48 protein-coding genes and 1 pseudogene (1 of these 49 running past the window's edge) are annotated in these 57,671 nt (G+C 41.4%); 27 read left to right on the top strand and 22 right to left on the bottom strand.

Annotated features, from left to right (window positions below; genetic code table 11):
• A protein-coding gene (gene queA / locus AAC147_RS15335) for a tRNA preQ1(34) S-adenosylmethionine ribosyltransferase-isomerase QueA (protein ID WP_047678370.1) crosses the window boundary here: on the bottom strand, positions 1-665 show its 5' portion. Its footprint begins 445 nt before the window's first position; only the first 665 of its 1,110 coding nucleotides appear in the window; it begins with the start codon at positions 663-665; its stop codon lies off the left edge, out of view.
• 106 nt (positions 666-771) lie between these two features.
• On the opposite strand from queA, the gene AAC147_RS15330 reads away from it, so the two are divergent.
• The 3 genes from AAC147_RS15330 (at position 772) to ggt (ending at position 4,140) form a co-directional block, all read left to right on the top strand.
• Positions 772-1,395 carry an acyl carrier protein phosphodiesterase gene (locus AAC147_RS15330; protein WP_052189343.1) on the top strand — a complete coding sequence of 208 codons (624 nt, stop codon included), beginning with the start codon at positions 772-774 and terminating at the stop codon, positions 1,393-1,395.
• A 169-nt stretch (positions 1,396-1,564) separates the two neighbouring features.
• Positions 1,565-2,167, top strand: coding sequence for a peroxiredoxin C (locus tag AAC147_RS15325; protein ID WP_047678367.1), 603 nt, complete (start codon positions 1,565-1,567; stop codon positions 2,165-2,167).
• Between the two features lie 209 nt (positions 2,168-2,376).
• Entirely contained in the window at positions 2,377-4,140 is a 1,764-nt protein-coding gene (gene ggt, locus AAC147_RS15320; RefSeq protein ID WP_047678364.1) for a gamma-glutamyltransferase, read from the top strand.
• Positions 4,141-4,527: 387 nt separating this feature from the next.
• Here ggt and AAC147_RS15315 read toward each other — a convergent pair whose 3' ends face one another.
• From AAC147_RS15315 to phoB, 5 genes are all read right to left on the bottom strand, one after another.
• Positions 4,528-4,773: a type II toxin-antitoxin system Phd/YefM family antitoxin gene (locus AAC147_RS15315; RefSeq protein WP_047678361.1), complete on the bottom strand. Its 246-nt coding sequence runs from the start codon at positions 4,771-4,773 to the stop codon at positions 4,528-4,530.
• Positions 4,774-4,863: 90 nt separating this feature from the next.
• Entirely contained in the window at positions 4,864-6,204 is a 1,341-nt protein-coding gene (brnQ, locus tag AAC147_RS15310; RefSeq protein ID WP_047678359.1) for a branched-chain amino acid transport system II carrier protein, read from the bottom strand.
• Positions 6,205-6,871: 667 nt separating this feature from the next.
• Positions 6,872-8,206 (bottom strand): branched-chain amino acid transport system II carrier protein, encoded by a 1,335-nt coding sequence (brnQ, locus tag AAC147_RS15305; protein WP_047678354.1) that lies wholly within the window; start codon positions 8,204-8,206, stop codon positions 6,872-6,874.
• A gap of 373 nt (positions 8,207-8,579) precedes the next feature.
• On the bottom strand, positions 8,580-9,899 hold the full coding sequence (gene phoR, locus AAC147_RS15300) for a phosphate regulon sensor histidine kinase PhoR (RefSeq protein ID WP_047678351.1): 1,320 nt from the start codon (positions 9,897-9,899) through the stop codon (positions 8,580-8,582).
• Positions 9,900-10,120: 221 nt separating this feature from the next.
• Positions 10,121-10,810 (bottom strand): phosphate regulon transcriptional regulator PhoB, encoded by a 690-nt coding sequence (gene phoB / locus AAC147_RS15295; protein WP_047678347.1) that lies wholly within the window; start codon positions 10,808-10,810, stop codon positions 10,121-10,123.
• Between the two features lie 316 nt (positions 10,811-11,126).
• Here phoB and sbcD point away from each other — a divergent pair, with 316 nt between their 5' ends.
• Together sbcD and AAC147_RS15285 are read left to right on the top strand one after the other, a co-directional pair.
• Positions 11,127-12,350: an exonuclease subunit SbcD gene (gene sbcD, locus AAC147_RS15290; protein WP_047678344.1), complete on the top strand. Its 1,224-nt coding sequence runs from the start codon at positions 11,127-11,129 to the stop codon at positions 12,348-12,350.
• A 76-nt stretch (positions 12,351-12,426) separates the two neighbouring features.
• On the top strand, positions 12,427-16,152 hold the full coding sequence (locus tag AAC147_RS15285) for an AAA family ATPase (RefSeq protein WP_047678341.1): 3,726 nt from the start codon (positions 12,427-12,429) through the stop codon (positions 16,150-16,152).
• A gap of 105 nt (positions 16,153-16,257) precedes the next feature.
• On the opposite strand, the gene AAC147_RS15280 is transcribed toward AAC147_RS15285, so the two are convergent.
• Positions 16,258-19,479, bottom strand: coding sequence for an autotransporter domain-containing protein (locus AAC147_RS15280; RefSeq protein WP_047678416.1), 3,222 nt, complete (start codon positions 19,477-19,479; stop codon positions 16,258-16,260).
• 383 nt (positions 19,480-19,862) lie between these two features.
• Between AAC147_RS15280 and AAC147_RS15275 the strand changes: the two genes are divergently transcribed.
• Positions 19,863-20,357, top strand: coding sequence for a TIGR00645 family protein (locus tag AAC147_RS15275; RefSeq protein ID WP_047678335.1), 495 nt, complete (start codon positions 19,863-19,865; stop codon positions 20,355-20,357).
• A 46-nt stretch (positions 20,358-20,403) separates the two neighbouring features.
• On the opposite strand, the gene AAC147_RS15270 is transcribed toward AAC147_RS15275, so the two are convergent.
• From AAC147_RS15270 to AAC147_RS15255, 4 genes are all read right to left on the bottom strand, one after another.
• The gene (locus AAC147_RS15270) at positions 20,404-20,907 is read right to left on the bottom strand and encodes a hypothetical protein (RefSeq protein ID WP_047678333.1); all 504 of its coding nucleotides are present in this window, start codon (positions 20,905-20,907) and stop codon (positions 20,404-20,406) included.
• A 90-nt stretch (positions 20,908-20,997) separates the two neighbouring features.
• Positions 20,998-21,951: an HpcH/HpaI aldolase/citrate lyase family protein gene (locus tag AAC147_RS15265; RefSeq protein ID WP_047678330.1), complete on the bottom strand. Its 954-nt coding sequence runs from the start codon at positions 21,949-21,951 to the stop codon at positions 20,998-21,000.
• Between the two features lie 25 nt (positions 21,952-21,976).
• Positions 21,977-23,056 carry a cysteine protease StiP family protein gene (locus tag AAC147_RS15260; RefSeq protein ID WP_047678327.1) on the bottom strand — a complete coding sequence of 360 codons (1,080 nt, stop codon included), beginning with the start codon at positions 23,054-23,056 and terminating at the stop codon, positions 21,977-21,979.
• A gap of 36 nt (positions 23,057-23,092) precedes the next feature.
• The gene (locus AAC147_RS15255) at positions 23,093-24,262 is read right to left on the bottom strand and encodes a phosphoribosyltransferase domain-containing protein (RefSeq protein WP_047678324.1); all 1,170 of its coding nucleotides are present in this window, start codon (positions 24,260-24,262) and stop codon (positions 23,093-23,095) included.
• A gap of 490 nt (positions 24,263-24,752) precedes the next feature.
• On the opposite strand from AAC147_RS15255, the gene AAC147_RS15250 reads away from it, so the two are divergent.
• The 6 genes from AAC147_RS15250 to AAC147_RS15225 all read left to right on the top strand — a co-directional run bounded on the left by AAC147_RS15250 (position 24,753) and on the right by AAC147_RS15225 (position 29,352).
• A complete protein-coding gene (locus AAC147_RS15250; RefSeq protein WP_047678321.1) occupies positions 24,753-25,340 on the top strand; it encodes a TerD family protein in 588 nt (195 codons plus the stop codon).
• Positions 25,340-26,488, top strand: a complete 1,149-nt coding sequence (locus AAC147_RS15245) for a TerD family protein (protein WP_047678318.1) — start codon at positions 25,340-25,342, stop codon at positions 26,486-26,488. Before AAC147_RS15250 ends, AAC147_RS15245 begins: the two co-directional genes overlap by 1 nt.
• 61 nt (positions 26,489-26,549) lie before the next feature.
• Positions 26,550-27,005 carry a tellurite resistance TerB family protein gene (locus tag AAC147_RS15240; protein WP_047678316.1) on the top strand — a complete coding sequence of 152 codons (456 nt, stop codon included), beginning with the start codon at positions 26,550-26,552 and terminating at the stop codon, positions 27,003-27,005.
• 27 nt (positions 27,006-27,032) lie between these two features.
• On the top strand, positions 27,033-28,091 hold the full coding sequence (locus AAC147_RS15235; protein ID WP_047678314.1) for a TerC/Alx family metal homeostasis membrane protein: 1,059 nt from the start codon (positions 27,033-27,035) through the stop codon (positions 28,089-28,091).
• 97 nt (positions 28,092-28,188) lie between these two features.
• Positions 28,189-28,767: a TerD family protein gene (locus tag AAC147_RS15230; protein WP_047678311.1), complete on the top strand. Its 579-nt coding sequence runs from the start codon at positions 28,189-28,191 to the stop codon at positions 28,765-28,767.
• A gap of 240 nt (positions 28,768-29,007) precedes the next feature.
• Positions 29,008-29,352, top strand: coding sequence for a SymE family type I addiction module toxin (locus AAC147_RS15225; RefSeq protein WP_047678309.1), 345 nt, complete (start codon positions 29,008-29,010; stop codon positions 29,350-29,352).
• A 104-nt stretch (positions 29,353-29,456) separates the two neighbouring features.
• Here the strand turns inward: AAC147_RS15225 and AAC147_RS15220 are convergent, their stop codons facing one another.
• From AAC147_RS15220 to mak, 6 genes and pseudogenes are all read right to left on the bottom strand, one after another.
• Complete coding sequence (locus AAC147_RS15220) at positions 29,457-30,203, bottom strand: SDR family oxidoreductase (RefSeq protein ID WP_047678306.1); 747 nt, start codon at positions 30,201-30,203, stop codon at positions 29,457-29,459.
• A gap of 90 nt (positions 30,204-30,293) precedes the next feature.
• Complete coding sequence (locus AAC147_RS15215; RefSeq protein WP_156115305.1) at positions 30,294-31,916, bottom strand: ABC transporter substrate-binding protein; 1,623 nt, start codon at positions 31,914-31,916, stop codon at positions 30,294-30,296.
• A gap of 408 nt (positions 31,917-32,324) precedes the next feature.
• A pseudogene (locus tag AAC147_RS15210) lies at positions 32,325-32,703 on the bottom strand (ABC transporter substrate-binding protein); the annotation flags it as partial.
• 60 nt (positions 32,704-32,763) lie between these two features.
• Positions 32,764-34,398, bottom strand: coding sequence for an ABC transporter substrate-binding protein (locus AAC147_RS15205; RefSeq protein ID WP_156115304.1), 1,635 nt, complete (start codon positions 34,396-34,398; stop codon positions 32,764-32,766).
• 159 nt (positions 34,399-34,557) lie between these two features.
• Positions 34,558-36,513, bottom strand: coding sequence for a bifunctional 2',3'-cyclic-nucleotide 2'-phosphodiesterase/3'-nucleotidase (locus tag AAC147_RS15200; protein WP_047678301.1), 1,956 nt, complete (start codon positions 36,511-36,513; stop codon positions 34,558-34,560).
• A 279-nt stretch (positions 36,514-36,792) separates the two neighbouring features.
• Entirely contained in the window at positions 36,793-37,701 is a 909-nt protein-coding gene (mak, locus tag AAC147_RS15195; RefSeq protein ID WP_047678299.1) for a fructokinase, read from the bottom strand.
• 278 nt (positions 37,702-37,979) lie between these two features.
• Here mak and rdgC point away from each other — a divergent pair, with 278 nt between their 5' ends.
• Positions 37,980-38,891, top strand: coding sequence for a recombination-associated protein RdgC (gene rdgC, locus AAC147_RS15190; RefSeq protein ID WP_047678297.1), 912 nt, complete (start codon positions 37,980-37,982; stop codon positions 38,889-38,891).
• Positions 38,892-39,058: 167 nt separating this feature from the next.
• On the opposite strand, the gene AAC147_RS15185 is transcribed toward rdgC, so the two are convergent.
• Positions 39,059-40,210, bottom strand: coding sequence for a porin (locus AAC147_RS15185; protein ID WP_047678295.1), 1,152 nt, complete (start codon positions 40,208-40,210; stop codon positions 39,059-39,061).
• 518 nt (positions 40,211-40,728) lie between these two features.
• Between AAC147_RS15185 and AAC147_RS15180 the strand changes: the two genes are divergently transcribed.
• Positions 40,729-41,367, top strand: a complete 639-nt coding sequence (locus AAC147_RS15180; RefSeq protein ID WP_047678293.1) for a TetR/AcrR family transcriptional regulator — start codon at positions 40,729-40,731, stop codon at positions 41,365-41,367.
• Positions 41,368-41,453: 86 nt separating this feature from the next.
• Here AAC147_RS15180 and AAC147_RS15175 read toward each other — a convergent pair whose 3' ends face one another.
• Positions 41,454-43,376, bottom strand: coding sequence for a BglG family transcription antiterminator (locus AAC147_RS15175; protein WP_047678291.1), 1,923 nt, complete (start codon positions 43,374-43,376; stop codon positions 41,454-41,456).
• Positions 43,377-43,558: 182 nt separating this feature from the next.
• On the opposite strand from AAC147_RS15175, the gene AAC147_RS15170 reads away from it, so the two are divergent.
• From AAC147_RS15170 to AAC147_RS15145, 6 genes are all read left to right on the top strand, one after another.
• Positions 43,559-43,873, top strand: a complete 315-nt coding sequence (locus tag AAC147_RS15170; RefSeq protein WP_047678289.1) for a PTS sugar transporter subunit IIB — start codon at positions 43,559-43,561, stop codon at positions 43,871-43,873.
• Between the two features lie 72 nt (positions 43,874-43,945).
• Positions 43,946-45,181, top strand: a complete 1,236-nt coding sequence (locus tag AAC147_RS15165; RefSeq protein ID WP_047678287.1) for a PTS transporter subunit EIIC — start codon at positions 43,946-43,948, stop codon at positions 45,179-45,181.
• A gap of 36 nt (positions 45,182-45,217) precedes the next feature.
• Positions 45,218-45,580: a PTS lactose/cellobiose transporter subunit IIA gene (locus tag AAC147_RS15160; protein ID WP_047678285.1), complete on the top strand. Its 363-nt coding sequence runs from the start codon at positions 45,218-45,220 to the stop codon at positions 45,578-45,580.
• Positions 45,567-47,006, top strand: a complete 1,440-nt coding sequence (locus AAC147_RS15155) for a glycoside hydrolase family 1 protein (protein WP_047678283.1) — start codon at positions 45,567-45,569, stop codon at positions 47,004-47,006. Before AAC147_RS15160 ends, AAC147_RS15155 begins: the two co-directional genes overlap by 14 nt.
• 20 nt (positions 47,007-47,026) lie before the next feature.
• Complete coding sequence (locus AAC147_RS15150; RefSeq protein WP_047678280.1) at positions 47,027-47,287, top strand: HPr family phosphocarrier protein; 261 nt, start codon at positions 47,027-47,029, stop codon at positions 47,285-47,287.
• A 37-nt stretch (positions 47,288-47,324) separates the two neighbouring features.
• Complete coding sequence (locus tag AAC147_RS15145; RefSeq protein WP_047678277.1) at positions 47,325-47,711, top strand: cytidine deaminase family protein; 387 nt, start codon at positions 47,325-47,327, stop codon at positions 47,709-47,711.
• A 100-nt stretch (positions 47,712-47,811) separates the two neighbouring features.
• Here AAC147_RS15145 and exbD read toward each other — a convergent pair whose 3' ends face one another.
• Both exbD and exbB read right to left on the bottom strand, forming a co-directional pair.
• Complete coding sequence (exbD, locus tag AAC147_RS15140) at positions 47,812-48,237, bottom strand: TonB system transport protein ExbD (RefSeq protein WP_047678274.1); 426 nt, start codon at positions 48,235-48,237, stop codon at positions 47,812-47,814.
• A 6-nt stretch (positions 48,238-48,243) separates the two neighbouring features.
• Positions 48,244-49,275: a tonB-system energizer ExbB gene (gene exbB, locus AAC147_RS15135; protein ID WP_047678271.1), complete on the bottom strand. Its 1,032-nt coding sequence runs from the start codon at positions 49,273-49,275 to the stop codon at positions 48,244-48,246.
• Between the two features lie 388 nt (positions 49,276-49,663).
• On the opposite strand from exbB, the gene metC reads away from it, so the two are divergent.
• From metC to AAC147_RS15110, 5 genes are all read left to right on the top strand, one after another.
• A complete protein-coding gene (gene metC / locus AAC147_RS15130) occupies positions 49,664-50,878 on the top strand; it encodes a cystathionine beta-lyase (protein ID WP_047678269.1) in 1,215 nt (404 codons plus the stop codon).
• A 275-nt stretch (positions 50,879-51,153) separates the two neighbouring features.
• Positions 51,154-51,825: a DedA family protein gene (locus AAC147_RS15125; RefSeq protein WP_047678266.1), complete on the top strand. Its 672-nt coding sequence runs from the start codon at positions 51,154-51,156 to the stop codon at positions 51,823-51,825.
• 391 nt (positions 51,826-52,216) lie between these two features.
• Entirely contained in the window at positions 52,217-53,062 is an 846-nt protein-coding gene (gene dkgA, locus AAC147_RS15120; RefSeq protein WP_047678263.1) for a 2,5-didehydrogluconate reductase DkgA, read from the top strand.
• 276 nt (positions 53,063-53,338) lie between these two features.
• On the top strand, positions 53,339-53,728 hold the full coding sequence (locus tag AAC147_RS15115) for a DUF2007 domain-containing protein (protein WP_047678257.1): 390 nt from the start codon (positions 53,339-53,341) through the stop codon (positions 53,726-53,728).
• A gap of 356 nt (positions 53,729-54,084) precedes the next feature.
• A complete protein-coding gene (locus AAC147_RS15110; protein ID WP_246432474.1) occupies positions 54,085-54,279 on the top strand; it encodes a hypothetical protein in 195 nt (64 codons plus the stop codon).
• A 55-nt stretch (positions 54,280-54,334) separates the two neighbouring features.
• Here AAC147_RS15110 and AAC147_RS15105 read toward each other — a convergent pair whose 3' ends face one another.
• Positions 54,335-54,991 carry a YtjB family periplasmic protein gene (locus tag AAC147_RS15105; RefSeq protein WP_047678251.1) on the bottom strand — a complete coding sequence of 219 codons (657 nt, stop codon included), beginning with the start codon at positions 54,989-54,991 and terminating at the stop codon, positions 54,335-54,337.
• A 118-nt stretch (positions 54,992-55,109) separates the two neighbouring features.
• Between AAC147_RS15105 and serB the strand changes: the two genes are divergently transcribed.
• A complete protein-coding gene (gene serB / locus AAC147_RS15100; RefSeq protein ID WP_047678246.1) occupies positions 55,110-56,087 on the top strand; it encodes a phosphoserine phosphatase in 978 nt (325 codons plus the stop codon).
• A gap of 45 nt (positions 56,088-56,132) precedes the next feature.
• A complete protein-coding gene (gene radA, locus AAC147_RS15095) occupies positions 56,133-57,521 on the top strand; it encodes a DNA repair protein RadA (RefSeq protein ID WP_047678240.1) in 1,389 nt (462 codons plus the stop codon).
• Positions 57,522-57,671 lie beyond the last annotated feature (150 nt).

The raw sequence follows: 57,671 nt of genomic DNA, 5'->3' as shown, positions 1-57,671 counted from the left end.
GTTCCTGCCCCCACATGCAGGGTGACAAAAGCCATTTCTATGCCTTTTTCACGCAAGGCAGTCAAAAGTGGCTCATCAAAGTGCAACCCGGCGGTTGGTGCAGCAACCGCGCCCGGACGTTCATTGTATACCGTTTGATATAATTCCCGATCGGCCTCTTCATCAGGGCGAGCAATGTAAGGCGGTAACGGCATATGACCGATTTCATCTAAAATGGTCAGTACATCCCGTTCGTCATCAAAACGAATTTCAAATAACGCATCGTGGCGTGCCAACATTGTCGCTTTAATGCCGTTATTTGCCCCAAAGGCATTCTCACCAAGTGCTTTATCCTCACCAAGGATCAACTCTGCACCTTCTTTTGGTGCTTTAGATGCACGAACGTGAGCAAGTACTCGCTTGTTATCCAACATCCTTTCTACTAAAACTTCCAATTTGCCACCTGTTGCCTTACGACCAAACAAGCGAGCAGGAATAACTCGGGTATTATTGAAAACTAACAAATCTCCCGCGTCCAATTTATCCAGCACATCAGTAAAAATGCCGTGTGTCAGCTCACCTGTTTCCCCGTTAAGGGAGAGCAAGCGGCAGCCACTGCGCTGTGATTGGGGATAATGAGCAATTAGCTCTTCTGGCAGTTCAAATGTAAAATCAGCGACACGCATTTTATCTGTATCATTCAAAAAAACAGACGGACTAGTCTAGTGCTGCACAGACAATGGTGCAAGAAAGAAGCATATTAGTTTCACTATTTACGCTATACTCTTCCCCATGAATTTTCTCGCACATCTGCATTTGGCAGCATTATCCGAAAGCTCTTTACTGGGTAATTTAATGGCAGATTTTGTCCGTGGTTCCCCAGAAGGCTTATTCAGCGCCGATATTGTATCGGGTATTCGTCTGCACCGCAGAATAGACAGCCTGACAGATAATCATCCTTTGGTCATTGAAGCCCGAACGTTATTCCGTAGTGAATATCGGCGTGTAGCACCTATAACTCTTGATATCACCTGGGATCATTTTTTATCCCGACACTGGAATAAACTTGAAAAAAATTACTCTTTACCGGAATTTGTTCACCTTGCCCACCACCAAATAAAGCCCCATCTCGGTTCCACTCCTGAAAAATTTCAGGAATTGAACCAATATCTCTGGTCACAAAATTTGTTGATCCGTTACGCTGATCTGACATGTATTGCTAATGTCCTGCAAAGTATGGCAAGGAGACGACCGAAATTATCAGCACTGGCGGGATCGTACCAAGATGTTGAAAATCATTACTCTGATTTTGAGACACTATTTTGGCAGTTTTACCCTCAAATGATGGTCTTAGCCGCAGAAAAGCGCTTACTGGAACAGAAAATTTCTCCGGAACCTTGCACTTTTACCAAATAGCTTTATCTTATTGCAAAGCGAAAAGGAATTAAAAATAGATTATTAATAGGTAATACCTATTATATCAATTGGTATTTTATCCTTTATTGCTATAACCTAATTCCTTATGCTGTAGCCCGTTTCCACAAATACCTAAGGGTAGAATTTTTTAAAATCACAGGAGTCAATTATGGTTTTAGTAACCCGCCAAGCCCCTGACTTTACAGCTGCTGCGGTTCTCGGTAACGGTGAGATCGTTGATAACTTCAACCTGAAAAAACATCTGAATGGTCGTCCAGCCGTTATCTTCTTCTGGCCAATGGACTTCACTTTCGTTTGTCCTTCAGAGCTGATTGCTTTCGATCACCGTTATGAAGAATTCCAAAAACGCGGTTTTGAAGTTATCGGTGTTTCTTTCGACTCTGAATTCGTTCACAACGCATGGCGCAAGACCCCAATCAACGAAGGCGGTATCGGCGAAGTCAAATACCCAATGGTTGCTGACATCAAACGTGACATCATGAAAGCATACGGTATTGAGCACCCAGAAGCGGGTGTTGCTTTACGTGGCTCTTTCCTGATCGATAAAAATGGGGTTGTTCGTCATCAGGTTGTTAACGATCTGCCACTGGGCCGAAACATTGACGAAATGCTGCGTATGGTTGATGCACTGCAATTCCACGAAGAACACGGCGAAGTTTGTCCTGCACAGTGGGCCAAAGGTCAAGAAGGTATGGGCGCTTCCCCAGAAGGCGTAGCTAAGTACCTGACCAAAAATGCTGACAAACTGTAATCTCCGTCAGTATTCAATCCGTTAATAGCTTCACATTGTTAACGGAGCCTTCAAACCAGCCGTACTATCGGCTGGTTTTTTTGACAGACGCCCAAAAATTCACCTTCCCAAAATCCCAGGTTTTCTATAAGGTAACATCACAAATAATTAACAAAAACCTTATAATTTTCTAGGGCTTTTATTCAACAACCCGAAGATAAGGAGCAAAAATGCTCAAGACATGGAAAATCCCGCTCATCGCTATCTCGTTATTCGTATCCTCTACTCTTTATGCTGCTACCGAACTTGCTGTTGAAGCCAAACAAGGCATGGTAGTCAGTGCACAACATCTGGCATCACAAGTTGGTATTGATATCCTCAAAATGGGGGGCAATGCTATTGATGCTGCGGTTGCTGTGGGCTATGCAGAAGCTGTGGTCAATCCCTGCTGCGGGAATATCGGTGGAGGGGGTTTTATGACCATCCATCTGGCAGATGGTACAGATACTTTCATTAATTTTCGTGAAACAGCACCAGCGGCTGCCAGTGCCAATATGTATCTGGATAAAGAAGGTAATGTTATTAAAGGTGCCAGCTTATATGGTTATAAAGCCATCGGTGTGCCCGGCACAGTTATGGGACTGGATACCGCACTGCAAAAATACGGTACGTTAACCCGGGAGCAAGTCATGGCACCGGCAATCAAGCTGGCACGTGAAGGTTATATCCTGACCCGTGGTGATACGGATATTATGGACACCACTGTCAAACGCTTTGCTCAAGATCCAGAAACTGCCCGCATCTTCCTGCGCAAAGATGGAACGCCTTTCCAGCCAGGAGACAGACTGGTTCAAACTGATTTAGCCAACACGCTGGAGATGATTGCCAAACAAGGGCCAGATGCCTTTTATCACGGTAAAATTCCACAAATCATTGAGGAAACCTCAAAGAAATCTGGAGGGATCATTACAGCGACTGATTTTGTCAATTACACTATCACCGAAACCACACCAGTCACCTGTAGCTATCGCGGATATAAATTTATCTCTTCCCCTCCTCCCAGCTCCGGTGGCGTCACACTGTGCGAAATACTGAACATTGTCGAAGGTTACGATCTCAAATCCATGGGATTCAACTCTGCCGCCTATATCCATACATTGACGGAAGCCATGCGCCACGCCTACATAGACAGAAATACTTACCTTGGTGATCCTGCGTTTATCAAAAATCCGCTTGATCGTCTATTAAGTAAAAGCTATGCAGAATCTATCAGAAAAGAGATACAGCCAAACAAAGCAACTCCGTCAAAACAGGTTCAACCGGGTATTGGCCCACACGAAAAACCAGAAACAACCCACTATTCTGTCGTAGATAAAGATGGTAACGCAGTATCAACAACCTATACCATTAATGGGCGCTTTGGTGCTGTTGTCATCGCCCCTGGTACTGGCTTTTTCCTGAACGATGAAATGGATGACTTTACCACTAAGGTTGGGGAAAAGAATATGTATGGATTAGTTCAAGGAGCAACCAACTCCATCGCCCCTGGTAAGCGCCCACTATCATCCATGAGTCCGACACTCGTGACTAAAGATAATAAAATTTTTCTGGTCCTGGGTTCTCCGGGTGGTTCAAGGATTATCTCTATCACCTTACAGGCTGTTTTGAATATCATTGAGTTTGGTATGCCCCCGCAAGAAGCAGTTAACAGTCCGCGCATTCATCATCAATGGCTGCCAGATGAAGTCTATTATGAACAACGTGGCCTTTCGAAAGACACCTTAAATTTACTGAAAAAAATGGGGTACAAAATGGTAGAGCAGACTCCATGGGGCGCAACTGAATTAATCATGATAGGTTTACCGGGTGCTGCTGGTGTTTCTCCAGCCAATTCATCAGGCAATGATTCCTTCGTCTCAGGCAAAGTTCGCGAAGGATATATCTATGGTGCCAATGATGTACGCCGACCTGCTGGCGCAGCTATTGGCTACTAATGATTAGCAACTATATCTTATGGATTTCAAGATGCAGCCAACAAAGATGTAACTTGAAAGACGACGGGTATAAATAAGAACAGCTAAACAATAAATTATTTTAGGGGCAATGAACGCCCCTAAAATAACAAATGAACTTCAATCAGATTGCGACCAATTTAAATAGCCAAATGATTCGTACTCATTTTGGCTATCTGTTAGGGATTACGGTAATGTAATCACTGACAAAATCTATCAACTTGCTTTTAATGATTACCTCCCATATAGACGCCGCACTAAAACAAAGGGTTTTGCCAGTATCTTCCAGAAGATCAATAATATCAGTTTTCAGTTTTTCCGGTTCATATGCCATAAACAACAAGATGTTGGTATCTAACAGCACTTCCATTAAGAATATTTTCCTTCGAACATATCAATAAGTTCTGCGCTGTTCATATCGTCAAAATTAGCGGGAATACTACCTTTGCCTTTCAGGAAACCTAATTTTCGCTTAGGCTTCTCTTCTCTGTATGCGACGACTTTAACCAGTGCATGACCATCTTTGGCGATCACCACGGGTTCTCCAGTGCGAGCAACTTTCTGAACAATTTTGGACAGGTTGGTTTTCGCATTGTAGATGTTAACTTTTCCCATAACATCACTTCATGATGTACACATTTTGAGCATATTTGTTTTTATTAATCTAGCCAATTAGGCTAGACCAATTTATGGATTTATCGACTGTCAAAGCTGCTCCTGTTGAACTTCATGCTTTGGGATTTTTGTCGAGCCTACGGCGCGATCGTAAATAGCAAACACCATGACAGACAACAGAGTCGGCATTAACCATGCCAGCCCTTGCTCTGCCAATGGCAAATATTCTGCCCATGTTGGTAATAAGTGAACCAGATACTCAGACGCTTTAACCGCATCCAGGATCCCAAATGCCAGGCTAACCAGCATAGCGGGAGCCAAAATACGGGTGAAATTATTCCACCAACGTTTTGTAAAACTCAATAATATCAATGCAATACAAGGCGGATAAATTGCCGTAAGCACCGGAATTGAAAATGCAATCAGATGGCTCAAACCCAAATTAGAAACCAGCATAGAGAACAACCCCAGGCTCAGAACTAGAGAACGATAAGAGAGCGGCAGATAACGGCTGAAAAACTCAGCACAAGCACAGGTCAAACCGACTGCTGTTCCTATACAGGCAAGGAAAATCAATACCGCCAGTAAGAAGCTCCCATAATTTCCAAAGGTATTCTGAACATAAACATGCAGGATCTCTGCACCATTTTTAGCTGTTGGTATTAACGTTCCACTCGCCTCCCCCAATTTGAACAAAGAGAGGTAAACCAGAGTCAGACAAAGCCCTGCAATCAAACCCGCATACATAGCGTAACGGGTCAACAATATAGAAGACTCCACTCCTCTGGAACGCGCAGCATTAACGATAACAATGCCGAATACCATTGCCCCCAGTGTATCCATAGTTAAATATCCATTCACAAAACCATTTGAGAATGGGATTTCCTGATAAGTATTAGAGGCAGGGATAGGGCTACCAGCAGGCCACAATAATGTCGCAATACCCAGGATAGCCAGCGCCAGCATTTTGACAGGAGCCAGTATACGTCCGATATTATCCAGTAATCTCCCCGGATAAAGTGCAATGAGGATCACCAGCAGGAAATAGATGACGCTATAAATAAAAAGCGGAAGCTTACCGTCTCCTGTCAGCGGCGCAATACCCACTTCAAAAGAAACCGTTGCAGTTCTTGGTGTTGCAAACAGCGGCCCAACAGCCAGATAACAGACAGTCGCCAGTACTAAGCCCGCCATTTTACCGATAGGAGAACTCAACGTTTCAATTCCGCCCCCTGCTTTCGCCAGAGCAATAACGGTGATGACTGGTAGGCCTACCGCAGTAATCAAGAAACCAGCAGCAGCAATCCAAACATGCTCACCCGCCTGCAAACCAACCATAGGCGGAAAAATAATATTTCCCGCTCCAACAAACAAGGCAAAGGTCATAAAACCTAATGCCAAAATATCTTTAGATGATAAACGATATGCCATAGTGATTGATAATAAATTATTGTTAAATATGAAATAGTAAATGCTATATATTTAGTTACGCATGTAAATAAAGTAACTATTGCAATTACTGAAATTTTCATTGGTGAGACTAAATTCTTACTTTAATGCGGGGAGCGTTTTATATTCAATGATACCCGTAAGATAAAAAATGATAGTAACAACTAGAATCGCCAATAACAGACCATAAGTAAAGCTTTTATATCGCCAAAAGACAAGTAGCAAACCAAAATGCAGAATAATATCCTAAACTAATTTTTAAAAATAGTGATTATTATTATCTATAATTGAATGCATAATATATGATTTGCATTTTTTATTCATTTTCATCAATAACCCTTAAATTTACCCACCAAGCATCTTCTAATAATTATTGAGTTCAACAGAAAATTTATTAGTTATAATCTATATAGCTTTTCAAAATGACAGGACTATTCCTTACCTCGCACGATGTGTGGGGTAAGGAAACACCACATGCCAATATTCTCACTATTATGAAAAGATATATAGTGGAATTTAGTTTTATATTTATTGATAGATATTATTATTATTTTATAGGAAAGACAGAGCCAACAGGTATCAAAGCGGCATTGATTTATGCCGCCCGAATTATTTTCTTACAGAAGAATTAATGAGTTGTATATCAGCCTTATCCCTGCTGGATTTCATGCTTTGGAAGTTTGCTTTCTCCCGCAATGCGATCATAAATAGCAAATACTACCACTGACAACAGCGTCGGTATTAACCATGCCAGCCCTTGATTTGCTAATGGCAAATGAGTTGCCCATTTAGGCAGTAAGTGTGATAAATACTCAGATGATTTCATGGCATCCAAAACCCCAAACATCAGGCTGACCAACATAGCAGGAGCCAGAATACGGGTGAAGTTATTCCACCAACGAATAGTAAAACTTAATAATATCAGTGCGATACAAGGCGGATAAATTGCTGTGAGCACCGGAATTGAAAATGTAATCAGATGGCTCAAACCCAAATTGGAAACCAGCATGGAGAACAACCCCAGGCTTAGAACCAATGTGCGATAAGAGAGCGGCAGATAACGGCTGAAGAACTCAGCACAAGCGCAGGTTAAGCCTATTGCAGTTACCATACAGGCTATGAAGATCAATACCGCAAGAAAAAAGCTTCCATAGTTACCAAAAACACTCTGAACATAAGCATGCAGGATAGTCGCACCATTGTCAGCTTTTGGTACTAGTATGCCGCTGCCTTCCCCCAATTTGAACAAAGAGAGGTAAACCAGAGCCAGACAAAGCCCTGCAATCAAACCAGCCCACATAGTATAGCGGGTCAACAATGAAGAAGATTCCACCCCTCTGGAACGCGCAGCATTAACAATAACAATGCCAAATACCATTGCGCCAAGGGTATCCATGGTTAAATACCCATTCACAAAACCATTTGAAAACGGAATTTCCTGATAAGTCTCAATAGCAGGAATAGAATGGCCCGCTGGCCATAACACAGCGGCAACGCCCAGAATTACCAATGCCAGTATTTTGATTGGTGCCAACACATGTCCAACGCTATCCAGTAATTTGCCCGGATAAAGTGAGACCAAAACCACCAGTAAGAAATAGATTATGCTGTAAATGAAAAGCGGAAGTTCTCCGAAGCCTACCAACGGAGCAATACCTACTTCAAAAGAAACTGTCGCAGTTCTCGGTGTTGCAAACAGCGGGCCAACAGCCAGATAACAGACAGTCGCCAGTATTAAACCCGCAGTCCTACCGATAGGGGAACTCAGTGCTTCAATCCCGCCACCTACTTTCGCCAAAGCAATAACGGTAATGACAGGTAGACCTACAGCAGTAAGCAAAAAACCAGCGGCAGCGACCCAAACATGCTCACCCGCCTGCAAGCCAACCATAGGTGGAAAAATGATATTTCCCGCACCAACGAACAGAGCAAAAGTCATAAAGCCTAATGCCCAAATATCCTTAGATGATAAACGGTATGTCATAATGATTGTTAACTTATTGTTACTGAAAGAATTGCATATGCAATAGTTACTATTACAAATACTTGAATTTTCACTGGCGAAACAGGATCCTGGTTTAACAGTCAGTGATAAGTATCATATTTCCTGATACTCGCAAGACACAGAATGGTAGTGGTAAGAACAGCTAGAATCGCCAACAACTGCCTCCAAGTAAAACTTTTATAGCGCTAAAAGGCAAGTAACAAACCAAAAAGCAGAGTAATATCTCAAACTAATTTTTAAAACTAGTGATTATTATCATCTATCATTGAATACACACTATATGATTTGCACTTTTTTTATTCACTTTGATTAATAAATCATTTTTTTGCCCGTGTTATTACCATTAATTACATTAACCTTTTGATTTTTTAATCAGTTTACCTATATCAGAGACAACAAGCGGCTGAGGCAACAAGAAACTAAATGTGGAACCCTTGCCTACAGTGCTTGAAATATCGAGATGTGTATTGTAATGAAGCAAAGCATGTTTCACGATCGCCAACCCCAACCCACTTCCACCTGTTTGTCGTGAACGAGCACGATTAACCCGATAAAAACGCTCAGTCAGGCGCGGTAAATGTTCTTGGCTGATCCCTTGACCATTATCTTCGACTTTGAACAGTGCTCCCTGAGAGGATCTAGACCAACTAACTACAATGCGAGTACCTTCCACTGTGTGGTTAATCGCATTGTAAACAAGGTTCGACATTGCACTTCTCAGTTGTTCTTCATTCCCGAAAACCCGTAGTTTTTCATCGATATCAAACGCAATATCATACCGTTTATCTGCCAGTGTCAGCATTTCTTGCTGCAATAAAGCCAACATAGCAGGCACATCAACAATATCATGCATATCCACCTGCGATCCGATTTCAATTCTGGAGAGATGCAATAGTTGTGTAACCAGACCATCCATTCTTCGGATCTGCTCCTGCATTATCCCGATCGCTTTCTGGTTTGTTTCTCTACTCAGCTCCTGATCCTGCATCATTTCCAGATAACCTTGCAGTACTGTTAATGGTGTTCTCAACTCATGACTGGCATTGGCAAAAAAATCGCGTCGGAAATTTTCCAATCGCCGCTTTTGTGTAATATCACGGGCGATCATCAATAGTAGCCCTTCTGCATATGGCATTAACTGGAATTCCACCAAATGACTATTATTTAATTCGATAGAAAGAGGGTAAGTAAAATCGCCCGCAGTCATATAACGACTGAAATCAGGATAGCGAAGCAAATTAAAAATAGGCTGCCCATTATCCTCAGGCCAGCGGAATCCTAATAAATGTTGAGCTAAGCGATTACACCAGAAAATATTACCTTCCACTGTCATCATCACCAGCGCATCCGGTAATGATTCCGCCCCACTACGGAACCGTTTTATCAGTAATGCCAACTCCCGACGACGCTTACGGTTACGTTGCTGCAACTGATAAATGCCATAAAATATGGGTTCCCAACCACCACGACCTGAAGGAGGCAACATACTGCGATCCAGCCAAAGCCAGTCTGATAATTTCAGCAAGTTGTAACCATGCCATACCAGAGCCAGCAATAATGCAACCACCAGCAACCACGCCAACTGACCAATAAAGAAAGATAAAATGATCGCAGGCAGACAAAAAACAAACAGACCCAGTACTAACTGCTTCCAGGATAACCGCTCCAGCACGTGATTCTCTCCGGCATGAAATTAAATGCTTATCATAATTATTTGTTTTACTTAACTTTTTACCTGATTTTGCTCATCTGGTTTTGTTCACTAAGTGGTATTCAACAAATCTGCCCACATAAGACCTATCCACATAAGGACTTCGACATAAAGACTATCCACACAAAATCTATCCACACAAAATCTATCCACAAAAATCCAAGCGATAAAAACCAGACAGATTAATAACGGGTGGAGAAACGATAACCTGTACCACGAACAGTCTGTACCATTTTATCGTGTCCACCGGTTTCAAGCGCCTTACGTAATCGACGGATATGCACATCAACAGTACGATCTTCCACATAAACATTCGTTCCCCATACATAGTTGAGTAACTGTTCACGGCTATAAACACGTTCAGGATGTGTCATGAAAAAGTGGAGCAGTTTGAATTCTGTTGGCCCCATATCCACATCCTGCCCCTGACTGGAAACTCGATGGGATACGGAATCCAACATCAACCCATTCATATTGATAATGTCTTCCGCTGCCATGGGAGATATACGACGCAATACAGCTTTAACACGAGCAATCAATTCTTTTGGAGAAAATGGCTTAGTGATGTAATCGTCTGCGCCAACATCAAGCCCACGAACCCGATCTTCTTCTTCTCCCCTCGCAGTCACCATGACGACAGGAATATCTTTGGTATTACTGCTGCGCTTCATTTGTTTAATAACTTGTATTCCTGAGCCACCAGGCAGCATCCAGTCCAATAATACTAAATCAGGGTAAGGCTCCGACAAACGCCCGATAGCTGTATCATAATCTTCTGCTTCAACAGGTTCATACCCGTTCTGCTCCAGCACAAAACACACCATTTCACGAATCGGGGTTTCATCTTCAACAACCAAAATACGTCTAACCATGGTTAATCCTGCCAATATTATTGACGTCAGCAAAACTCACAGTAATTCATTGTGAGTCAATTTTATTACAGTTTTATGAAATCCTGCCGTCTTCATCATAAAACTGTAATCAACATTACAGGGAATTTATGACATCGCTGCCATATTTCATTGTGGTTGCGAAGCTGCTCGAAAACCTGCGAATGAAATCATAATTACACACGACATCCCTTGAGTACTCATTATAATTAATAGCCGGACGGAAAAGCGGAAAGCTGAAACAGCAAAAAAAAAAACAAAACAAGAAAAGCAAGGTAAGAAAAACAGAGTAAAAAATATGCGAATCATTCATACGTCAGACTGGCATCTTGGGCAATATTTCTTTACCAAAAATCGTGCCGCAGAGCATCAACACTTCTTACAGTGGCTTATTGGGCAAATAAATGAATATCAGGTTGATGCCTTGATTATCGCCGGAGATGTTTTTGATACGGGCTCTCCACCCAGTTACGCCCGTGAGTTATACAACAGGTTTGTCGTGGACTTACAATCTACTGGCTGTCAGCTCGTTATTCTTGGTGGAAATCATGATTCCGTCGCCACACTCAATGAATCAAAGACCTTATTTTCTTACCTGAATACTACCGTCATTGCTTGTGCAGAAACTGATATCCAACAACAAATTAAGTTACTGAATAACAAAAGTGGTCAACCTGGAGCCATTCTCTGTGCCATTCCTTATCTGCGCCCACGGGATATCATGATAAGCCAAGCGGGGCAATCAGCCATCCAGAAACAGCAGGTATTACAAGATGCTATTACGGAACACTATCATCAGCTCTATCAACAGGCTTGCCTATTACGGGAACAACTTGGTCGCCCTCTGCCGATTATCGCAACCGGGCATCTGACCACTGTAGGGGCTTCTACCTCGGATTCTGTCCGAGATATTTATATTGGCACACTGGATGCCTTCCCCGCTCAAGCGTTTCCTCCTGCTGACTATATTGCTCTGGGGCATATTCATCGTCCACAACTTATCAATCAGGCTGAATATATTCGTTACAGTGGCTCACCCATCCCCTTAAGTTTCGATGAAGTCGGGCAAGAGAAAAGTGTCTGTTTGGTTGAATTTAAGGAGGACAAGTTTAATGGTGTCACCCTGTTACCCATTCCTGCTTATCAGCCCATGCAATTAATCCGGGGGAATTTGCAGCAAATCGAGGAACAATTACAAACTTTCAGTGACTATCAGGGAGAACGTCCTATTTGGCTGGATATTGAAGTTGCAACTCAAGATTACCTGCATGACATTCAGAAACGCATTCAGTCTATGGTTGTCGATCTGCCAGTCGAAATTATCCTTTTACGGCGTAGTAAAACCACACGACAAATCTTATTGTCGGAAAAAAACAAAGAGACACTTACCGAATTGAGTGTATACGAAGTTTTCGAAAGACGACTGGCATTAGCCGAAATTGACGATCAAACGCAGAAACAACGCCTGACTACCCTTTTCAGGCAAACACTGGACGATATTGCTCAGCAACATACCCAGTAATAACGACTCAGAAACTATAGTTCAAAAACTATAGTTCAAAAACAATGGCTCAGAAAAAAGAGTAGGATGCAATAGCATGAAAATTCTTAGCTTACGGCTAAAAAATATTAATTCCCTACAGGGTGAATGGAAAATCGATTTCACAGCAGAGCCTTTTGCCAGTAACGGATTATTTGCTATTACCGGCCCGACAGGTGCAGGAAAAACGACCTTGTTGGATGCTATCTGCCTCGCCTTATATCACGAAACCCCACGGCTCAAGACCATTTCAGCCAATCAGAATGAATTAATGACCCGCCATACAGCCGAATGCTTGTCAGAAGTTGAGTTCGAAGTTAAAGGGGTTGCTTATCGTGCCTTCTGGAGCCAGCGTCGTGCCCGCAATCAAGCTGACGGCAAACTCCAGCACCCGAAAGGAGAATTAGCAGACAAAAAAACAGGCAAGATTTTAGCTGACAAGATACCGGATAAAAAAGAGAAAATTGCTGAAATAACTGGTCTTGATTTCAAACGTTTTACTAAATCTATCCTCCTGTCACAAGGTGATTTTGCCGCATTCCTAAATGCAGATGATAAAGACCGTGCCGATCTACTGGAAGAACTAACCGGTACAGAAATTTATGGCATCCTGTCGCAGGAAATTTATCAACGCCACAAAGACGCCCAATCTGAATTAAGTATCCAACAAGCAAAGGCTTCTTCAATTGAATTATTAACTCTGGCACAGATCGAAGAATCCCAAAATCAGCAACAACAGCTTATCGCAGCAGAAATTCAGCTCAACCAACAAATTAAAGACTTACAGACAACCGAACATTGGCTCGTACGACAAAATGAATTAGAGCAAACATTAACTAATAACAAATTACTTTTTCAGCAGGCAGAGCAAGCTATTCAAGATGCCTACCCCCAATTACAACAACTGGCTGTCAGTGAGCCTGCCGAAAAACTTCGCTCATTGTGGGATGCTCAAAATCGGGCTTGTAATGAAAAGCAACGGCTTGATGAGCAACACAAAAAAATAGCACATGAGATTGAACAACAATGTTCTTTATTACAACCAGCCCAACGAAAGCAGGTTGAGCTGGAAAATACCCAAAAAGAGCATATACAGCACCATATGCGGCAGGAAAAACTGATTGCTGAGCACATTGTGCCACTCGATCATAAGATTGAAATTCAATCGAAAGATTTGCTCACTCAAGAAAAAGAAGTTACTGCATATCATCGTGAACTGACAGAAATATTGTCTCAATATCAAGTGACGAAAACTCAGTACACCACACTGAATAAAGAACAAAAAACGCTGGAAACATACTACGAAGAACACTCTTATTTCCGTAAGATAGAAAGTAAACTGCCTGAATGGAAACAGCTCTTTTCTCGCCAGAAAGAAAAACAAAGCCATATAACCAGGCTCAGACAAAAAAACCAGCAAATTACCACTGAGCTAACCTGTACAAATGAGCATCTGAATGCCTTAAATACGGTGCTGGTACAACAAGCTGCACAAAACCAGCCATTACAGGATGAACTGATCCTTGCCGAAAAAGAACTGAGTAGCTTGCAGGCCATTCACCCATTGGAACAGTTACAAAAACAGTTATCAGATTACCAGTCACAACTCAGTTCACAAAACCAACTGGAGATTTTGCAGCCCCAGATCCAGCAATTACAGGCAACGATTTCAGATAATCAGGCACAACTTGCACAAACTCAGATATTACTGGAACCTTTACCCACTCAGATAACCGCTCTTGAACTGCAATTAACAGAAACGCAGCAACATCATCAGGATTTAGCTGAACGTATCCGTCTGGAACAGCGGATCATCAGCCTGGAACAAGAACGCAACCAATTGAAGGAAGGTGAAGCCTGTCCGCTTTGTGGGGCAACGCATCACCCTTTGATCACCGAATACCAAAATATCGCCCTGCCAAAATCAGAAGAGCGCTTAAAAGTCCTGAGCCAGAAAACAGAACAGTTACAAGGAGAACGCTCTGCTTTACAGCAAAAACAGCAGCTTCAACAAGAGCGAAGTGAGCAATTACAGCAATCCATTACACACCTCACCTCTCAACTGGCAGAGATGATTAAACAGTGGCAACACCATTACCAACAGCTACAATCCTCTGAATTTACAGTAGATGAATTATCAGCAGAAACAGGGGATATAGGTCATTTTATTGATCAACGGAAAGCGGCTTACCTACAACACCAGAAACAGTACGAAACACTATTACAAGCTGAAAAACAGTATCAGACTGCGGAAAAATCGCTATCGAATCATCGTGAACAGTCCAAATCGTACGAACAAGAAATCGCTCTGGAAAGGGTCAAACAAGATACTTATCAGAGACAATTAACTGAAAATACAGCAGAGCTGCGCCAGACAGAAGCAGAATGCACAACCATAACAGAACAGCTAACCTCCGAATTACATGATACGCCATTTGTACTACCGGAACCGCCGGAGGCTGAGAACTGGTTACAGCTACGTGATAACGAATTAAAAAACTATCACGCTTCGCGAGAAAAGTGGCAACAATTACAACGGGAACAGGCAGCCCTGCAAAGTAAACTTGATGAACTGAAAAAGCAAAAAGATAAGCTGATCGATAAACTGCAAACATTGAGTGAACAGCAACAACAGCAAAAACTGTTATTGCAAAAAACACAACAAGAGCGTTATCAATTATTTGGCGAACAATCCATCAGTGCCATCCGTCAGGAATTACAGCAAAAGACAAATAAATTGGATACCGCCTATAAACAAGCGACGACAGCTTTGCAGCAGTTACAGGACAAAATGAATCAATTAACGGGCGCAGCCAGTGAAATTGAACGAAACTATCACACTGCCGAAACCGAGTGTAAATTAACATCCAACGCTTTCCAACAAGGGTTGCACCAACAAGGTTTTTCTAATCAAGCTGCTTTTGAGCAAGCTTTGCTGATGCCTGAACAGCGAGAAGTTCTGCAACAATTACAAGAACAACTGACCAAACAGAGCCTGCAAGCTAAAACACGATACTACGAATCAGAAGTTATATTACAACGGCATAGAGAAAAATCACCGTTACTGCTGAAACAATACGAACCGTCACAAGTAACCGAACTCTTGGCTAATATCACCGATGAACTGAAACAAAATAATCAGCTACAAGGCGCAGTAAAAAACCGACTCAACAGCGATGCTAATCGTCGGCATCAGCAACAGGAACTACTGACACAAATTGCCCTTTCACAACAAAACTACGATGACTGGAGCTATCTCAATAACTTACTCGGCTCCGCTGATGGTGCCAAGTTCCGGCGTTTTGCTCAAGGGTTAACATTGGATCATTTAGTCTATCTGGCAAATATTCGGTTAGAAAAATTACACGGCCGCTACTATCTACAGCGAAAACGACAAAGCAAAGATGATGGTGGATTAGAATTACAGATTGTCGATACCTGGCAAGCCGATGCAATTCGAGATACCAAAACCCTCTCAGGTGGTGAGAGTTTCCTCGTTAGTCTGGCGCTGGCATTGGCTCTGTCTGATCTGGTCAGCAACAAAACTCAGATAGAATCCCTGTTCCTTGATGAAGGCTTTGGTACTCTGGACTCAGAAACCCTTGATATCGCTCTGGATGCTCTCGATCACCTGAATGCAACAGGAAAAACCATCGGTGTTATCAGCCATGTTGAAGCGATGAAAGAGCGTATCCCTGTGCAAATCAAAGTAGAAAAAATGAATGGATTAGGCGTCAGTAAGTTATCGCCGGAATTTAGTGTTCATTGCCATAACAGAAGTTGATATAACAAGATCATAAGGGAATTTGCCTGCCGTAAAATCCGTCCAGAGACGGATTTTACGGTGCAATATTGATAATTGTTCTAGATATTAGTTATACACCTATCGTCAGAACCGCCAGACAAAACCAGCATTAACACTATTGTCCTGATGTGCGGAAGATAACAATCCACTATAACCAAGCGTAAATGACACATTCTTGCCTGCTGTCATTTCAGCATTTGCCTTCAAGACAAGGCCATCACGCGAAACCGGAACACTGTGGGTAACGAAAATTTTGTTACTTCCACGAAACGCTGAACTCACCGCGCGTTCACGTTCACCATACTGGTGTTGCCAACCTAACTCACCATGCAGGGCAACAGTCGCTCCCCACTTGGTCTGCCAATCATGGTTAGCACGTAATCCAAGTGTGGAAAGCGTTGCTTCTGTATGTTGTTTATCAGCCTGAAGCGCTACGGGGCCACCATTTTCGTTAATACCATTATTACGGAAACCAACATAAGAAAGATTTATAAACGGTTCCAGACTTACCGGAGCTACAGGCAGATTGTACGCAGCTTCAACGAATAACTGTGCCGTCCGACCACCATATTTTGCTTCCCCGCGATCGTACTGATAGCCATAGTTGACAGGACGATTGGTATCAATGCGATGCCAGGTGTATCCACCTCCGGTACGCAGCGCCAGATCACCAAAGCGACGATCACCATAAAGAGCGATGTGATAATTATTACTGTCGGCACTGGTATGGTAGCCACCGTCAAGAGAGGTACGGGTATAACCAGTGGCGATACCAAAATGACTATAATTATCAATCGAACCGTCAGCTCCGAGTAGTACCCCGTAAGTGGAAGACTGATAGCCAGTAGCATTAAGTGTACCGGAGCCATGACTCCATGCCCCAAGCAAACGAACCCACGCTCCCTTATTCTCTCCATGATTACCATCTGCATGATTACTATCTACGTTATTATTCTCCGCATAAATACCGGATGATAACGAACGACCTTCAGCCTGCCTCAATCGGGCATTCAGGGTATCACGCAAGTAACGGCTTTCATTAACCAATGCAGAAGTTATGTCCGCATGGATCTGTCCATCAAGTTGTTTGAAAGCAGGACGAACCTGATCGGCAGAAGTAGAAGGCAAAATACTCTCGTAAACCGGATTACCCGCACCGAGGGAATCAACAGCACCAGCCACAGAGCGTTCATTCTGCGTCAGTGCTACATCGGCAAAAGCGGTATTATTACGGGCTATATTGAGCGTCACTTGACTGGGTTGATATGACAAGTTAGTGTTCAAAAAGAGGTAGTTAGAATCAACTTTATCAAAACGCCCGCTGATATCTTTTTCTGTACTGAGAATATGATACTGCCGACCTGTCAGGTTATACGCTTTATCGTCAGCAAGATTATCGCGAGAAAGGAGGTTATTACTGTTCAGGAGAGCGATTTCTACCTTACCGCCGTTGATTTGTACCTTACCCCCTGCATGGATGCTGTCATTGCGTCCAGCAGATGTGATTTCAACAGAATAACGGGAGTCAGCCTCAAAGGTAACTTCACGAGAAACATTGAGTTTACCAATAGAATAACCCGGACTGACCGTTCCTCCACGCTGAACCACAAGGGAACCGAGGGTGCCATAACCACTGAATACACCGTTATCTTTTACCAGAACAGAGGAAGCCAGCAAATCGCTGATCCCCAATAATCCCTGTTTAACTACTGTCGGGCCAGAATAAGTATTCTTGCCAGTGAGAAATAACGCACCATTACCCTGTTTGGTTAACCCACCGTGGCCACTGATATCATTACTCCAGATATCAAATTCACACTGTCTGCCTTCACAAACACGTTCGGTCGGTTTGCCTTTGTCGAGAACAGCACCAACGCCGGGAATATCAGCGATAAACTGTCCATCCCCATAAATAACACCCTCTGGATCAGGAATACGAAAAGTCGTTGGAATATCCTCTGCCGTATAAAACATGCCAGGGCCATTTATCGCTTTACCGAGGTTAATCATTCCCCAACCGTAAATCTCATCAATGCCTGGTTTGCCCATATCAGTAGCAGTAGTACGAAGCACAGAAGAAACCTGAGCACCACTCATATACGGGAAACGCTCCATCAGAATAGCAATACCACCAGCAGCGTGAGGGGCTGCCATTGAAGTGCCACTGAATTTTTCATAATCGGTTTTTAGCGTATCCACACTTGTGCCATTTATCACTGAGCTATATATGTAACTACCAGGTGCACTGACACACAAACTGGCGGTATAACCACAGCGGGATGAAAATCCACTGATACTATAGGTACTATAGGGAATTTTATTGCTGCTATTCGCATCCTTTTGCACACTGGCAACCGTCAACCAGTTTGGTGCTATATCTGGGACAAACCAGGCCAAACCCGCTATAGCATCCGGTTCATTATAGTTGCCGCTGTTACCCGCAGCAAAAATGGTCACAATGCCATTACGCCCGGCATCAATTGCGCCCTGATACGCACCACCCGGTTTTGTTCCCAATATTGGTTTGATTTGATCGAACTGTTTCTGGGCATGTTCCAGATGGAAATGTGGCCCTTTGGGATCCCTCCCTGCATCTTCAAGCTTTTTATCAATACCAATGCCCCAACTGTTATTGATAATACGGGCTCCACTTGCTATCAGTGCATCCCATCCAGCCTGATATACACCACCGTCATTACCTAAAATAATGCCATCCTCAGGGCCGGGATCGCCATTTTCAGCACTAATGATTTGGGCATCATAGGCCACACCATGCATTTTCCCGCCATCACGGCTACCGGCAGCAATACCAGCAACATGAGTACCGTGATTTCCCAATTTGCCCCCCCGTTGTTGGCTCGGCGTACCATCGTAAGAGAAGGGATCACCTTTCTTCACCGCAATATAGGGATCGGTATACTCACGTATTCCGAAGGTGTAAAGATTGATCACCTTATCTTTTCCTACAAACTCAGGATGCTTAGCGTAAACAGCCTGATCAAATATTCCTAGTTTGATCCCTTTACCGGTATAGCCTTTTGCATATGCTTCATCTGCGTGAATAGCACCAAGCCCCCACTCTGCAAGGAATTCACCTGAGTGCCAACTGGCAGGATCGCCCAACTTACCAGTTTCAATATAATTTTCCGCATATGCTCCGACGCTGCCAGCCGCAAGACAACAAGCAACGGCATAGTAAAGTACACATGGTTTCGTTTTGAATAAATTAGTTTTGAATAGATTAGTTTTGAATAGATTAATTTCGGATGGGGTATTCTTAAATAGACCTGTCTTTTTCTTATTCATTTCAATCACTGTCCATTGTTGATTTGCCAAAACATCATTGCCATACCGCAAAAAAACTCTGTAACGAACTCAAAGGGATTGACGCAAATAACACTGCGATATTTTTCTTTGCCAATAAATCCCACATGAATCAATAATGACACACGCAGAATTGCACACTTAATTAACAATTAATATTCATTTATATAACTTTATTTAATAGGGTGTACCAACGAATAACATTTATGGTGGGGAAATTTTTCCTAAAGGAGAAAGGGGATCTCCCACTACTGGCAGAGATCATTTTCAATATAGGAGAAGAGAAACAAACAATGAGATGTATTTCATAGCTCACACAATCTTGATCTATAATACGGCTCCTTTTACAACATATTCAAAACACCATGGAACGATTTATAGAAAACGCTATGTATGCCTCTCGCTGGCTACTTGCACCCGTTTATTTTGGTTTATCACTGGCCCTGTTTGCTCTGGCTATAAAATTCTTTCAGGAAATCATTCACATCCTGCCACATATCTTTTCGGTTGCTGAATCAGAACTTATCCTGACCCTACTTTCTCTGATTGACATGGCACTGGTTGGTGGGTTGTTGGTAATGGTCATGTTTTCCGGCTACGAAAACTTTGTTTCCACACTGGATATTGAGGAAAACAAGGAAAAGTTGAATTGGTTGGGAAAAATGGACGCGACGTCACTCAAAAATAAGGTTGCGGCTTCTATTGTTGCCATTTCATCAATTCATTTACTGCGTGTCTTTATGGATGCCCGCAATGTTCCAGACAATAAATTGATGTGGTATGTCATTATCCACCTCACTTTTGTTATATCAGCATTTGTGATGGGATATCTGGATAAACTTACACGCCACCATCATTAACAAAGAATTCTATCCAACATGTCTCTCCCCTGATGCCAGCCTGATATCATTTGCTGGCATTACGGGAAACTCCTTTTTTTCGTGATGAATTGTTACGGGCTGTTTCTTTCTGTAACTCCTCAATAAACCTGTCTACAACCATTTCAACTGTTTCACTTCTGGTCGCACCGAGCCTGTTGGACAGCCCATCTATTTTTCTGATAACAGACATCCTCAACGACAGTGAAATCGATCTTTTTTTCTCCTTATCAAGGTATACATGGCTGGTCGCTTCCTTAGATTTAAAGTTGTTATGCTGAGTAAGCAGTTCTTCAATTCTGCGGACTTCTTTCCTGGTTAACATCCCCTTATCAACTAATTGGTAAGTGTTTCCCATTTTGCTAAACCGGATGTCAGCACAATAATGATCCCTCAATTCTCTTAAGGTGCGAGTCAGTGTCGGTTCAGAACAACTGAGCGCCTCGATCACCTTCACCTTACTGACAGGCTTTTCATGCGAAAGTAGCAAAGTTAATTTGAAATTTCTAAGTTGTTTGGGGCTAAGTAACATCGTTTTCAATTACCGGGTCAGGAATACTAATTCCTAATATCAACTATAAACACAACATCCAGCATAGCTTTTCGTTCTGGTAAATCAATATTAAAACAGGTTAAAAGTTCCATAGTTTTCTCCACCAGCTCCCGAACAGAGGCCGTTATATTTCGCCCGTTCCAGAATATTCACCGCCCAACGCCAGTGCGTAGCAGGTTCACACATTGCCCCCTGAAATTTGAATACCGCCTGATTTGAATTGAGGATCTGTAAAGCATCATCGTAATCACGAGTATTCACCATCAAGGCCCGATGAATATGTTCTATTTGCCCCGGATGAATAGCCGTTTTCCCAACAAGTCCATGAGCTATATCCAGTGCCAGCTCTTTCTCAAGCAACTCCAGATTATCAATATGCTCACAAACCGGCGCAGTTAAATGAAAACCCCGCGAGCCAAAAACAGCTACCAGCATTTTGATCACATACCCCATCGGGCCATCATATAAGGTAAGGTCACGCGAGCGCCGCATAGAAATCAGGTTCATCAGATCGTTACCACCAATACGTAAAGCAATAATACGCTCATAACAAGGGTGGGATTTAAGCTTATCGGCGAGTTGATTCATTTGTTGCACATCAAAAACATCTTCAGTTTCCAATGTCGGCATGATCCCAAGATGAGTTGCGGCGACAATCTCCCACCATTCAGATAATGACACCTGCGTAAATTTAGGCAAAACCAAGCCAGCGACAGCACTAAGATTAACAGTATCGACCAAATATCGTCCCATTGATTCATTGCGTGGACGGATAAAAATCAGAGGATGATGATGTTTAATATCGGCAACAGCATTCTTTGACTCTGCCAGTGCCTGTAATACAAACACGAGATTTTCGATAGCATGGGGGATTTCCTGTTCAGTGACTGAATCCTCCAGACAGATCACCAGAGAGCGCAGCCCTACAACTTTATTGTGCAGCACAATCTCAGTAATATTCTGGCGGGTCGCTGGCATATACAACGTTGCACCAAGCTGATTTGCGGAAGGGATCGATTTCATCAGACTACCTTTTTCATGCTACTTTTCATGCTACTTTTTTTATAATCGTTACCGCGCGATATTGGCCTATTAAATCGCCCACCTCTGTAATAGCAACATTTTTCTGCTGCGCTAAATAAACCAGCAAAGCGATATCAGGATCAGCCAGTGATCGGACAAATACCTGTTCCGGTATACGCCGCAAGACCGCGCGGGTTGCTTCTGCAATTCCAGGTTTGATACGGTTAATATTATCGATCTTATAGATGTCAGCAAGCGTTGAAATTACGGTCTTACTCAATTGCAGCAACGCCATTTTTTCCTGCGGTTGCCAATCCGCTGCTGGTACGGTCGTCAAATCTAAGCGATCACGGTATTCCGCGACAGTATCAACTAACAACTTGCTGCATTCAAACTCACTCAGATGAGCACATTTCACACAACCGTGCAACCCTTCTTCACGCCAAATTGAACGCGATATCAGCCCAGATACAGGAGCTCCCATGATGCCGAAAGGAATTAACCAATCATCATCGCAAGCTGCCAGCCATGAACATCCACACGGATCAGCCAGCACCACCAAACGGGGAATCGCCGAATAGCCAGCTCGTCCTGCCAGCGAGCGGGATAATTCAGCCATGATTGCGCCTTTGCCTGTCCAGCCATCTACAAACACCAACCCTTCCGTGCCATGCTGCTGTTCTATAAATGACAGTGCTACGTTGTCAATACCACGGTCCCGTATGATACTGATCCCATAGTGATAAGAGCGTTTTCCCATCTTCCGCAAAGTTTGATGCAGCATGACGCCTAAAGGCACTCCCGCCCTGACCAAACTCGCCAGCACAATCGGTGTATCACCAAAGCGTAATATCAGAGACTTGGCAAGCATGACAACTTCCGTTGCCAGTCTGGCAGCTCCCAGTTGCAACGCTTTATCGAACAAATCTAAATGATAAGAGGTTGGCTCTGGTTCCTGACTCAACATATCAGAATAATGACGAGCACCAGATTGAATTAACTGCTCTTTAACCTCAACCGGGGTCATTTCAATCTGAACGGGTTCCAGCAAAAATTGGATATCATCAGCAGCATAAGAACCAGAAAAAGGAGCAAAGCCATTCATTTATTTATAGTTCCGATAGTTGTATTAAAAACTGGCTTAATCATAAGTTATAATTTCTACACAAGGAGCGACAAGAGATAATTGCGCGATTAACGCTGGATCAACCGAGGTTTTCGGTGTTTCAAGGCAAAGCAGTATACGATCGAACTGTTGGTGTGCAACGTTATAGAGGAAATTTGGAATTCCTAATCCGTAATTATCCGTAAATGCCATAACAGACTGAATTGCATGCCCACAAGAGATAGGAGAACGGGTTGTCGAACCAAACTTCACAGATGCACCTTCCTGTTCAAGCCGTTCCGCCAGCAAAAATGGTTGCCAGACAAACTCGCTGGAACCCAGTACCAGCACCCTCTCACCGGCTTTGGCCTGAATATCAGTACCAAGATCATACTGAATATCAGCCAATCCCAGACGTCCCCAGTTTTGAATACCGATAATATCGGTCTTTCCCCGTGCTGTGATATTGACTTGAGGCATGACAGGAACAGGGGCAGAACTATCTGCCTCCCACTGCCAATTTCCTTCAATCAAAGAAACAGTAGAGACAGGGAGCGGACAGCGTCTTATGATGCTTTGACCACTCCAGTCCGTCAGTGTCACTGTGATGATATGTTCTATTTGATCCAGCCCGGCATGACACAAGGCCTCGAACAGATTAAGAAAGGTATTACCGGTAGTCGCTTCATCATCGATCAGAACAAGGGTACGGGCACTGCTTACCCGTTGACGCAGATGATTTTCTTTCGGCCAGTAAATCAGATGATCTGTTGCATGGCTATGATCCTCTTTAAATTCACACAACAGTTCACCTTCTACCGGATGGCGCGTTGATGTCAGAAACACCGAAGAGGCCACGTTTTGCCGCGTCTCCTGGAAAACGCCGGCGGCCAATCCGACCGCCGTTTCTGCCATACCGATATAGAGCACAGGGCCAGACAAATTAATCGGAAACTGTTCTGACAATTGCCGATAAACAGCTCGCATAATAGATGGGCTGACGGGAATATGGCGGCCCAATACTTTGCTGACAAATAAGAATGCTCTTTTAGGATTACGGCGTTCAGCAATATCAAACAATGTTTCCAAAGACGTTACACCACGTTCAGCCATAACAGTCAAAGTTCCGCTATTTAACTGTTTCTTATAGAACTGGCTGTTATCAACCTGAGATAGGTAACGCTGAAGATGATTACATACTGTCATACTAAAGAAGCCTTTTAAAAAAATTTCAGCCATTGCAAAAAGTGATGCGGTGACAGTTGTGATGCTTTCATAAAATAAATTTCCCTTTCATAAACTAAATCTTGTTACTCAAAAAATGCCTATTGCTAAATTGCCGTTGGTCACAATGGATACATTCGTTTTCCAGTCTAAATTCGGTGAAATATGCATCGCAGTCTAGAACTGAGATTCTGCTTATGTCAATCATAATATGATTTTTTATGATCAAATTTTGTTTGACTTTTTATCATGGACAAGAAATCATAAAAAGCGAAGCCAGGTTGCTCTCTATCATGCATTTAATAGAGATGTGCAATTTGTGGGGATCATAATATGACAGGATTTTAAGCATATATCTGGTCATATTATGATTTTTTCCATAAGTGAAATTATCGCAATTCATCGATAACGATTTACGATAAAAAACAATTCACGATAAAAACAATTCACCGATAAATAAGAGGTGTTATTAATGGTTTCATTAAGTAAAAATCAGTCAGTCTCTCTCAGTAAACAGAGCACTTCACTGGCTAAAATTGATTTTGGTCTGGGATGGGATCCTGTAGCCCCAAAAAAAAGTTTCTTGTCACGCTTATTCGGCGGAGACAATAATGAAATCGATCTGGATGCAAGCTGCATCCTGCTTGATAAATTCGGTAATACCCTTGATGTTGTCTGGTTTGGTCAACTGAATTCAGAATGTGGTTCTGTAAAACATAGCGGCGATAACCTGACTGGTGAAGGTGACGGAGATGATGAAGTCATCAGCGTCGATTTGATCAAACTGCCTGCCGATGTTGAATATCTTGCCTTTACCGTTAATAGCTTTCGAGGCCAAACCTTTAATGATGTTGAGAACGCTTTCTGCCGCGTTGTTGATCAAAACGGCAAAGAGCTGGCGCGCTATCAGTTAAACGAACAAGGCGCTCATACTGGCATTATTATCTCTTCTCTGTGCCGTAACAGTGGTCAGTGGGATTTTACCGCACATGGTGTTGCTTGCCGTGGGCGTACCATTGAAAATATGTCTCCACAAATCGTTGAAACGGTGGTGCGCTAATGAACCTGACTCCGGGAGGAAATGCCTCCGTCTCCAACCAGGCACTGACCATAAGGGTACTTTCCGGATCATCAGTCGATGTCTCCGCTTTCCGTCTGTATGCTAATGGGAAAGTTCAGGGGGACCCGGACATGGTGTTTTATGGTCAGCCCAATAATGACGATAACACCATTCGCCTGTCCGGTGGCAATACCGATACTGCGTTTTCTGTTAACTTGCCCGCTCTGCGGCAAGAGGTTCAGAAAGTGGCATTTACTGCGACTTGCGACGGCAATCAAACTATCTCCAACCTGCACAATCTCTCTATTCAGGTAGAACTAAACGGAAGCGTGATCTTACAGGGACATGTTGAAGTTCAGGGTCGTTCAGAAGCCGCCTTGATTCTGGGTGAACTTTATCGCCGCAACAGCGAGTGGAAATTCCGCTTTATTGCTCAAGGATTTAATGGCGGTCTCAAGCCCTTAGCTGAGCATTTTGGTGTCGATATTATTGATGAGGCGCCAATATCAACACCAACGCCGGCTCCTAACAGCGTTAATCTGAGCAAGGTTTCTCTTACCAAAGAAAAACCCGCTATCAGCCTGAATAAACGTGATAACTACGGTGAGATACGCATCAATCTGAACTGGAATCAGAGCACTGCTCCTGCTAATCGGGGAATGTTCCAGAATATCTTTAACACCAACAAAGGCGTGGATCTGGATCTCGGTGCATTCGTCCGGCTTCGTGATGGTACACGTGGAGTTATACAAGCATTAGGAGAGAGTTTTGGCTCTTACCATCACGATCCCTACGTACAGCTACAAGGGGATGATCGTACGGGTAATGTCAAAGACGGCGAATGGCTCCACATCAATGGTCTTGAATGGAAAAACATCAGTGAAGTTCTGATCTACGCCTTTATCTACGAAGGTGTACCTAACTGGAACAGCACTGACGGTATTGTCACAATTTATGTCAATGGGCAACCTCCGATCGAAACGCGTCTGACGGAAGGCCACAACCGCAAAAATATGTGTGCCGTTGCCCGTCTTGTTAACGAAAATGGTGCCATCAGAGTAGAACGCATCAACCAGTACTTCAGTGGGCACAAAGAAATGGACAAAGCCTTCGGATGGGGTTTTCGCTGGACATCTGGCAGTAAATGAGACTTCTGCTGTGATATAGGCGCTGTTATATAAATCGGTTATTACATAATTGGAGGGATTTATGTCCTTTTTAAACAAAATTAAGTCAGCTTTCAATGCTGGTCGCGAAGAATTGGCCAATCAAGTTGGCCGTTTCAAAAACAGAAAATTCATGGAAGGTACTGTAGCGGTATGCGCACATGTTGCGATGGCAAGCAATGGTGTCAGCTCTGAAGAAAAACAAAAAATGGTGGGATTTATCAAAAACTCCCCCGAACTAAAAGTGTTCGATACCACTGAAATTATCGAATTCTTCAATAAGCTGGTCAGTAGCTATGAATTTGATGCTGATATCGGCAAAGGTGAAGCCATGAAATACATTATGGCGTTGAAACAGCAGCCGGAAGCGGCACAACTTGCTTTACGCGTCGGTATTGCCGTTGCCAAGAGTGATGGTGACTTCGATAACGATGAAAAAAATGCTGCCAGGGAAATATGTACATCCTTAGGCTTTGCTCCAGCAGATTTTGAACTGTAATCGCAGTTAATTTAAGAGGCTTACTTCATGGTATCCACGCACATTGGTTTTCCGATGGAAACCGTTGCTGTATTTATCCTTCTGTCGGTTGGTGCGCTCTTTATCGACCTCTTTATGCATCGTCATGACAAGCCAATTTCGTTACGCAGTGCCGCACTCTGGTCTGTTTTCTGGGTCGCCATTGCTTTTGTTTTCGCGGGCTTCCTGTTTGTCCATCACGGTGCTGAAGTAGCAAGTCTGTTCATTACCGGCTATGCGCTGGAAAAAGTACTTTCTGTCGATAACCTGTTTGTCATCATGGCAATTTTCTCTTGGTTTGCGATCCCGGATCGTTATCGTCACCGCGTTCTTTACTGGGGCATTATCGGGGCCATTATCTTCCGGGGTATTTTTGTAGCCATCGGGACAAGCCTGCTGATGCTAGGGCCCTGGGTTGAAATGGTCTTTGCTGTTGTGGTCGGTTGGACGGCGGTGATGATGCTGAAAAGTGGTGACAATGATGATGAAATCGAAGACTACTCACAGCATCTTGCCTACCGTTTGGTGAAGCGCTTCTTTCCAATCTGGCCGAAACTGCGTGGTCATGCCTTCATACTCAGCCAGAAAGAAGTCAATGCGGAACTGGCCAAACCGGAAAACGCAGATGTGGCTATTGATCGAGAAAAAAAGGATCGAGAAAAAACAGGTCGTGCTGGCAAGGCAGCATTTTATGCCACCCCACTGTTGCTGTGCCTGGCCGTTGTTGAACTGTCTGATGTCATGTTTGCTTTTGACTCTGTACCTGCGATTATCGCGGTCAGCCGCGAGCCTTTAATCGTTTACAGCGCCATGATGTTTGCTATCTTAGGCCTGCGTACACTCTACTTTGTACTGGAAGCGTTGAAAAAGTATCTGGTGCACTTGGAAAAAGCCGTGATTGTCCTGCTGTTCTTTATTGCTATTAAATTAGGGCTTAACGCATCTGAACATATGTTCCACCACGGTTATTCCATTTCGGCAACAACCAGTCTGTTTGTGGTACTAGGGGTTCTGTCTGCTGGTATTATAGCCAGCCTTCTGTTTCCCCAGAAAGAAAAAGCAAGCTGAATCCTGTATATCCTGTGGATTCCAAGGTACAGCCAACAAAGCTGCAACTTGAAAGACGACGGGAATAAATAACTATTTAATAAATGAGGAAATAATAATGGGTGTATCTCTTTCTAAAGGTGGTAACGTTTCTCTGAGCAAAGAAGCTCCAACTATGAAAAATGTTCTGATCGGTCTCGGCTGGGATGCCCGCGCGACTGACGGACAAGATTTTGACCTTGATGCTTCTGCATTCCTGCTGGCAGCGAACGGCAAAGTACGCAGTGATACCGATTTCATTTTCTACAACAACCTGAAATCTTCTGATGGCTCTATTATGCACACTGGCGACAACCGTACTGGTGAAGGGGATGGAGATGATGAATCACTGAAAATCAAACTGGACCAGATCCCTGCTGACGTAGACAAAATTGTCTTTGTTGTCACTATCCATGATGCGCAAACACGCCGTCAGAGCTTCGGTCAAGTTTCAGGGGCTTTCATTCGGCTGGTTAATGATGATACGCAAGTTGAAGTTGCTCGCTATGATCTGACAGAAGATGCTTCTATTGAAACGGCTATGCTGTTCGGTGAACTGTATCGCCACAATGGCGAATGGAAATTCCGTGCAGTTGGTCAAGGTTATGCTGGTGGTCTGGCTTCTGTTTGCGCTCAGTATGGTATTAACGCAGCCTAATCTTGGCTGGGATCAATCTAAGATCTTTCAGGTAACGAACTTCAATATAAGGCCATCAATATCGTGAATTAATTACTATACCGTGATTAAATCACACCGTAATTAAAAACCCTGCCTGATAATATTGGCAGGGTTTTAACTTATCGAACGGGGTTAACGTTTTCTCACAACATGATTTTCTCAGAACATAAAGTGCTGCTAAAGTATCTCCACATATTCAAATAACACAAGGAACGTCAAATGAGTCTTCATGTTTTATTTCGCCATAATGATATCCCTGAATTAATTCTGCATGGTAGCGCCCTCAATGAGGCTGGATTTATTGCTGATTCATTATTTCATATCCATCAATATTCAGATGGGATAATCATCTCTCTACTTACCCCTCAGACTGATCTTGCCCGCTTGATCAATGAAATTGAAAATAAGCCAGAGCAAGGAATAGACAATATTCGTGAAAACGGTGAACTCTATATTGCAGGTGATTGGCTAACTGACAGTCAATTGATAGAACAGCCAATTAATATTGAAATAACATCTGGAAAAATTATTCTTAAGCCCAAATTAGCAGAACTGTTAGCCTGAGCAACAGTTCGCCGTTTTTTGTCAAAAATCTCTTGGAGATATCAACCGGAAAGATTATCCCTTCTTTTCCGGTTGACTATTTAATTTTAAGCCGCCGAAAAAATCTACTTTCCTCCCGCCAGATCCATGAAATTACCTGTTACATATGATGCTTCATCAGACAATAGCCACGCAATGGCTTCTGCAATTTCTTCTGGCTGCCCTCCTCTTTTCATCGGTAGAGAATCTTTAATACGCTCGATTCTATCCGGCTCACCTCCATCTGCATGCATTCCTGTATAGACAAAGCCGGGCCGAACCGTGTTCACCCTAATCCCCTGCGCTGCAACTTCTTGAGATAATCCGATAGTCAATGTATCAACAGCACCTTTTGATGCAGCATAATCAATATATTCATAAGGGGAACCCAATCTTGCAGCCGCCGATGAAACGTTAACAATAGCGCCTCCTTTACCTCCATGACGAAAGGCCATTCTTTTAACAGCTTCGCGGGCACAAAGAAAATATCCTGTTACATTGGTAGCAAATATGTCATTCAACCGTTCCGCTGTTAACTGCTCAATAGTAGCCTGAGGCTTTAAAATACCGGCATTATTCACCAGCCCGGATATATAACCTAGTTCCTTTTCTGCCTTTTGGAACAAGGCCACGATCTGTTTTTCATCTGTTACATCCACTTGGACAGAGATTGCCGACTGCCCCAAGTTTCGGATCATCTCCACAACTTCATGTGCACTGTTTTCACGAGTACGATAACCAATACAAATATGGTGCCCTCTCTTTGCCAGACACAACGCTGTCGCTTTACCAATGCCGCGGGAACCGCCTGTAATAATTGTGACTTGTTGCATAATGCACTCTTCCTCTTTATTTTTCTGATGTAATTCCTTTAATTAACTGTGACTGTGACACGCTTAGGGAATCATGAAAGATAAATCTTATTAATGTTTAACAACAAAAAGATCTTTCGTTGGTATAAATCCGTTTATATCGGAATAATACCCTCCGATATAAGGTTTTACTAATACCGCTGTCACACCATAATAAACTGGAGCAATGGGAGCATCTTTTACAAAGGTATCGATAGCTTGTTGGAAATATGTCTGACTATTGGTTTTACCTGCTTTTTCCACCCAATGATCAAATTCTTTATTAGAATAAAATGAAACATTATTAGTTTGATTGGTGCAGAAAATATTTAAGAAAGACATCGGATTATTATAATCTCCAATCCATCCTCCTCTGACAACATCAAACTTACCCTCATGTTCATTATCCAACATGACTTTCCATTCCTGAGCTTGCAACTTGGTGATAACACCAAGATTCTTTTTCCACATGGATGCCGCAGCAATAGCAATTTTCTTATGTATTTCTGAAGTATTATAGGTCAGATTAAATTTCAGGGGATTATTCTGATTAAAGCCTGCTTCATTTAATAATTGTCGCGCTTTTTTATTACGCTGAGATTGTGTCCAAGTTGCATACTCAGGCTGTTTAAATTTAAACCCTCCGATTCCCAGAGGAAGTATGGTGTAAGCAGGCAGTTGACCTTGAGCGACAATTCTATTGGCAATAATGCCCCGATTCAAAGCTAAATTTAGTGCTTGTCTGACTCTGACATCATTGAATGGAGGCTTTTTATTATTAAACTGGTAATAATACGTACTGAGGATCGGAGAGATATGGATCTGATCGCCTATTTTTTTCTTTAATGAAGCAAAGTCTTCTAACGGAATGGTAAATGTGATATCTATTTCCCCCGCTAAATAGCGGTTTAACTCCGCTTTATTTGATTCAATTGGCAAATACGTTACTTTATTAATTACCGTATCTTTATTATCCCAATAATCAGAATTTCTGACACCGACAATTTTTTCATTTACAACCCATTCAGATAATTTGAATGGCCCACTGGAGACAAAATGCTCTGGCTGTACCCACTTATCACCATACTTTGTCACCACTTTCTCATTAATAGGATCCAGAATGGGAAAGGCTAATACTTGCAAAAAATAACCAACGGGCTTCTCTAACTTCACCTCAACAGTGGCATCATCCAATGCTTTAACACCTAACTCTTCAACTTTTTTCTGCCCTTTTAATATCTCTTTGGCATTTACAACAGAGGTATCAGCAAGATAACTACCATAAGGAGAAACCGTTGCAGGATCAATTAAACGCCGCCAGCTAAAGACAACATCATGTGCAGTGATCGGTGTCCCATCAGACCATTTGATACCTTTTCTTAAATGAAAGATCCACTTTTGATTATCTTTTGTTTCCCAACTTTCGGCCAATTTGGGTTCAATATTACCATCTTTATTAGTACCAACTAATCCATCAAAAAAATCATTGATAATATTAATTGAAACATTATCTTCAACTTTATCTACATCAAGTGATACTGGCTCTGCGCCATTATTACGAATAACCTCCTGTTTTTCATCCAATTGTGTACCGGGTGGAATAACTGCAGCATAAGATAGTGTAATACCATTCAAAGCCATACTCATAGAATAAATTAATAACCTAATTCTTCTATTAATAATTTTACTTAACATATCGTTTTCCTCTATTGCTGTGATGTAATTTTTATTATTGAGTAGAAATATTTATTTATGCTTAAAAAACACACATTCAATTTTATTATTTAATAAATAATTTTGTGAAATAACAATTTAAAAAAACTAATTAACTTAAGATATACAGACCAAAATCAATCTATTGCAAAATTAAATTAATTAGATAATTATTTGATATATCACATAGAAATAAAAAAGCTACAACTTCATCAGATGTAGCTTGAATCCTATCAAGGATAATTTTTTATTCTTTTAATTCTCAATAACATAAAGGTCTTTAGTGGATATATATCCTAACGAATTAACATAAAAACCGCCTGCATAAGGCTTCACCATTCTCGCACTAACATAATAATAAGTGGGAATAACGGGAGAATCTTTAATAATAAGATCGCTACTATAAGGTGAACCAATATCAGGCTCAACCAAACACCGCCAACTGAATACGAAATCTTGGGCGGTAATTGGTGTACCATCAGACCATTTAATGCCTTTTCTTAAATGGAAAACCCATGTTTTATTATCATCGGCTTCCCAACTTTCAGCTAATCTCAGTTCGATATTGCCTTGCCTGTCGGTATAAACTAAACCATCGAAAAAATCATGAATAATATCAAACTCCACATTACTGGAAACTTTATGCGTATCCAGTGAAGCAGGTTCTGCTAAATTATTACGTACAATTTCTTGTTTAGCCGCCAATTTTATCCCTTGAGGAACAAACAGCAGCATAAGATAATGAGGAATTTGCAACTATTACTGCAATAACAAAAGAGAGCTTGCATTCATATAATCAGAGCCTGTCGGTACAGGCTCTGAATTTTTTCTAATGTTTTATTATATAAAGATCTTTCGTCGAAATATAATCCATTGGGGTAACATAAAATCCACCGACATAAGGTTTTACCAACTTATTACTGACATAATAGTAGACAGGAATAGCAGGAGTATCATTGGTTAAAATATCTATCGCCTTTTGATAATACATAACATCATTAGTTTCACCAGCTTTAATTACCAGTTGATCGAAATCACTATTTTCATAGAGAGGAATATTTTGACTACTTCCTGTCAGAAACGTATCCAGAAATGACATCGGACTATTATAATCTGCTATCCATGCATATCTGACTACATCAAATTTATTTTGATGCATATTGTCCAGCATGACTTTCCATTCTTGATTTTGCAAAGCGGCTTGAACACCAAGATTTTTTTTCCACATTGAAGTTACTGCAATAGCTATTTTTTTGTGGGTTTCTCTTGTATTATAAAGCAGATTAAATTTCAGTGGATTATCTTTATTAAAACCAGCCTCATTTAATAACTCCCTGGCTTTTTTTATCCGTTGTTCTTGTGTCCAGGAAGCATATTCAGGTAGTGTTAAACTTAACCCGCCAATATTAGGCGGAATAATATCATATGCAGGCAATTGCCCTTGCCCTAAAACCTTATTCGCAATAATATCTCTATCAATAGCTAAACTTAATGCCTGTCTGACTCTGATATCATTAAATGGTGGTTTCTTAGTATTAAAAACATAATAATAAGTAGATAACATAGGAATAATATGCATTTGATCACTAAACTCTTTTTTTAATGATGTAAAAGAGTCTAATTCAATCGTTTTAGTTATATCGACTTCCCCTGCGAGATAACGGTTCAGATCTGCTTTTTCTGATACGATTGCAAGATAAGTCACTTTATTAATGACTGTATTTTTATCATCCCAATATTGAGGATTCCTGACACCAACGACTTTTTCATTTACCCGCCACGCTGAAAGTTTAAAAGCTCCACTACCAACAAAATTCTCTGGTTGTGTCCATTTATCACCATATTTTTTGACCACTTTTTCGCTGATGGGAACCAGAATCGGGTGGGTTAGCATCTGTAATAAATAAGCAACAGGCTTATCCAATTTCACTTCCAATGTAAAATCATCCAGTGCTTTTACACCAAGCTCTTCTACTTTTTTCTTACCAAGTAATACATCATTTGCATTTATTACATGAGCCGTTGCAAGATAGCTGCTATAAGGGGAACCCATAGTTGGATCAAGTAGACGCCGCCAACTGAATACCACATCATGGGCAGTAATTGGCGTACCGTCAGACCATTTCATCCCTTTTCTTAAATGGAAAATCCATATCTGGTTATCAGCCGTTTCCCAACGTTCTGCCAATCTCGGTTCGATATTCCCTTTTCTATCGGTATAAACCAAACCATCAAAAAAATCATGGATAATATCTAACTCAGTATTACTTTCTACTTTATGCACATCCAGAGAAGCAGGAAATGAGCCGTTATTGCGCACAATTTCCTGTTTCTCTGCCAACTCTGTACCGGGAGGGATAACAGCAGCCTGAGCCAAACTGACACTGCCCAGTATCATTCCTATCGAGCAGGTTAATACTTTAGATGTTTTATTTTTTATTAGCTTTGCCATCATTTTTTGCATATTAGTGCTCTCCATAACTGTTTTTTATTATTAAGTTACTGTCATATTTATAATTACCATCTTTATTATTAACTACTTAAAAATATTACTCTTACTTGTAATATTCTTACATAATTGATGTTGCCTGCTCCGTCGAACAGGCATCAATAAAGTTAAGATTTATTTTTTATCAGTCAGATCAATTTGATAAATGGCAAACCCAACATCATCATTTTTCAGGTATTTCACCGGATATTGAGCCTGTTCTTTAATAAACTTCACGGCCTTTTCTGATGAAGAAGTTTCAAAGCGGACATCCAGTTTCTTGTCTGTCTTGATTGGCAGGAATGACCAGTTATTTTCCGCCAGTGTTGATACCACACCTTTCTCTTTGGTCATTCTGGAAATGTAGGCAGCCAGAATAGAGCGGTTTTCATCCGGTGACGCGAATGCAATATGGCCTTCACCTGTTCCTGCAAATTTACCACCGTAACCTCGGTAGTTATTGGTGGCTATCAGGAATGTTGCTTTTGGATCAATAAGCTTACCCTGATAAGTAACGTCCTTAATACGGTTCGCATCTTTGTCGATCAATTGGCAATCTGTGTCGTATTTCGCTGGCTGAGTCAGATCTATCTTATAATTGACACCACTGATGGTATCAAAGTTATAAGTTCGGAAACCCTTCCAGTTCAATAAATCTTGTGGTTTGGTGGAGTTAGGATCTATCTGGTTATACATGCCGACTGAACATTCCAGCCACTCCACAACATCAGCCCCACTCGCTTTCACCACAACCAACGTGTTCGGGTAGAGATACAAATCAGCCGCGTTACGGAATGTCAGGTCACCTTTTTCTACTTCCACAAACTCAGCCGGTGCATTTTTACGTCCACCCACCTTGAATGGTGCAGCAGCCCCCAGAACGGGCAGATCTGCCAGATCAGGATCACCCTGAATAAAACGCTTGGTATAATCAACTTGAGCATCGTTAACGATCTGAACCGTTGGATCACTCTGGATCAGAGCAAGATAACTGTACATATTGGCAGAGGCTTTACCAATGAATTTGCCAACGAAATCACGGGTTCCCTGATTGGCTTCTTCAATAATCGCGGCCAGTTTGTTATCACTTTCAACCAGTGCTTTCTTATGCGTTTTATCATAGATAGGACGCGCTTCAGCTTTAGCAGATTCCACTTTCCATTCACCGCTGCTATTGTTGATAACCATATCAACAACCCCCAAATGGTCTCCCCACTGGCCCGGCATTACGGCAGGAATACCATTGACTGTGCCATTAGCAACATCAACACCTTTAATACCCTTATACTCCTCGCTTGGGAAAACCCCGTGTGCATGGCCGAACATAATGGCATTAATACCGGGAACTTCACTCAAATAATAAATAGAGTTTTCTGCCATCGCTTTATAAGGCTCTTGAGAGAAGCCGGAATGCGGAATAGCAATAATCAGATCAGCACCCGCTTTCTTCATTTCAGGTACGAATTTTTTTGCCGTCTCAGTGATATCGTTGACAACGATTTTGCCATCCAGATTGGTTTTATCCCAAATACTGATCTGCGGTGGAACAAAACCGATATAACCGATCTTAATTATATGCTCTCTGTCTTCACGATCTTTAACAGGGGTATCAACGATAATATAAGGTGTGAAGTAGTTTTTGCCAGTCTTGGCATCCATAATATTGGCGTTAATGTAAGGGAACTTAGCCCCTGCTATCACCTGTTTCAGATAATCCAGACCAAAGTTAAATTCATGGTTACCGAAGTTACCTACGGTATAATCCATTGTGTTCATCAGTTGGTGGGCCGGATGGACTTCACCGTGTTTGAGTCCTTTTGCCACGATGTAATCTGCCATTGGGTTTCCCTGAATCAGGTCACCATTATCAACCAGAATTACGTTAGTAGCTTCAGCTTTGGCTGCTTTAATTAAACCCGCAGTACGAACCAGACCAAACTGCTCAGTCGGTTTATCCTTAAAATAATCGAAATCAATCAGGTTACTGTGAACATCCGATGTTTCCATAACCCGTAAATCAACGGTTGCCGCATTGACATTAAATGCCACCAACATCGCCAACGTTGAAATCCTCAAGCCATATTTCAACATGTTATCTCCCTCTATAGATAAAGTTTCCAGAATGGTTTGTTTCTTATCTCTGTAAACTGGATTGTCGCTGCGGGCATCATCATATGCCGCTTCAACAAACAGACGAATGTTATTGTACTGATTGTTCTTTTATTTCTGTTATTACCCGTAACATAGAAACAGAATTCGTTCACAAAATCAGAAAATTAACTTAAATCAGGTTACAACTTAAATCGGGTTACAGATAGATATGCCCTTCATTTTTATTCAAAAAATGAAAGGCAAAAATAGAGGGTATCGTTATTTATTAGGCCACAGCCACGCCGCACCACGCACTCCACTGGAATCACCATGCAGCGCTTTTCTAATCGGTGTTGCACACTCGCCACCAAAGACCCACTCACTCACTAAATCCGGCAAGGTCTGATAAAGACGATCAACATTACTCATACCGCCGCCAAGCACAATGACATCAGGATCAAGTAAGTTAACAACCTGTGCTAATGCCCGTGCCAGACGCCTTTCATAACGCTGAATAGCCAGTTCCGCAATTTTATCTCCCTGAGCTACAGCCTCCATAATTTCATGGCCTTTTTTGTGCACGCCACTCAAGCGGAAATAATCCTTCATAAAACCGGTTCCCGATACAAACATTTCGGTACAGCCTGGTTTACCGCAGAAACAACGAACTTCTTCCTGATATGCCCGATCTTCGTCATCCATCCACGGTAATGGGTTATGCCCCCACTCTCCAGCCAGACCATTACCACCTGCATGTACCTTGCCATCAAATGCCAGACCTGAACCACAGCCAGTCCCGATAATAACGGCAAACACCATTGGCATACCTGCTGCTGCACCATCAGTCGCTTCCGAGACAGCCAGACAGTTTGCATCATTGGCAACCCGTACTTCACGCCCCAGAAAAGCGGAAATGTCTTTGTCCAAAACCTGACCGTTCAGCCAGACCGAATTAGCATTTTTCACTTTTCCGGTAAAAGGTGAAATCGCTCCCGGAATGCCAATTCCTATTGTACCTTTCTGCCCGGTTGCCTGTTCCGCATCCGCTATCAAACCAGCAATGGCGGCCAGTGTTTGCTGATAGTCATTGCGGGGAGTATCCACCCGTTTCCGAAACAGTTCTTCACCCTGATCACCCAATGCGATCACTTCAATCTTGGTTCCACCAAGATCAATACCTATACGCATAGCTTACCTTTTTCTCTGTGGTTTACCGTCAGCCGAATTTTTTTCAGGCTATTGAATCGTGTTGTCGTAAGATCATTGCCTGAGCAGCACTAACAATCAAGAACTATAACGTCACTTTGTTTTAGGAAATGGGCGTTTTAGATAATGAATGAAATTCCAGAAAGGAAATAGATGAAGTTCTAGGGCTTCGCCGCATGATTCGTTATCATGCGCAACTATGCTTTTCAAATAACGTTTCATATAACATTTGTCATAATGCACAAATATGGGGTAACCGCATGTTATGGTTCAAAAATTTAATAATTTACCGTTTAAACCGAGAAATTTCACTTTCTGCGGATGAACTGGAAAAACAATTAAGCCCATTGGCATTCACCCCATGCGGCAGTCAGGACATGATGAAAACGGGTTGGGTTCCACCAATGGGCGCTCATGGTGAAGCATTAACTCATGCTGCCGGTAATCAGATCTTGATTTGTGCACGCAAGGAAGAAAAAATGCTGCCTTCTCCGGTCATTAAACAGGAACTACAAACCAAAATCGCCCGTCTGGAAGGAGAACAACATCGGAAACTGAAAAAAACCGAGAAAGATTCACTGAAAGACGAAGTGATCCACACCTTATTACCAAGAGCATTTAGCCGTTTCAGCCAGACTTATATCTGGATAGATACCGTTAACAATCTGATTATTGTTGATTCAGCCAGTGCTAAACGTGCCGAAGATAATCTGGCGTTATTAAGAAAAACACTTGGCTCATTGCCTGTTGTTCCCTTGACGTTCAAAGATCCCATTGAGCTGACATTAACTGAGTGGGTACGTTCGGGTAATTTGCCTGCCGGTTATGCTCTGATGGATGAAGCTGAATTAAAAGCTATTCTGGAAGAAGGCGGGGTTATTCGCTGCAAGAAACAAGAGTTAGTGTCTGACGAAATCGCGGCACACATTGAGTCTGGGAAATATGTCACCAAACTGGCACTGGACTGGGAAGAGCGTATTCAATTCATGTTGTCAGATGATGGCTCTTACAAACGTATTAAATTCAGTGAAACATTGCGTGAACAAAATGATGATATTGATCGCGAAGATGTTGCTCAACGATTCGATGCGGATTTCACGCTGATGACTGGTGAATTAAGTGCACTGATAAAGAATACCATTGATGCGCTAGGTGGTGAGGCTGAAAGATAATTTCTTATCTACCTAATAGATTTCAAAAAGCAACTAACAACACTGTGGTTTGATATAAACAAGATATAAAAAGAATACGGCCTCAATGGTATTTCCATTGAGGCCGTTGTTGTGGCTGTTATTACTTTACACAAATCGTTACTTTACAAAAATGTTACTGCACACAATTAAAAACGGTATATGACGCCAACACCCATGACATTATCTGTTTTAATCTTAGTTGTTTTAGTAAAGTCATTATTTTTCAGCAAGTTGATCTTGTATTCAGCATAAGTACCCATATTTTTATTAAAATTATAAGACGCGCCGATAGAGATATACTTCACCAGATCTTCAGATCCTTTGGTTCTCAATAAATTGTTCTCGCCCAAATCGTTGCCTAAGTCTTTGCCTCTGGAATAGACATAACCAATAGACGGACGCAAGCCAAAATCAAACAGATATTGCGCCGTTAACTCAATGTTTTCCGTTTTATTCGCAAACATCACATGATTATCTACAGCGCTGCCGAATCGGGTCAAATTACGAGCCTGACCATACATCGCTGCCAGATAGACATTATTTCTATCGTACTTAGCTGATACCAACCATGCTTCGGCTTTGTTGCCTTTCGCCAGTACCTTAGCTGATTCCGTGCCCTGTTTTTGTGCCTGAGTACGATTAGAATTGCCATAAGAAGCTGCAACAGTCACACCATTACCAAAATCGTAAGAGCTGGAAAGGCCAAAACCATCACCATTCTGCCGCATAACATCATCGCGGGCATTTTTAGTGCCACCATCATTTTTGGCCTGATATTGCAGGGCAAAATTCCACCCGTTCACCAGGCCAAAAAAGTCAGTATTACGATAAGTTAATAACCCTGTCGAACGCCCCATCATAAAATTATCAGTTGCAGCCATGCTGTCGCCACCAAAAACGGGAAGCATATCTGTAAACGTGTTGACATCATATACCACGCCGAAGTTACGACCATAATCAAGAGAGCCATAATGACCCAGTTTAAGGCCGACAAAAGCCAGACGTGTTCTTGCAAATTTGCTGCTTTCAACTTCAGTGCTGTTGGCACCCAGATTAAATTCCCAGCGCCCGAATCCTGAAATTGTGTCTGTAAGTTGGGTTGTTCCTCTCACACCGATACGCCCGCTGGAGTTATCACCCGCTTCTTTGCTTTTTGACTTAGCAAAATAGTGTTGAGCTTCAGCTTTTCCATATAAATCAATTTTATTACCATCCTTATTATAAACTTCGGCCGCATTTGCAGCCCCAGCGATAAGGAAAACCGGAATCGCCATTGCTATTACGTTGTGTTTTATCATTATTATGGTCCTCACTAGTGTTGTTATTACCTTTTGTCACCTACCTTTTCCACCGACAGGAAATACATTTCTAAGAAATAGTTAGGCGGATTAACATTTAGCAACTTTTGTTACTTTACGGTTAATTTTGTAACCAACAATAGCGATACTAAGATCCAAATTAACGTTTTGCTAACAAAATTTAACCAAAAGTGCTGCCCTGTGAGACAGATCACATAGTAAGCATATTTTCAATAATTGAATAACATCAATTATGTTTATTAGTTATTAAAAACAGTAAGTTATAAATAATAAGAGAGTTGATGAAAAATAAAAGAAGTGTTCTAAGCAGCATTTTTCACTGCTAATTACCATAGATGATGTGACAATTATTTATTGTAAATATTGACAAGTGACTGTAAGTTCTGTATTTGGTGGAAATTGATAAATTTCCATTTATTTCAAGTAAACATTTCTTCCTTTTAATGGAATAAAGCCAATGCGGTACATTAAATATCGACAACTTATAAGGTGCTAAAATGGCAGAAAATCATCCACGCCCACGAGGTCGCCCGTCAATTCCCGAACAAGAAATACGTGAGAAAATCCATGATATTACTCTTTCTCTACTGTTAAATCAGGGCTATAGCACAGCCACCATGGATGTTATTGCCCAAAAAGCAAAAATCGCCAAAAAGACACTCTACCGTTTCGTTAAAAATAGAGAAGATTTGATTGAACAAGTTATATTAAAGTGGACAGATAACACAGTCCTTCCTCTGACTAAAGATGCCAATAATTACCAACAAGTTATAATTTCATTAGGGAATTATTTGATGGGGATCGCTGAAAAATCCTTATCTAAAGATGCAGTCGGATTATTTAAATTATTACAGTCTGATTTTCCTCATCGGGATACCTTCTTAGAAAAATATCAACAAGGCGGTATTGAAAAAAACAAAATTATTTTAGCAAATTGGCTAGAACAGCAATATAAACAAGGATTATTAAAAGAATTTAATTATAAAATATTCAGTGAGTTGGCTATCTCTATGGTGATTGCAGAGCCGCTCAGACAAATGGTACTGGGGCAAACACCACCTTTACCAGAAACTGATATTTCCCACCGAATTACAGCAATAATAAATTTACTTAAGTCTGGATTACCTGAGAAATAAGAATTTTTCTCACATCAATACATAAGGCGTTGAGTTCATGATAATCACTCATCGCCTTATTTTTATTTACAATAGACAATCAAATTTTAAGCATTATCATCTATAACTTGATATTTATTTGCTCCGATCAACATCTGCCGAAAGCGTTCAAAACAAGTTATTTTATGCAGTTGATTAATAATCTTATCATGGCTAAAGATATCTAATAACGCATCATAACACTCTGCAAAACATACCTTATCTATTCTGTTTATTGCTATTAAAAAAATAACATGCACACGTTCATCTTTCCCCCAACGTATCCCTTTTGGACTGATAACAACAGCAACACCCGTTTTTATCGCATCCATCTTTACTGAATGAGGTAATGCCAGAATGCCAAAAGCCGTTGAGGAAGCACTTTCACGCTGATAAACATATCTGGCAAAATCAGATTCAACATAGCCTTTGGCAAACATTGTCTGACAAAGATCATCAATAAGTGCATCTCTGTGCTGAAAGCCAGGTTCAAACCAAAACAGACCTTGTTCAAAAAATAGATCAAAATTACGTTGTAGCGTCCTCTTCTTCCGGTTTGCATTAGCAATATCAATTTTTCTAATCAACTGTGTGCGCTTATTCCGTAATTGGAAAGGAGAAATACACACTGTTTCATAATTATGGCTGGCAGGAAGATTTATTGTTGTAATCAATAATTCGAATTCCAGAGTCTGCAATTCAAAAGGCTGCGAAATCCTCTTAATCACACTTATTTCATTACCAAAATCACACAATAATTGATGATGGATTTTATTCTCAATTCCCCGATAGCCGGGGCATAAAAGCACTGCCCGTACTTTATTATCATGATTTTTTTGCCGTTCAAATTCAGCACCAACATGCAGGGCAATAAAAGAAATCTCATCTTCATTTAGTTTCTTACCTAAAAATTCATTTAATTGTAAAGAGATAAAAACAGCGATATCAAAAATTATGCGACACTCCTTTTTTATTACCTCCAGCATAGGGTTTTTAGTATAAATATTATATTCCAATCGTGTTTTCAGCCCTGATATATGCAGAGAAAATAATGAGACAAAATCATCTGTTCCAAAATCAATCAGATAGTGTTCCTGTACAGATTCAGTAATTTTTTTTGTAAATTGGTATAAACTTGCATCCACTAAATCAATTGATTCACTATTTTTAGTATGGTTAGAACTGATGTTGACTTTCAACAAAGTATAACAGGCATTCCTTTCATTTTCTGATATTGAAACATTAAATTTATGTTGCAGATTATCACATAACTCATTAGTTATAGAGTGTAATTTATTATTCCCGAAAAAAGTTAGCTGAGTATCTAAACACTTATCATGCTTTAACCGATTTATCAGTATTAGAAAATGCAAAACAAGATTGGTATAAGAGAAATCATAAACAGAATAGCCCCATTTATAAAATATTCCCTTAATAAGATTGGATACCATTTCTATCTGTTGAGTGCCAAATATGGTTTCCAATGTTTTTAATTCATTGAAACGATAATCTGTTTGTTCGATAATAGTATAGTAAATCAATTCTCTTATTTTTTGTTCTGCCCCCAAAATTTCAATATGATTATTCCTGCATAAAAATCTGACATTAAATTTTTCAAATGAACTATTCATTTTATATATCAATGATTTTAACGTTGAGTCACTGACATACAAATCAGCACTGAGATCATAAATATTATTACTTTTCTTAAATAACAGAATGGACTTAATCAAAAAACAGGCCCTTTCCTGGTAAGTTTTCGGCTGACCATTGGGTTGTTGGTGTAATTTTATATTTTTATCAGGTGATAACGAATATCCTGTTCGACCAGAAAGAATAATTTTCTCGCCATAGGATTCATTAATTTCCGCTACATAATTTTTCACCGTTCTAATGGAGACGTTTAAGATCTGAGATAATTTTATTGCCAACGTCGGGGTATTTTTATTCAGTAAATAGTCCAATAATTCTTTCTGCTTAGGTCTTAGCATTATAACCCCCTGTTAAATGAATAAATAACACCTTAAATTTACTGAGATGATCGATTTAGAAAAATATAATTTTGCCCTCTTAAAGTGAAAACACATAATTGAATATAAAATCAAAATTCAAGATAGTAGTTTATATGTCAAAAAACAAAAATCAATTAGCAGCAAAATAATAAGGAATTCATATGAAAAATATTTTTATTATGTTGTGTTGTGGAGCAGGCATTTCCAGTGGAATGTTAGCAACAAAAACCAGAAATGCCGCCAGACAAAAAGGTGTATCAGTTACCGTCGAAGCCAGAAGTGAAAGCGAGGTAGCAGAATACTTTTCAGTTATCGATATCCTGTTTCTTGGCCCTCATTATGCTTCGCAAAAAGATGAGTTCCAAAAACATGCTGATATTTACAATATTCCTGTGCTTGTCGTACCCCAAAATATTTATGGAAAATTAGACGGAGAAGCATTACTGGAATTAGCCATAAACACATTAAATCATTAATTTTACTCTTTACAACACCAGGGATTTCACTTACTCAGAATAGACAAAGACAATAATAAAGAGAGATGCAAAATGAAAGCATTTATGTCGTGGTTATCTGATTCATTTGCACCCGCGATGCAAAATTTTACTAAGCGACCGTGGGTAGCTGCTATTTCTGGCTCCATGCAGAAAAATATTCCTTTTATCTTAGCGGGATCACTTATATTTTTTTATAATGTATTTCGTGCTTATCTTCCTTTTTTGCCCAATCTTGGCCGGATCGCCGAATACTCTTTTGGTATGCTCGGTTTAATTACCGCGTTTATGATAGCTAATCAGATGATGGAAAAACTTCATCATTTTCGCTATACCCTAATTGCCGGGCTGACTTCCATTTGTGTCTATATGATGTTCATTAAACCGGAGTTTGCTGACGGCAACATGATTGTCAGTTTTGAACGATTCGGCCCCGCAGGCATTTTATTGGGTATTGTCACGGGTTTATTTGTTTCCTATCTCTTTCATCTATATACCAAAATGGGTTTATTGAAAGAGAGCTCCCTACCTGATTTTGTTGTCGGTTGGATACATGCCATTATCCCGATTCTGATTTCCATCGGAGCAGGAACATTATTGGTTTTCACCTTTGAAGTTGATGTCTTCTCCCGGCTACTTTCTCTCTTTTCTCCTATTGCTGCATTCGGGCAAACATTGCCGGGATTCATACTCATGGCATTAATCCCTGCTATTGCAATGTCGATGGGAATTTCAGTCTGGACATTTACCGGCCTGCAAATGCCTATCTTTATGCTTGGTATCAGCACCAATATTACTCTGGTGGCAGCAGGGCAGTCCCCTACCAATATTGTGACCTATGAGACCATGTATACAGCGGCTTTGATTACAATGGGAGGAACCGGCGCCACTCTCGCATTGAATCTTTTAATGCTGTTTTCTAAATCCAGGGAGCTTAAAGCCACGGGCTATATCTGCATAGGGCCTTCTTTCTTCAATATCAACGAACCGCTGGTATTTGGTACACCGATTGTCCTCAACCCACTGTTAATGCTTCCCATGTGGATTAACGCAATCACCAGTCCCATTATCGTCTGGGTATTCATGCGTTCAGACTGGCTGAATATTCCCGCCAAAATGATTCAGGTCGGTCAAATACCTGCTCCGTTCTCCAGTGTCATGATTACGGAAGACTGGCGGGCTGTCATCTGTTACGCCGTACTAATGGCCGTATTCCTGATTACCTGGTATCCCTTCTTTAAAGTGTATGAGAAAAAACGGATTGAGGAAGAGGGCACCAATGCAGCATAAGTTATATATCTAACTCCATTAGAAGGAAAATAAACAATGAACAGTGAGGAAAATATTTTAATTCCTATTTCTATGGAAATAATTCTCGATGCAGGTAATGCCAGAGAAAAAAGTGAAAAAGCCATAAAATATGCCCGTGATGGTGATTTTAACAATGCGCATTTATATATGGAAAAAGCACGCAAAATGATGTTATCTGCCCATCAGACACAGACTGAAGTTATTCAGAAAGAGACTCAGGGAGATAGCTTTAATTTAAGTCTATTGTTTATTCATGCTCAGGATACATTGATGGCGATACGCAGTGAGTTAATTCTGAGAGAAGAAATTATTAGTTTATATAAATACCTTCACACGACGAACAACAATAAAGGAGAAAAACAGCATGATGAAAAATAACACTCTGTTTCCTGAAAGTTTTCTTTGGGGAGCTGCAACCAGTGCCTATCAGGTTGAAGGAGCAGCGGAAGAATATGGCAAGAAATTATCACAACAAGATATTCTCAATAATAACCCTGGATTAGCTGATACTCATATTACCAGTGACCATTATCACCGCTATAAAGAAGATGTTGCATTAATGAAAGAGCTAGGTTTGAAAGCCTATCGTTTCTCCATCGCATGGTCGCGCATTTTCCCTGACGGGATCGGTAAGCCTAATGATAAGGGCGTGCAATTTTATCACAATCTTATCGATGAACTATTGGAAAACGGTATTACGCCAATCCCAACACTTTATCATTATGATATGCCTATGGCATTGGTGGAAAAATATCATGGTTGGATCGATAGACAAAGTGTGAATGATTTTGCCTATTATGCTGAATTTGTCATCAAAGAATATAGCGGGAAAGTCAAATATTGGCTGACCATCAATGAACAAAGTATTATCGTACAATTCTGGACGAAAAAGTGTTTTATCCCTGAGCAATATCTCCATAATGAGCAGATTAAGTATCAGATAAATCACCATATGAATCTGGCTCACGCGATTGCCTGTAAGTTAGTTCATCAATGGGTGCCTGATGGTCAGGTCGGTGCAGCATTGGGATATTCCGCTATTTACCCGCTGACCAGCAAACCGGAAGATAATTTGGCGGCCCAAAATGCCAATGATCTACGCAATTACTATTTCACCGATATCTATCTGAAAGGACAATATAACCAATCCGCATTGAATTACCTGAAAAATTATGGGCTGGCCCCCAATATCGAAGACGGCGATATGGAATTAATCAGAGAGGGCTATTCTGATTTTCTGGCCCTCAATTATTATTGCAGCCATACTGCTGCCGCAGCGCCAGCAAATGCTCAGAGACGAATGGATGGTTTTAATCCAACAGGTATCAAAGGACAAATTGACGGCTATGAGATCCAACCCAATTACTATCAGATCCATAAAAACCCACAACTTGATACCACAGACTGGGATTGGGCGATTGACCCGCTTGGGCTTGAATATCTGTTACGCGATTTATATACCCGTTATCAGAAGCCATTGATGATCACGGAAAATGGTTTCGGTGCTGATGATGTACTGGAATCTGATGGCACCATTAATGACAGTTACCGCATTGATTATCTGGAAAAACATCTTCAGGCTATAAAACGGGCGATGGATTCGGGTGTTGTGGTTCTCTCTTATAATCCGTGGAGCTTTATTGACCTTCTTTCTACCAGCAATGGTTACAAAAAACGGTATGGCTTTGTTTATGTTAATCGCACTGATGACGATCTAAAAGACCTCGGCCGTTATAAGAAAAATTCGTTTTATTGGTATCAGAAAGTTATTCAGACACGTGGTGGTTCATTAACTGAATCCTGATTTTCCTTTTAGGTAAATTTATGATCGAATATTCCGTTGTAGTCACAGCCCCTTCGGGGCTGCATACCCGGCCTTCTGCCCAACTTTGTAATTTAGCCAAAACTTACAATGGCTCGATAGAAATTATCAGGGGAGATAAAAGTGCCAATTTAAAAAGCATGTTCAAAATTATGTCAATGGGAATAAAAAGTGGCATGGAAGTCACTATTCGAGTTGAAGGAGAAAATGAAGAGGAAATGGCTCAATCAGTTGTTGATCTTATTCGTAATATTAAAGAGTAAGTTCTATATCTTATAGGTTGCCTATTGGAGATATCTTATGATCTCTTTTGACGAAATGGAAAATATCGCACATCAACTTATTTCCCCGACACAATTAAATAAATATATTAAATATGGTCATGTAGCTGCGGTTATTCAGTGTGAATCCGGGCATATTTATACCGGTATGAATATTGATACAGCCTGTTCAATGGGATTTTGTGCAGAACATGGTGCCATTGCAGATATGATAAAACATGGAGAAACTCAAATTATTAAAATTATCGCAGTTAATAAATATGGAACTATCATTCCACCCTGTGGCCGCTGTCGGGAGTTTATCAGTCAGATCAATAGAGAAAATATCCACGCCGAGGTTAAAGTGAATCAAGAATTGGTTTTGCCACTTGGCGAATTACTGCCGTTTGACTGGAAAAACCTGTAGGGTATTTTATTATTATTTTGTGTCTAGCCTAATAGAAAAACTGCCCGATTTAATCATTCGGGCAGTTTCTATTATTCAGGTAAGTTAACCACTGAAAACGTTATTTAGCCTCTACCGCTTCCATTCCGACCAGACCCACTTTCAGATAGCCAGCCTTGCGCAAAGAATCCATCACGCTCATTAACGTTTCATAATCCACGGTCTTATCCGCCTGGAAGAAAATCGTGGTTTCCTTATTGGATTGGGTTGTTTGATCCAGTACCGAAGACAGCGTGTCACGCTCAACCAATTGATCGCCCACGTATAACTGGAGATCTGCTTTCACTGTCAGAAAGACCGGTTTTTCCGGTCGCGGTTGTGGTTTGGCTGACGATGCAGGTAAATCGACTTTGATATCAACTGTTGCCAGTGGTGCTGCTACCATAAAGATGATCAACAGTACCAACATCACATCAATAAATGGCGTGACGTTAATCTCGTGTAATTCACCGTTATCGTCCAAATTTTCATTAAGACGTATTGCCATAATTGATTACCTTGCTTCTGCTTGTTCAGTTTTTCTGTCAGCCAAATCAAGATCACGCCCAAGCAACAGAATTGCCTGTGCCGCCATATCACCTACTTGTCCACGATATGATGAAATTACGCGGGCAAAAACGTTATAGATAACTACCGCCGGAATTGCAGCGACCAAACCCAATGCTGTCGCCAAGAGTGCTTCTGCAATACCCGGAGCAACAACCGCCAGGTTAGTAGTTTGTGAATGCGCGATACCAATGAAGCTGTTCATGATCCCCCAGACTGTACCAAACAGGCCGACAAACGGTGAAATCGCGCCGATAGTCGCCAGATAACCGTTCCCACGTCCCAGATGACGGCTGATTGCCGCAACAGCACGCTCCATGCGGAATGAGGTGCGCTCTTTGGTTCCATCTTTGTCAGTACTTTCAGCAGATAAGTTGCGTTCAGACTGTGCTTCGTTCAATAACAGGCGGCTGATACTATTCTTACCGAAATCAGCGGCAATTTTCACGGCTGCATCCAGATTAGCAACGTCAGCTAATGCCAGTTGCTCTCTGCGTAACCGACGACGAGCCATTAATAATTCGCTTCCTTTGGAGAAGAAAAGTGCCCATGTAATAATAGAAGCAATCACCAAACCTACCATGACGCTTTTTACCACAACATCCGCATTCTGATACATACCCCAAACGGAAAGATCCGTTGCAAAACCGCTGGACAAGTTTTCAGAATCTTCCACAGCAATTGATTGCGCTGCGTCTGCTTCTGTTATTTCAGTCACTTCGGTAGTTACTGTTTGCTGTTCAGCCGACGCTGACGTGTCCGTTTTCTGAGCTTCGCCTTGCTGTGGATCTGCCTTCGTCTCTCCTGCTTGCGGAGCCGTGGAAGATACTGGTGTTGCCGGGGCCGCTACCTGAGTGGCAGCCTGATTTTCTGGCGCAGCAGCCGCTGTTATTAGTGCGGTATTAGCTGGTGCGGTATTAGCCCACGCTGAACCTGTTAATCCGAGTGCCAATAGAATAGAAGCTGTCAAATTACGCATCAGTTAGCCTTACTCTCTTTTTTATAGATTCTGTTACTTAGCAATGAATCGCATTTACTCATCTTGCTAATCCTAATATATCCTGAGCCATAGCTCGCTTTTCCACCTGATAAGGTTCCGTTTAGCCCTATTTCATGCTTTTCATCACGTGGGGGAAAAGTCCATTTCAAATGATATCAGACATTGAGCGATTTGATAGTAATTATCATTACTATTTAATAAAAAAGTGGTCATGAAAAGAGGCGATTTCACCACAATCCTCTTTTTCACTATCACCGATCACCTTGAATTTTCGTCAAGTTGCAAGAATCTCTTTGTAAAAAACGGGACAAATCTTTTAACTTGCAATGATATTTGAGTAATCAACGTTAATTGAGGGGGAAATCATATGACAGAAGAAAAGAAACTGGAGACCAGACTGGTTGATGCCGGAAGAAAGCATAAATTCACGCTTAATGCTGTCAACCCCATTATCCAACGAACTTCATCCGTCATTTTCAAAACGGTTGAAGATTTGAGACACGCCATAAAACATCGTGCTAACGGTGAACTATTCTATGGGCGTCGTGGCACATTGACGCATTTTGCTTTCCAGGAAGCAATGGCAGAACTGGAAAGCGGCGTGGGGTGTGCACTGTATCCATCCGGTACAGCCGCTATTACCAACAGCATTCTGTCATTTGTAGAAACAGGCGACCATATTTTAGTCACAGGGACAGCCTATGAACCGACGCAAGAGTTTTGCAATCACGTTCTGAAAAAGCTGAATATTTCCACCGATTATTTTGACCCAATGATCGGAAAAGAGATTGCCACGCTCATTCAACCAAATACCAAGGTTATCTTTCTGGAATCCCCCGGCTCCCTCACGATGGAAGTTCAGGATGTCCCCGCTATCGTGCAGGCTGTCCGGCAGGTTAATCCTGAAATTGTCATTATGATCGATAATACATGGGCTGCCGGTATTCTCTTCAAGGCATTGGATTTTGGCGTCGATATTTCTATTCAATCCGCCACAAAATATATCATCGGCCATTCGGATGGCATGTTGGGTACGGCTGTCGCCAATAAGCGCTGTTGGGATCAATTGCGGGAAAATTCTTACCTGATGGGACAAATTGCCGACCCCGATACGGTTTATTCCGCAACCCGTGGATTACATACGCTAGCTGTCCGCTTAAAACAACATGAAGAAAGCAGCCTCGAAATTGCTAAGTGGCTATCCCAACGGCCTGAAGTCGCTGAGGTTTATCACCCCGCTCTACCTTCTTGTCCCGGACATCACTATTTTCAACGTGACTTCACTGGCTCCAGCGGGCTGTTCTCTTTCCTCCTGAATATTAATCTGAGCCCCACTCAACTTTCTGATTATCTTGATAATTTCCAACATTTTAAAATGGCGTTTTCCTGGGGAGGATTTGAATCATTAATTTTGGGTATATCACCTGAATCACTCGCGACTTTACGCCACTATCATTTTCCCGAACATTATCATTTCCCCAAAAAAGAAAGAACGTTAATACGTGTACATATCGGACTCGAAAATCCCCAGGATCTGATTGCTGACTTGGATGCCGCTTTTACCCGCATTGCCGTGCGTTAGCATAAGTTACTTGGCGTTAACATAAATAACTTAATACATAATGATCGTGCCCCTGAATGGCTATCTTCCCACTACAGATGGCCACTGTTTTCTTTCCTTATCTTCAATTGATTCTCTTCATGCCAGATCAAATCAACTCCCCCCAGCAATTTTGCGGTACACTGGGACACATGTGTTTATTTGATACTTTATTGTTGTTGTTCAGAATGTTGTTCAGAAACAATCGCGCAAAAACTGTTGTGTAAAGGTATCGTGCAGAAATTACAGGATAAATAATGGAAACGTTAAGCGGGATCGTGCATGCACTTTGGCAGCATGATTTTACCCAACTCGCCAATCCCGATGTCATCTGGATTATTTATGGTGTTATCTTTGTCACGCTGGTGTTAGAAAACGGTTTGTTACCCGCCGCATTTTTGCCCGGCGATACTCTTCTGGTTCTTGCTGGTGCGTTAATCGCTAAAGGTGTTATGGAGTTCTTTCCGACCATCATTTTATTAACTATTGCAGCAAGTATCGGGTGCTGGTTAGGTTATTTGCAAGGACGTTGGTTAGGTCATACCCGTATCGTCAAGAACTGGTTGGCCCAACTTCCTCTACAGTACCGCCAACGTGCCAATATTTTATTTGCCAAACATGGTTTGGCGGCGTTGCTCATCGGGCGGTTTCTCGCCTTTGTCCGTACTCTCCTGCCAACTTTTGCCGGTATTTCTGGACTGAATAATAAACGCTTTCAATTTTTTAATTGGTTAAGTGGCTTTTTATGGGTCATCATAATCGTGAGTTTTGGCTATATCTTGAATCAAATCCCTTTCGTCAAAGCGCATCAGGATTTGGTCATGAATATTTTGATGATCTTGCCTGTCATTCTCTTGATCAGCGGTCTTACCGCATCTCTATTGATGTATTGGCGACACAAAAAAGCGTCATCAAGAAAACGTAAATGAATATATTGGGTATTCATCGCTATTTCAAAACCCTTTGTTTTCTCTGGTTATTAACCTATCAATCCTAAAAGTAAAACAATTAGAGTCCGCTCCGACAGGTATCATGATTGTCAATGATCTGAATTCTGACAGAAAAATTAAGTAACCTTGAATAGAGTGGACTCTGTTACTGTTTCTGTAAGAAAAATGGGATGCTAAACATGAAAAACTCCTGCAATATGCTGAACGTATTCGGAATTTCAACTTGATGGCAGTCCAATACCGAGTATGCTCAGAAAACTAAAACAGCAAGGTTTGATTGTGTTAGGTGAACACCAGGATATTACGCTTGCTGCCAGTAAGCGAAGTTACGAAGCGTCCATCTGATATGCCAAATCTGAAGGAGGTAAAAATGGGTCAGCAGACAATAATTAAACTCGTTGACGGGAACCTCATGCCACAATTAGGGCTTGGGGTTTGGCAAGCGAGTAATGAGCAGGTTGTTAACGCTATCCACACCGCATTGGAAGTAGGCTATCGTTCTATTGATACTGCGGCAATTTATCACAATGAAAAAGGCGTAGGGAAAGCATTACAAGAAAGCAATATTCCACGTGAAGAGATTTTTATCACAACCAAACTGTGGAATGATCGCCATCAGGATGCACAAATTGCATTACAAGAAAGTCTGGATAGGCTAAAACTGGATTACGTCGATCTCTTCCTAATTCACTGGCCCGTTCCCCAGCAAGATAAGTATGTTGAAACATGGAAGCAATTCATTGAGTTGAAAGAGTCGGGACTGGTGCGCAGTATTGGTGTATGTAATTTTCACATTGAACATTTACAGAAACTAATATCAGAAACAGGCGTCTCACCTGTAATCAATCAAATCGAACTGCATCCACTGATGCAACAGCGACAGCTTCATTCATGGAATGCCACCCACCATATTACAACTGAATCCTGGAGCCCATTGTCTCACGGTGGAAAAGGTGTTTTTGACCACCCCATAATTGAAAATCTGGCTGTTAAATATGAAAAAACACCGGCTCAAATTGTTATTCGCTGGCATCTTGATTCTGGCATGATTGTTATTCCCAAATCAGTAACACCTCACCGTATTAAAGAAAATTTTGCCGTTTTTGATTTCAAATTAGAGAAAGAAGATCTGGCTACCATCGCTAGGTTGGATATAGGTAAACGTCTCGGCCCCAATCCCGATACTTATAATCTGACTGTGCTCAATTTAGGATAGAACTCATATAAAATCTTAATGAGAATCCAATACAATAAACTGAAAAATCATGCCTGAATTCTGCTCCCTACAGAGTTCAGGCAGTTTAAATGAAAAGTTTTTTATTCATGACTTTTTGTGATAGATTTTCGTTTCTTAAACTGTGGTTTGAAATCTATTTGTATTAAGTTAGTGTTTGTATCCGAATGTTAAATTATACTTTAACTATACTCAGTAGAATTGGTTATTTAATTAATAATGTATCTAATTGATAAAAAAGATGATTGAGAGGTGCTTATGTGGAACATATCTCCGCAAAGAGGATATTTGCAGTTTTTAGCTAATTTTATGTCACCTATAGAGGCTAATATTATCCTTGGCAGAATGTTAGCTGAGGGTATCCACGCAAGAATAATCGATGAAGGCCTGGTATGGAATAATTATATGTATTCCCACGCATTTGGCGGAGTAAAGCTACTGGTACATCGTTCTGACCGTAAACGCGCTGAAGAAATACTTTCTAAGATTGACGATAAAAAATATTTATTAGATGAAAAAAAACCTGACTTTGAAACGCCTTTTTCAACACCATCAAAACAGCCACTTTCTGTATTAGTAAATTCGTTTTTGGTTATATTATTATTTTTGATAATTGGTATTGCCTTACCATTAAAATTTAATGACTAGTTATTAAAACAGAATGAAATATAAAACACCTCTGTATAATTCGCTGTCACATCAATAATTAAAAAACTAATCAAACTTATAAGAAATATAAATAATAACCATGTTTACTATCTATATACAAATTACGATCTACTCTTGATTTATTACTTTAAATAACTGCAAGAATAAACTGATCGGCGAAAACGTTATTTATAGTGATAATCGTCATAAATATTTTCATGGTGAAATTTCAAATAGTATCAGGGTAAATGATAATGACTTACATAATAATTTCTCTATTAATGTTGATTCCTTTTTTCTTTATAATAAAACGGTTCCTATTATCAAGCCATGTCCATTACAATGTTTTCGGAATTATGCTAACGATATTAGCGATTTCTTTTCATATGTATGTTTTCCGTTTTGGGCATCCTCCTCTTGTTCATTCGGCACTTCCACATCATGCCATCATTTTTTATGGCTCCATCGCAGCAGCACTATTACATTGTCTGATCTATTCCATCTGCTTCAAGCTGTATTACGATGATAAGGATTTTTACGATGATCACTAAAAACAGCACCATGCCCTTCACCCCGAATTGTTTTCTGTTTTAGTATCCAACCCGGCTAGCGGGTGGAATTATCTACTCTGTTTTCGCCATCCGATGATTTAGTATTAGCGGTCAGCAAATAAGGTGATTGCTGCCAACGGCTAGGAGCAAGCTGTAGCAAGTTATGAGCAAGAATAAACCCAATCGCCAATGCTAACAGCAGCATAACCCTGAGCAAATTAGTCGTGTTATCTACTTGCTTGGCTTCTGTTGCTAATCTGTGGGTATCCAACGTCAAACGGAGAAAACCTTTGGGTTTATTTTTGCCCGGTATGGGAACAACAATTTGTTGGTTAAAATAACTGCCTGCTTTTTTACCATCCAAAGATAACCGCTCACGAACAGAGACAAGTTCACCACTTCGTGCGACCTGTGTTCCATTTTCCAGATAAACACTGGCATCCAGAATGCGGCTTTTGTTGGTCAAATAGTTCAGATTGTCCATGATCTTCTTATTATTAAGATCTTTGCTGCCGTTATCCATATAATCAGACAGACTGAATGCAACCTGCTTTGCCAACGTATTCGCTAAATCTTCAAACTGATCCATATGGGCTTGTTGCTGTGAACGGCTAAAATAGGAAACACCCTGCATCAGCAATACCAGCAGTGCTATACATATTAAAATAATTGCCGTTTTGTGCAGTCGAAATTTCAGTTTTGCTTTACTCATAATTATCCCACCCCCAAACTCGTAACATTCCAATGTTGCCAGATGTAGTAATGATAGGATAGTTTGAAAAGCATTTTTTACCTGCCAAAATTATATGGAATTACAGGAGCCAATATTCATGTCTAACAATCTGGCCTATCGTTACTTACCCGATGAAATCCATAAATGGCCGGGATTACCGTTATCCCTCAGTGGGGATGAAGTTATGCCACTGGATTACCGAGCAGGAGACAGTGGTTGGTTACTATATGGTCGCAATTTGGATAAACAACGCATTAGTAATTTCCAGCATCGTCTGGGAGCCGCTATCGTTGTCGTTTCCTCATGGCGCATTGATGATTATCAAGTTGTTCGCATCGCAGGAAGTCTTTCTCCACGCATAAAACGCTTAGCAGATGAATGTCATCTGGATGTTGTTCCATTGGGACAAATCCCACGCTTGCGTTCGCCAGGGTTGTTAGTCATGGATATGGACTCAACCGCCATTCAGATTGAATGTATTGATGAAATCGCACGACTGGCCGGTGTTGGTGACAAAGTCGCTGAGATTACAGAACGGGCAATGCAGGGAGAATTAGATTTCTCAGAAAGCTTACATCAGCGAGTTGCCCAACTGGCTGGTGCTGATGCCGCTATATTACAGCAAGTTATGGATACACTCCCCCTTATGCCGGGTTTAACCAGCCTTGTCCGCAAACTACAATCTCTGGACTGGCATGTCGCCATTGCATCCGGGGGTTTTACCTTCTTTGCCGATAATCTTCGCCAGCAATTGCGCCTTTTTGCCGCAGTTGCCAATCAGCTCGAAATAAAAAATGGCAAGTTGACAGGCAAAATCAAAGGGCCAATTGTTGACGCAAAATATAAAGCGACCACGTTGCTACGGCTGGCAAAAGAGTTGGATATTCCACTTAGCCAAACTGTGGCAATCGGGGATGGTGCTAACGATTTGAAAATGATCCGCAAGGCAGGACTGGGTATTGCCTATCATGCGAAACCCAAAGTATATACACACGCTAAAGTGGGTATTCGCCATGCGGATTTGATGGGTGTTTTGTGTATTTTGAGCGGCGGCTTAAAACACGAAGAGCGTTAAATTCATTTTTTAGCTGCCCAGAGCAGTTATATCAGGGAGTATACAGTGGCAAAAGCAGCAAAACGGGCATTTGTCTGTAACGAGTGTGGGGCGGATTATCCCCGTTGGCAGGGGCAATGCACTGCATGTCAGGCATGGAATACCATTACAGAAGTGCGTTTGGCCGCAACTTCATCTTCTTCCCGCAATGATCGTTTCAGCGGTTATGCAGGAGATGCCGGAGTCAGTAAAGTACAAAAACTTTCCGAAATCAGTTTGGAAGAATTGCCTCGTTTTTCTACCGGGTTTAAAGAGTTTGACCGTGTACTCGGCGGTGGAGTCGTACCCGGTAGTGCCATTTTGATAGGTGGTAATCCGGGCGCAGGCAAAAGTACCCTGTTACTGCAAACCATGTGTCAACTATCTGAGCAGATGAAAACCTTATATGTAACGGGTGAAGAATCGTTGCAGCAAGTGGCAATGAGAGCACATCGGCTAGGCTTGCCGACGGATAAACTGAACATGTTGTCGGAAACAAGCATTGAGCAGGTTTGTCTGATTGCCGAACAGGAACAACCTAAGCTGATGGTTATTGACTCTATTCAGGTTATGCACATGGCTGATATCCAATCTTCACCCGGCAGTGTGGCACAAGTCAGGGAAACAGCGGCTTATCTAACCCGATTTGCTAAAACCCGTGGTGTTGCGATCATCATGGTTGGCCATGTGACAAAAGATGGTTCTCTGGCTGGTCCGAAGGTATTAGAGCACTGTATAGACTGTTCGGTGATGCTGGATGGTGAAGCCGATTCTCGTTTCCGTACTCTCCGTAGTCATAAAAACCGTTTCGGTGCGGTCAATGAATTAGGAGTATTCGCTATGACCGAACAGGGATTGCGGGAAGTGAATAATCCCTCCGCCATTTTCTTGAGTCGTGGTGATGAGATCACTTCAGGCAGCTCCGTTATGATTGTCTGGGAAGGCACTCGTCCTTTACTGGTGGAAATTCAGGCTTTGGTTGATCACTCCATGATGTCTAATCCTCGTCGGGTAGCCGTGGGGCTTGAGCAAAACCGCCTGGCAATTTTATTAGCGATATTGCACAAACATGGTGGTTTGCAAATGGCAGATCAAGATGTCTTCGTTAATGTAGTCGGTGGGGTAAAAGTCACTGAAACCAGCGCTGACCTTGCATTACTGCTCTCTTTGGTTTCCAGCTTTCGTGATCGCCCTTTGTCCCGTGATTTAGTGGTATTCGGTGAGGTTGGACTGGCCGGGGAAATTCGCCCTGTTCCCAGTGGTCAGGAGCGTATTTCAGAAGCTGCTAAACACGGTTTTAAACGGGCAATTGTGCCTTATGCTAATATGCCGAAAAAAGCATTACCGGGAATGAAAGTCTTTGGAGTCAAAAAATTAACAGATGCTCTATCTGTTCTTGATGAACTGGATGACTAATCATGAATATATGAGGAAACAGACGATATAATTTTTATTTAATCATCGTCTAATTACCTAATTCCCGGAGTTAGCTAAAAATTTAATTATGACTAATTTTATTTTTACCTTTCACAGTAAGCATGCTATGTTGTTTAGTATACTAAACAA

The sequence above is a fragment of the Xenorhabdus sp. NBAII XenSa04 genome (assembly GCF_963866145.1).
Taxonomy (GTDB): domain Bacteria; phylum Pseudomonadota; class Gammaproteobacteria; order Enterobacterales; family Enterobacteriaceae; genus Xenorhabdus; species Xenorhabdus indica.
This window is presented reverse-complemented; position numbering and strand designations above follow the sequence as displayed.

Coding starts and splice junctions, on each gene's coding strand:
- AAC147_RS15330 (WP_052189343.1), top strand. CDS start 772: ATGAATTTTCTCGCACATCTGCATTTGGCAGCATTATCCGAAAGCTCT.
- AAC147_RS15325 (WP_047678367.1), top strand. CDS start 1,565: ATGGTTTTAGTAACCCGCCAAGCCCCTGACTTTACAGCTGCTGCGGTT.
- ggt (WP_047678364.1), top strand. CDS start 2,377: ATGCTCAAGACATGGAAAATCCCGCTCATCGCTATCTCGTTATTCGTA.
- AAC147_RS15315 (WP_047678361.1), bottom strand. CDS start 4,773: ATGGGAAAAGTTAACATCTACAATGCGAAAACCAACCTGTCCAAAATT.
- brnQ (WP_047678359.1), bottom strand. CDS start 6,204: ATGGCATATCGTTTATCATCTAAAGATATTTTGGCATTAGGTTTTATG.
- brnQ (WP_047678354.1), bottom strand. CDS start 8,206: ATGACATACCGTTTATCATCTAAGGATATTTGGGCATTAGGCTTTATG.
- phoB (WP_047678347.1), bottom strand. CDS start 10,810: ATGGTTAGACGTATTTTGGTTGTTGAAGATGAAACCCCGATTCGTGAA.
- sbcD (WP_047678344.1), top strand. CDS start 11,127: ATGCGAATCATTCATACGTCAGACTGGCATCTTGGGCAATATTTCTTT.
- AAC147_RS15285 (WP_047678341.1), top strand. CDS start 12,427: ATGAAAATTCTTAGCTTACGGCTAAAAAATATTAATTCCCTACAGGGT.
- AAC147_RS15280 (WP_047678416.1), bottom strand. CDS start 19,479: ATGAATAAGAAAAAGACAGGTCTATTTAAGAATACCCCATCCGAAATT.
- AAC147_RS15275 (WP_047678335.1), top strand. CDS start 19,863: ATGGAACGATTTATAGAAAACGCTATGTATGCCTCTCGCTGGCTACTT.
- AAC147_RS15270 (WP_047678333.1), bottom strand. CDS start 20,907: ATGTTACTTAGCCCCAAACAACTTAGAAATTTCAAATTAACTTTGCTA.
- AAC147_RS15265 (WP_047678330.1), bottom strand. CDS start 21,951: ATGAAATCGATCCCTTCCGCAAATCAGCTTGGTGCAACGTTGTATATG.
- AAC147_RS15260 (WP_047678327.1), bottom strand. CDS start 23,056: ATGAATGGCTTTGCTCCTTTTTCTGGTTCTTATGCTGCTGATGATATC.
- AAC147_RS15255 (WP_047678324.1), bottom strand. CDS start 24,262: ATGACAGTATGTAATCATCTTCAGCGTTACCTATCTCAGGTTGATAAC.
- AAC147_RS15250 (WP_047678321.1), top strand. CDS start 24,753: ATGGTTTCATTAAGTAAAAATCAGTCAGTCTCTCTCAGTAAACAGAGC.
- AAC147_RS15245 (WP_047678318.1), top strand. CDS start 25,340: ATGAACCTGACTCCGGGAGGAAATGCCTCCGTCTCCAACCAGGCACTG.
- AAC147_RS15240 (WP_047678316.1), top strand. CDS start 26,550: ATGTCCTTTTTAAACAAAATTAAGTCAGCTTTCAATGCTGGTCGCGAA.
- AAC147_RS15235 (WP_047678314.1), top strand. CDS start 27,033: ATGGTATCCACGCACATTGGTTTTCCGATGGAAACCGTTGCTGTATTT.
- AAC147_RS15230 (WP_047678311.1), top strand. CDS start 28,189: ATGGGTGTATCTCTTTCTAAAGGTGGTAACGTTTCTCTGAGCAAAGAA.
- AAC147_RS15225 (WP_047678309.1), top strand. CDS start 29,008: ATGAGTCTTCATGTTTTATTTCGCCATAATGATATCCCTGAATTAATT.
- AAC147_RS15220 (WP_047678306.1), bottom strand. CDS start 30,203: ATGCAACAAGTCACAATTATTACAGGCGGTTCCCGCGGCATTGGTAAA.
- AAC147_RS15215 (WP_156115305.1), bottom strand. CDS start 31,916: ATGTTAAGTAAAATTATTAATAGAAGAATTAGGTTATTAATTTATTCT.
- AAC147_RS15205 (WP_156115304.1), bottom strand. CDS start 34,398: ATGCAAAAAATGATGGCAAAGCTAATAAAAAATAAAACATCTAAAGTA.
- AAC147_RS15200 (WP_047678301.1), bottom strand. CDS start 36,513: ATGTTGAAATATGGCTTGAGGATTTCAACGTTGGCGATGTTGGTGGCA.
- mak (WP_047678299.1), bottom strand. CDS start 37,701: ATGCGTATAGGTATTGATCTTGGTGGAACCAAGATTGAAGTGATCGCA.
- rdgC (WP_047678297.1), top strand. CDS start 37,980: ATGTTATGGTTCAAAAATTTAATAATTTACCGTTTAAACCGAGAAATT.
- AAC147_RS15185 (WP_047678295.1), bottom strand. CDS start 40,210: ATGATAAAACACAACGTAATAGCAATGGCGATTCCGGTTTTCCTTATC.
- AAC147_RS15180 (WP_047678293.1), top strand. CDS start 40,729: ATGGCAGAAAATCATCCACGCCCACGAGGTCGCCCGTCAATTCCCGAA.
- AAC147_RS15175 (WP_047678291.1), bottom strand. CDS start 43,376: ATGCTAAGACCTAAGCAGAAAGAATTATTGGACTATTTACTGAATAAA.
- AAC147_RS15170 (WP_047678289.1), top strand. CDS start 43,559: ATGAAAAATATTTTTATTATGTTGTGTTGTGGAGCAGGCATTTCCAGT.
- AAC147_RS15165 (WP_047678287.1), top strand. CDS start 43,946: ATGAAAGCATTTATGTCGTGGTTATCTGATTCATTTGCACCCGCGATG.
- AAC147_RS15160 (WP_047678285.1), top strand. CDS start 45,218: ATGAACAGTGAGGAAAATATTTTAATTCCTATTTCTATGGAAATAATT.
- AAC147_RS15155 (WP_047678283.1), top strand. CDS start 45,567: ATGATGAAAAATAACACTCTGTTTCCTGAAAGTTTTCTTTGGGGAGCT.
- AAC147_RS15150 (WP_047678280.1), top strand. CDS start 47,027: ATGATCGAATATTCCGTTGTAGTCACAGCCCCTTCGGGGCTGCATACC.
- AAC147_RS15145 (WP_047678277.1), top strand. CDS start 47,325: ATGATCTCTTTTGACGAAATGGAAAATATCGCACATCAACTTATTTCC.
- exbD (WP_047678274.1), bottom strand. CDS start 48,237: ATGGCAATACGTCTTAATGAAAATTTGGACGATAACGGTGAATTACAC.
- exbB (WP_047678271.1), bottom strand. CDS start 49,275: ATGCGTAATTTGACAGCTTCTATTCTATTGGCACTCGGATTAACAGGT.
- metC (WP_047678269.1), top strand. CDS start 49,664: ATGACAGAAGAAAAGAAACTGGAGACCAGACTGGTTGATGCCGGAAGA.
- AAC147_RS15125 (WP_047678266.1), top strand. CDS start 51,154: ATGGAAACGTTAAGCGGGATCGTGCATGCACTTTGGCAGCATGATTTT.
- dkgA (WP_047678263.1), top strand. CDS start 52,217: ATGGGTCAGCAGACAATAATTAAACTCGTTGACGGGAACCTCATGCCA.
- AAC147_RS15115 (WP_047678257.1), top strand. CDS start 53,339: ATGTGGAACATATCTCCGCAAAGAGGATATTTGCAGTTTTTAGCTAAT.
- AAC147_RS15110 (WP_246432474.1), top strand. CDS start 54,085: ATGCTAACGATATTAGCGATTTCTTTTCATATGTATGTTTTCCGTTTT.
- AAC147_RS15105 (WP_047678251.1), bottom strand. CDS start 54,991: ATGAGTAAAGCAAAACTGAAATTTCGACTGCACAAAACGGCAATTATT.
- serB (WP_047678246.1), top strand. CDS start 55,110: ATGTCTAACAATCTGGCCTATCGTTACTTACCCGATGAAATCCATAAA.